Here is a 57,671-nt window from a genome sequence, read left to right on the forward strand (position 1 = left end):
TGATGGCCAGCGGCAAGATCGATATCTTTGCGTTCATCGGCACCAACAAGGCCGCCAGTGACTTGAAAAAACTGCACCCCAAGCCGCACCGTTTGCGCGCGGCGCTGGGGCTGGATGCAAAGAACCCGGGGATCGTGCTGCCCGAAGTGGACCTGGACAATGCGGTGAGCGAAGCCGTCACCGGTTCGCTGTCGTTCAATGGCCAGCGCTGCACCGCGTTGAAAATCCTGTTTGTACATGAGGATGTGGTCGAACGCTTTATCGAGAAATTCAACGCCAAGCTGGCGACGCTCAAGCCCGGTATGCCCTGGGAAGACGGCGTGGCGCTGACGCCGCTGCCGGAAGTGGGCAAGGTGGACTACCTCAACGAATTGGTGGCCGATGCCGCACGGCACGGCGCCAAGGTGGTGAATTCCGATGGCGGCACCCGCCGCGGTTCGTTCTTCTATCCGGCGGTGCTGTACCCGGTGAACCCGCAGATGCGTGTGTATCACGAAGAGCAGTTCGGCCCGGTGGTGCCGATCGTGCCCTACCGCGACCTGGAGACCGTGATCGATTACGTGCTGGACTCGGATTTCGGCCAGCAGTTGAGCCTTTTCGGTACCAACCCCGTCGAGGTCGGGCGCCTGGTGGATACCTTCGCCAACCAGGTCGGCCGTATCAACATCAATGCCCAATGCCAACGCGGGCCGGATACTTTCCCCTTCAACGGGCGCAAGAACTCGGCCGAAGGCACGCTGTCGGTGCATGACGCGTTGCGCGTGTTCTCGATCCGCACCTTGGTGGCGACCAAGTTCCAAGAGAGCAACAAGGCGCTGGTCAGCGATATCTTGCGCAACCGTGATTCGAGTTTCCTGACTACCGACTACATCTTTTAAGAACGCCGCCGAACAAAATGTGGGAGCGGGCTTGCTCGCGAAAGCGGAGTGTCAGTCAACGAACTTTTAACTGATATACCGTTTTCGCGAGCAAGCCCGCTCCCACAATTCAGACCGAGCCAGCCCTACTTACTGAGGCCACTTTAAGACTGATGAACCTGCCCTTCTTTGCCCGGCGCCTGCTGCGCCCCCTGCTCGACCCCTACCGGCGCTATCGCCATGCCAAGCTGATCCACGCCGTGCGCGTGTCCATCGGCTTGCTGGCGACGATCCTGCTGACCACCGGCATCAACCTGCCCCACGGTGAGTGGGCCTCGGTGACCATGCTGATCGTGATCGGCGGGTTGCAGCACCACGGCAATATCGGCAAGAAAGCCGTGGAGCGCGCCTATGGCACCTTGATCGGCGCCAGCGTCGGTTTGCTGCTGGTGGTGCAACAGGCGTACTTCGGCCTGCCGCTGTTGACCTATCTGTTGATGTCGGTGGTGTGCGGGTTCTTTTCCTACCATGCCATCGGCAAGGGCGGTTACATCGCGCTGTTGTCGGCGATCACGGTGTTTATCGTTGCCGGCCACGGGGACAATCCGATCTCTGATGGCCTGTGGCGCACTGTCGACATCCTCATCGGCATCGTGCTGGCCCTGGCGTTTTCCTTTGCCTTGCCGCTGTACGCCGTGTACTCGTGGCGCTACAACCTGGCCAGCGCCCTGCGTGATTGCGCGCAGATCTACAGCCGGATCATCAGTGGCCAGTCGGTGACCGATGATGAACACCTCAAGCTGCTCAACCGCCTGAATGCAGCAATGTTGCAACTGCGCTCGTTGATGCCGTCGGTGTCCAAGGAAGTGCGGATCTCCATGACCGAACTGGACGCGATCCAGCGCCACCTGCGCCTGTGCATCAGCACCCTGGAGATTCTCGGCAATACCCGGCCGGACCCGCACGACGAGCAGGCCACGGCGCGCATGCGGGTGATGTTGAAGGCCGAGCACCGGCAGATTCGGGTGCAACTGGTGGGGATGGCGCGGGCGTTGAAGTCGGGGGTGACGGAGCGGTTGGAGCGTAGCGGCCACGCCACCGGCAGTGAGTCTGCACTGGATGCACCGGTTTACAGTGCGCTGGATGGGTATCGGTTGTTGACGGTGCAGTTGGCAACCAACATCGACGGCATGCGTCAACGTTTGGCGAAGACATCCGGTGCCTGGAGAATTTGAAGGCACAAAAATCAATTGAAAACGGGACAGCCAACGGCTAGAAAATTGACTGCCCCGTTATGGTCAGCATCTGCTCTGATTAAAGACCTACTCCGAGCAGGCCGTATTCTCTCCCGGCACCAAGTCGCCCGTCTTGAACCGAAAGGTGTCGCCCGCTGAAAGAATCGTCCAACGCTCAAAGACGTCTAGCTGTGAGAATTGACGGTGCCAACGAGTGGCGGTGCATCCAGCAAAAATGCCGTTAATACAATGCCCGCACATTCATACGTCTTCTTACATATTTTTCACATTTTATTCACAAGCCGAGACGTAGTGTGAAGCCTCATCCGTTACAAACGTTGCATATCAAACCCGCCGCCCCAGCGGGTTTTTTTTGCCTGGATTTTGCCTAGGAACCACCCGAATGGGGATTGGCTTCAGCGTGTGGCCTGTTCGCGAATGGCGCGCTGGGTATCCAGTACCTTGGCCAGCGCCGTCTCAGCCTCGGCACTCTGCTGCGGCACCCGAATCGCCGCCGACACCAGCGTGATCAGCTTGGCCATCACCTCGGCATCGGTAGCCGGTCGGCCCAGGCTCATGGAGTTCATCAGCAGGCGCAGTTCGGTGCCGGCCATGACCCCGGAAATGGCCTTGAGGGCAAATTGCAGGCGTACCCCCAGCTCATTACGCGGCAAATCCGGCAAGGCCAGGGCGAAGGCTTCGAAGAACCGCTGGAACACCGGCTGGTAATGCACCTTGAGGTATTCCTGGATAAACGGCGAGGTGTCGCTGTAGACCCGGCCCAGGAAACGAATGAACGAGCGCCCTTCCCCGCTGGCCGGGTCGCTGCGCTCCAGACCCATGGCTGGGGCAAACAGCACGCCCAGCAGCGTGTCGCAATCCAGCGGGCCATCGGACTCGGCTTCGCAGCGGGCCAGCAATTCCAGGCGCTGCTCGTTGAGCGGCTCCAGGCGTTGCATCAGCAGGGTTTTCATCAGGGAATCCTTGTCCCCGAAGTGGTAGTTCACGGCGGCCAGGTTGACCTGGGCGCGCTCGGTAATCTGCCGTAGCAATACTGCGTCATAGCCATACTTGATGAAGAGCGCCTCTGTCGCATCCAGCAGTCGAGTCTTGGTAACGTTTGGAGCGCTAAGTTTCTTCGCGACCATAAGGGGTAGGGTTCCACGGGGGGAAATATTGTTTTAAAAAATAATTTGATTTTTTATACCGGGGCGGCCCTTTGAAAGCAAGTACTGACATTCCACCCTCTTACTAATAGCCTGTATAAACAGGCTGTCGAGGCAAATCGAAGGTCTTTTTGCACGTTCGAGCCGGCGCCTCGGCAAATCATTTCAAAGGGTAAAACCGCTCTACATCCATGGCTGGCGAAGCGGATTGAACGCGGTTACTATTCAAACAATATTTTAAAAACAAGAAATAAAACCAGTCCGTGACGCGTACAGGCAGCTCCCGAACTTGTTACAAAGATTTTCCGGGGGCATGACGGCACCGTCGAGACTGCAGGCGTAGTCATGATGACAGAGACCCCCACGCACCCAGGCTTGATTTCCCTGCAAGGCATCGGCAAGCGCTATCAGCTCGCCGGGCAAGAACTGACCATTCTCAATGACGTGTGCCTGTCCATTGCCAGCGGTGACAGCTGCGGCATCCTCGGCGCCTCCGGTTCAGGCAAGAGCACCCTGCTCAATATCCTCGGCCTGTTGGATCTGCCCAACTGCGGTCAGTACCGCTTCGCCGGCCACGATATTTTCACTGCCACCCCCGATGAGCTGGCGGCGATCCGCAACCAGCAGATCGGCTTCGTGTTCCAGAGTTTTAACCTGCTGCCACGCCTCAGTGCCCTGGACAACGTCGCACTGCCCTTGAGTTATCGCGGTGTGTCACGGCATGAATCGGTGGAGCACGCCCAACGCATGCTCGAGCAAGTCGGCTTGGCTGACCGTGCCCATCACCGCCCCGCCGACCTCTCCGGTGGCCAGCGCCAGCGCGTCGCCATTGCCCGCGCCCTGGTGGGCGAGCCTTCGGTGATCCTCGCCGACGAACCCACCGGTAACCTGGACAGCACCACCGCCCAGGAAATCATGGACCTGCTGCTGACCCTTAACCGTGAGCAACAGGTCACGCTGATCATCGTCACCCACGACGCCCATATTGCCGAACGCCTGGAGCGCAAGATCCTCGTGCGCAATGGCGTGGTGCACGAGGCCGGGCGCCTATGAGCCTGCGGGTCGAACAGAGCCTCAGCCAGCTGCTGCATGAAGCGTTTATCAGCCTGCGCACGCTGGGCAAACGTTCAATCCTGGCGCTGCTGGGCATTGTGATCGGCAGTTCGTCGGTGGTGGCGCTGATCAATATCGGCCACAACGCCGCGGTGGATGCCGCGATGATTTTCAAAGACATGGGCACCGACACCCTGGTCGCCCAGTTCCCGCCCAAGGGCAACAGCCGCGTACCGATGCGCACCCAACTCGACCTCGACGCCGTGCGCCAGGCCGTGCCGGGCATTGCCCATATCGGCGCGCTCAGCCTCTTCAGCGGCCCCATCGTCTTCCATGGCCGTTCCACCAACGCCAACCTTGTCGGCAGCACCCCGGACATCCAGGCCGCCATGCGTCTGGCGGTGCGCGAGGGGCGCTTCCTGTCGCCTTTCGACGCCAATGAAACCTACGGTGTGATCGGTGACCAACTCGCCCAGGCCCTCGGCGCACCGGGCGACCCGCTGAAGCTGGGCGACCGCGTGCGTATCAACGACTACCTGTTCCTGTTGGTGGGCATCCTGCAGAGCCAGCCCCGGGCCATGCTGATGCCGGTGCAGGCCAACGAATCGTTGTTCATTCCGGCCGAAGGCATGCGCCGCGTCTACGCCACCCCACAGATTGGCAATGTGATCATCCGCGCGGCACCGGGGCAAGACATGGAACGCGTTGCCCGTGACGTGACTGCCGCGCTGGAGCCCCAACTGACCGACCACAGTGTCGACATCACGGTGCCCCAGCAAATGATCGATGGCATGACCCGCCAAAGCCGCACCTTTGCCTATTTGTTGCTGGCACTGGGCGCCATTTCCCTGGTGGGCGGTGGTGTCGGGGTGATGAACGTCATGCTGATGAACGTATCGGAACGTCGCCGCGAGATCGGTATTCGCATGGCCCTGGGCGCGCGCCAGCGCGATATTCGCAACCTGTTCCTGCTCGAAGCGGTGACGCTGACCGCCGTGGGCGCACTGTGCGGCGCGGTGCTGGGCATGACCGCCGCGTGGCTGTATGCGTGGCTGTCGGGCTGGGCATTTTCCCTGGCCGTTGCCGCGTTGCCCCTCGGGGTCGGCAGCACGTTGCTGGTGGGCTTGTTCTTTGGCATTTACCCGGCAGTATCGGCCTCGCGGTTGCAACCGGTGGAGGCCCTGCGTGATGAATAAGCGCCTGTTGCTGCTGCTTGCGCTGGTCAGCCTGCCGGGCATGGCCGCCGATGTGGTGATTCGCCCTCAAGCGCCCAGCAGCACCCGCAGCGGCTATGATCGCGGCGTGTCGCTCAATGCCCAGGCCACCACCATGACCCTGGGCGACGCGGTGTACCTGGGCCTGCGCAACAACCCGGCAATCCGCAGCGCCTACCTGCAACGGGTCGCGCAGAAATTCGACCTGCGCGTCGCCGAAGACGTGTTCAACCCCAAGCTCACGCTCAACAGCTACTACCGTACCACTCGGGGCTCCCAGGACAACACCCGTAACGCCAACGTGGCGCCGGCCACCAGTCTGCTCGGCGAATACGGCACCCGCTTGAGCATGGCCTGGACCCAGCAGTTGAACAATGCCGACCGCGCCGGCCGCTACCGCAGCGATGGCCTGGACCTGGCCATCATCCAACCGCTGATGCGTGGCGCCGGCTGGGATGCCACCACCGCGCCGCTGCGCCTGTCGCGCCTGGCTGAGCAGGCCAACCGGCTGAACCTCAAGGCCACCGTGGCGCAGACTATCAGCCAGATCATCGCCACGTACCGCGAGTTGCTGCGCGCCCAGGAACAACTGGTGATCGTCCAGGAAGCCCTCAAACGCTCCAACACTTTGCTGGACGTGAACAAGGCGTTGATCAGCGCCGGGCGCATGGCCGAGTTCGAAATCGTGCAGACCGAAGCCGACATCGCCACCCAGCAACTGGGCGTGGAAGAAGCGCAGAACCAACTGGACACCAGCCGCCTGGCCTTGTTGCGGCTACTGGCCCTGGACTTGTCGACCCCGATTCGCGCCACCGAAGCCCTGGAAGCCAAGCCCATGGAGATCGACAAGCGCCAAGCCTTTAACCTGGCACAGAACCAGCAACCGGAATACCTCGCCGCCCTGCTCGGCAGCCAGCAGGCCGACCTCAACCTGGTGATCGCCAAGGACTCTGGGCGCTGGCAAGTGGACCTGGTGGCCGGCGCAAACCAAGTGCGCGCCGCCACCAACAACGATGACGGCTACAACAATAACCGCACCTGGAACAGCTATGCCGGCGTGCAGGTGCAGATCCCCATCGGCGATATCAGCACACGCCAGGCCGAAGTGCGCGCGCGGGTGAATGTCGAGGACCAGGAGATCCGCATTACCGATGCCCGCCAGGAGCTGGAGCGCAACGTCAATAATGTGGTGCGCGACCTCGGCACCCGCTGGCGCCAGTATGAAATCTCCCAGCGTGCGGTGGAGTTGTCCCGGCGCAAAATCGAGATCGAGCGGGAAAAGCTCAGTGCCGGGCGCTCCACCAACTTCCAGGTATTGAGCTTCGAGACCGACTTGCGCAACGCCGAAAATGCGCAGCTCAACGCGCTGATCGCTTATTTGAACGCCCAGACCCAGCTCGATCTGACCCTGGGCATGACGCTGGAAAGTTGGGAAATCGCCCTCAATGACTACTAATAAAAAACGCCTGCTGGCGGTGAGCGTGATCGTGCTGTTGGCCGGCGCCGGTGTTAGCGTGCTCAGCCAGCGCAGTGGGGCCGAGCCGTCGAGTACAGCCGAGCAATGGCTGGCGGTGAAACCCGACCCGCTGGTGCACCAGATCGGCCTGGTGGGCAAGATCGAGCCCGACACCACCATCACCCTCACCGCCCCGTTCGACGGCAACGTGCTGGCCAACCTGGTCGAACAAGGCCAGCGCGTCGAGGCCGGCCAGGTGCTGTTGCGCATGGACCCGTCCACCCTCGAAGTGCAGTTGCGCGACGCCCTCTCCGCCCAGCTCAAGGCCCGGCGTACTGTGCAGGAAATGCAGGACTGGGACAGCAGCCCCGCCGTCAGCCGCGCCCGGCGTAGTTTGCGCACGGCAGAAATGACCGCCGGCAACACCCAACGCAAACTTACCGAGAGCGAAAACCTGTTCAAGCGCGGCATTATCCCGCGCAACGAGCTGGACGATCTCAAGCAACAGACCCAGCAGCAGCAACTGGACCTGATGGCTGCGCGCAGTGAGCTTCAGCAGGCGCAGGATCAAGGCAAGGGTGAATACCGGCAGATCGCCGAGATGGAACTGACCAATACCACGGTGAAATACGAGGCCCTGCACAAGCTGCTCGAAGGCAAGGAGGTCAAGGCACCGTTCTCCGGCATCGTGGTGCCCGCCCCCGGCAGCAACAACGCCGCCCAAAGTGGTGGCAACAGCAATGCCCCGGTACAGGCCGGCAGCAAGGTCAGCCAGGGCCAAGTGTTGTTCGGGCTGGCCAATATCGAACGGCTGAAAATCGTCGCCAAGGTCTCCGAACTGGACATCAACCAATTGCACCAGGGCCAGGCGGTGGAGGTCATGGGCGATGGTTTCGATGGCGAGCGGCTGACGGGCTCGGTCAGCGTGGTCAGTGGCTTGGCCATCGCCAGCGACAGCCAGGGCAGCGCGCAGTTTCCGGTGACCCTGTCGATTCCCAAGCTGACACCTCAGCAGCTGCAGCGAGTGCGGCTGGGCATGAGTGCGCGGCTAACCATCGTGACTTACAACAATGACCAGGCGATTGTGATTCCCAGCCAGGCGATCCGGACGGATATGACAGTGGAGTATCGACCAGCGATGGATAAACCGGTGGAGCGAGTAAAGGTCACCACCGGGCAATCGACGCCGCAGGGCGTTGAGGTATTCGGACTCAAGCCAGGCTTTGTGAAAACCTCAAGATAAGCGCAGATCAACCTGTGGGAGGGGGCTTGCTCCCGATAGCGGTGCATCAGCCACAAATGTATTTACTGACACGCCCTCATCGGGAGCAAGCCCCCTCCCACATTTGATTTTCGTTGCTTTGAGCATTGACGTTCACTTCGCGGATCAGGGCTTGCTCACCTCCCCCACTTAGATCTGTGTGAGCTTGGTTGCCAGTGTCTTGGCCTGAAGCGCCACATCCGTCACCGCCGTACTCTCCCACCACATCCCACGCAATGGCGGGCCCATAGCGAACAGCCGCTGGCTAACCTGTCCTTGAGCATCGAGCACCGCTCCCGAAGCATCCGCCGCAATGCCCAACGCCAACGGCCCGGGCTGGATCAACCCGCGCCTGAGCAACTGTTGTGGCAACGGCCGGGCCACGCGGCGCCAGTCGTATTCAATGCCGCTGGAGTTGATCAGCGCCGCCCCCGACACGTGGGTGGTCCCTTGCTCGCCGCGAGGGCGCAAGGCGATGGCAACGCCCTCATCCGACGGCACCAGCCCTTTGAACGATGCCGCACGAATCCGCAAGCGCCCTTCCCCGTGCAAGCGCTCCACCAACTGCGCACTCAACGGCGGTGAACGGTGGTGATGGCTCTCCCACCAGGGCCGCACATGCCGCACGAACTGGCGCTTCTCGCGTTCGCTGGCCTGGCTCCATAACCGCGCAATATGCGCCCGCACAGTGTCCAGCGGGGCTTGCCAATCGATGCCTTGCTCAAGCGCGCCCTGGCATTGCCGGCGGACCTCGCGCAGCAATTGCCGAGGGCTGCGCACGCTAGGGTCTTGGGCGAGGAAGTCGACCCAGCTTGGCGGTTGCCGACGCACATGGGGCAATAACCCATGGCGCGAAAACACCTCGATGGGCCCGCGATGCCCGGCCTGCTCCAGGGAGACGACGGCGTCGACCATGGTCAACCCGGAACCGATGATCAGCACCGTGGAGAGCGGGTCGAGCTGGGTCATGGCCTGTACATCCCATGGGTCCACCGCTGCCGCGTTCAAACCCGTGGACTGGGTCTGCGGCGTACGCGCCGCCGGGAACATGCCGGTGGCCAATACCGCAATAGCACCACGCAGTTGTTGGCCGTTATCGAGCGTCAGCAACGTTGAAGCACCCTCGACGTGCAGGTCGACCGCTTCGGCACGCACATGCTCGACGCTGGACGCCGACCGCGCTTTGGCTTGCGCTAGCCGCTGCTGGGCATACATACCAAAAATCCCGCGTGGCGGGAACAGTTCGCTGATGGGCACGTGCTGTTGGTCCGATTCTGGCCAGCCACCGGCACCGATGTAGTCGGTGAGCCATTGGGTCAGGTCATCTGCGTTGTCCGGGTCGACACTCATGCGCGCCGCATTACCGTTCAAGGTGTGGCCCAGCTCGACGGCGCTGTACGCCTCGCCGCGTCCCAGCTCAGCGCGCGGTTCGATCACCAGGATTTGCCGCTGCCCAGGCAGGCGCAACAGCTGCACGGCCAGCATCGTGCCGCTCAGGCCGCCGCCGATGATCAGGACATCAGCGTTGCGGATGGATTCGCTCATGCACGTTCGCCCTTACTGTTTACCCAGATAAATGTCATGCAAATCGCCCCGCGCCAACAGCTCGGCGGCGCTGCCCTTCAAGACCGCCCGCCCAGTATCCAGCACGTTACCCTGGGACGCATAGGCGAGCGCGACGTTGATGTTCTACTTGGCGAGCAAAAAGCTGAAGCGATACACGCCTTAAGCACGTTGAGCAGCGAGCCGTTCGGCAGGCCGTGCCCACACCGGTGCAGGTTTATATCTACCTGAGTCATGGAGATCAAAATGTGGGAGGGGGCTTGCTCCCGATGGCGGTGGCTCAGTCACAGAGGCATTGACTGTCACTCCCTCATCGGGGGCAAGCCCCCTCCCACATTGGGTCCTCGCCCGTCCGGCCAGCGTGGTTCAACGGGAAGCCTGAGATCAAAAAGCCGATAGATATCTACCTGAGTCATGGTGATCAAAATGTGGGAGGGGGCTTGCGCCCGATGAGCATAGGTATCTACACAACTAATGATTTAATAGCGCTCTTGGCCCGGGACCAATCAGCAAATTGTCCAAACACTGTTGCACCCTGAACAGTTGGGTCTTTCGTGATGCTTCAAGCCTGTCTCGACTCATCCACCACGGACGCAATACTCAGGGCAGCAGCCCTGAGTATTGAGCGTCAATGATCAACAGATCAGGAACTTATTATTCCTCCAACACGGTATAGGTACTCTCATGAGAATAACCAATAATCTCCGCGTCGTCTTTCACAAAGTAACTGGCCACCACCTCCTCTGTTTTGAATACAACATCAAACTTCAAAGTTCTCTCATAATGGGCTTCCACCTTATCAATCTTAAAAGATGAAAACTCGAGCCCATTGCCCTTCACGCTCCAGTAAACCGTGTGCCCCACCGCAAGCGCTGGAGAGTGTGGAATAACAATACGCCCCTTACCGCCGGTCACCTCATGATACTTCACCACGGTGCCGTGAGACGGTTTAATTTCAGGAGCGAGAAATAACTGTTTTCTTGATAAATGTTTTGAGTCCATCTGCATTCTCTCCATGAGCTGATTAAAACCACCCAACTTCTATCGCCTTGGCATAAGCCGACTTTATTGAGCGGCAGACTTAACCCTACTCCCTCTGCCAAATGAGACAAGCTGTGAAATCTGACAGTTGACAGCCCTACGAAACAGTGATCACCAGATGAGCATATCTCTAACAAACCGCACAATACTATCCACTCGCCGCGATGATACTAAGCACCTCTGAAACAACAGTGGCTCATTCGCCGGCAAGCGCCTCAAGTGCTTCTGGTATAAAAACAAATTCTTTTATACCTGTTATTTTTGATAGTCGGCACAGCCCCTCACGGTTAATAACCTAACGCTCACGCCTCTATCAGGAGATGCGTGATGAATAACACCGCCCGTTACAAGTCAAACGCTATTTCGGGAACATGCACTGTCGAGGGCAAACCTGTCGACGGCTCTCTGGATGAAAAGCTCATTGGGAAATTTCATCTTTACCAGGACGGCCACACTTGGAGATGGCAGTGTACAGCGCCTAAACATTGAAAATGGAAAACTCAACTTCGAACCCTAAAAACCTGTTGTTGTTTTCCAGAGGCGTGTTGCGAACCAGCAACGTGTAGTTCCACTGTCGCGGGGGTGAACAGTTAGATCACCACGTTGCGCACGAAGCGCACCGCCACGTCACCATCATTGCGATAGCCGTGGGCTTGGCGGCTGGCAAACATATAGAACTCACCCGCCGCAACGTGTTTTTCCTGGCCATCCAGGATCAGCGTCAGGCAGCCCTCGAACACAAACAGCTGCACGCTCCAGCCGTCCGGGTCCGGTTCCGGGCTGTAGCGGTCTGCGGGCTCCAGGCGCATCTCCCACAACTCGACTTCACGCCGCGCGGTGGCCTTGGCCAACAACACGGCTTTACTGCCGGGAATGTCACCGGCCCAGGCCAGCTCGTTGATACGGCTGTGATCGCCGGCGTCAGGGGCCTGGATCAGGTCGCTGAAGGCGACGTCCAAGGCTTCGGCCACGCGGTCGAGGGTCGACAGGCTGACGTTCTTCTCCCCCGCCTCGATGGCCACCAGCATGCGCCGGCTGACCCCGGACTTTTCCGAGAGCGCGGTCTGGCTGAGGTCGGCGGCATGGCGCAGGCGCCGAACATTCTGGCTGACGTGCTGGAGGACCGAAGCCCGTTGTGGATTTTCTTTGTGCACTATATTGCTCAATCAGTGGGTGTGCGCAGTATACTGCCCAGCGTGCGGCGCATTGTGCGGTCCGTGCCTTTCCCTTGCAAGACCGAGCCGCCATGACCGCCCCGAATGCCTCCCCACGTATCAAACGTTTCAGCAAAGCCGAATGCATCCTGGTGCTGATCACCATGATTTGGGGCGGTACGTTTTTGTTGGTGCAACACGCCATGACCGTCAGCGGGCCGATGTTTTTCGTGGGCCTGCGGTTTGCGGCGGCGGCAATCGTGGTCGGCTTCTTCTCATTGAAAACCCTGCGTGACCTGACCCTGTTTGAATTGAAAGCCGGCGCCTTCATCGGCACGTCGATCATGTTGGGCTATGGCATGCAGACCATCGGCCTGCAAACCATACCCAGCAGCCAATCGGCGTTCATCACCGCTCTGTATGTGCCGTGCGTGCCGCTGTTGCAGTGGCTGGTGCTGGGACGTCGCCCAGGGCTGATGCCGAGCATTGGCATCATGCTGGCGTTTACCGGGCTGATGCTGCTGACCGGCCCCGCCGGTGCCTCCCTGAACTTCAGCCCCGGCGAGATCGCTACGCTGATCTGTGCGATCGCGGTGGCGGCCGAAATCATCCTCATCGGCACCTACGCAGGCCAAGTCGATGTGCGCCGCGTGACGGTGGTGCAGTTGGCCACGGCGTCGTTACTGTCATTTCTGATGGTGGTGCCGATGGGCGAGGCGCTGCCGGGATTCTCGTGGTTGCTGGTGTTCAGTGCGGTGGGCCTGGGCTTGACCAGCGCGGTGATCCAGGTGGCCATGAACTGGGCACAGCAGAGTGTTTCGCCCACGCGGGCCACCTTGATCTATGCCGGCGAGCCGGTGTGGGCCGGGGTGATCGGGCGGATTGCCGGTGAGCGCTTCCCGCCGATTGCCATGGTCGGGGCGGCGTTGATTGTGGTGGCGGTGATTGTGAGTGAGCTGAAGACGCGCGGGCAGAAGGCCGTAGAAGTGGCCGATGAGAGGGAACAGGAACGCCAGGGTTGAGGTCCGAAGTGCGCCGATAGCTGTCAGATTGCCATCACGGGCAATCCCGGTTCCCAGATTGCCCGGGGTCGTTGGTGGGAAAGAGGGCTTCTGAAACAATGCCAAACAAGAGTCTTCGGCCTATCTTGTAGGATCCTGCCACATCTTGCCGTTTGGTGATCGAGAAAGCGGCACGTATGATGCATCCCAAACTCCCGCAGATTAGAAGCCTATGTCCCTGATAGTTCTACTGCTTCTGCCTTTTATCGGCAGCTGTCTGGCGGCTTTGCTGCCGCACAACGCACGTAACACCGAATCCCTGCTGGCTGGCCTTGTGGCCTTGGTCGGTACTATTCAAGTCGCCCTGTTCTACCCTCAGATCGCCGATGGTGGCGTGATCCGTGAAGAATTCATGTGGTTGCCCAGCCTCGGGCTGAACTTCGTGCTGCGCATGGACGGGTTTGCCTGGCTGTTCTCGATGCTGGTGCTGGGCATCGGCACGCTGGTGTCGCTGTATGCGCGTTACTACATGTCGCCGCAAGACCCGGTGCCGCGCTTCTTCGCGTTTTTCCTGGCCTTTATGGGCGCCATGCTCGGGCTGGTGATTTCCGGCAACCTGATCCAGATCGTGTTCTTCTGGGAACTGACCAGCCTGTTCTCGTTCCTGCTGATCGGCTATTGGCACCACCGCGCCGATGCCAGGCGCGGTGCCTACATGGCCTTGATGGTCACCGGCGCAGGCGGCCTTTGCCTGCTGGCGGGCGTGATGCTGCTGGGGCATATCGTCGGCAGCTATGACCTGGACCAGGTGCTGGCGGCGGGCGATCAGATTCGCGCGCACTCGCTGTACCCGGTGATGCTGGCCCTGGTATTGATCGGCGCCCTGAGCAAGAGCGCACAGTTCCCGTTCCACTTCTGGCTACCCCACGCCATGGCGGCGCCCACCCCGGTTTCAGCCTACCTGCACTCGGCGACGATGGTGAAGGCCGGCGTGTTCCTGCTGGCCCGCCTGTGGCCGTCGCTGTCCGGCAGCGAAGAATGGTTCTGGATCGTCGGCGGCGCCGGCGCACTCACCCTCCTCCTCGGCGCTTACTGCGCCATGTTTCAAAATGATCTCAAGGGCCTGCTGGCCTATTCCACCATCAGCCATCTCGGGCTGATCACCTTGTTGTTGGGCCTCAACAGCCCGCTGGCCGCCGTCGCCGCGGTCTTCCATATCCTCAACCATGCCACGTTCAAGGCGTCGCTGTTCATGGCGGCAGGTATCATCGACCACGAAAGCGGCACGCGGGATATCCGCAAGCTCAGTGGGCTGGTGCGCCTGATCCCGTTTACCGCGACCTTGGCGATGGTGGCCAGTGCGTCCATGGCCGGGGTGCCATTGCTCAATGGTTTCCTCTCCAAAGAGATGTTCTTCGCCGAAACCGTGTTTATCTCATCGACCGCCTGGGTGGAAATCGCCCTGCCGGTGATCGCGACCATCGCCGGTACGTTCAGCGTGGCCTATGCCCTGCGTTTTACCGTAGATGTTTTTTTCGGCCCACCTGCAACCGACCTGCCCCACACTCCCCACGAACCCCCGCGCTGGATGCGCGCACCGGTCGAGCTGCTGGTGTTCACCTGCCTGCTGGTGGGGATTTTCCCGGCCCAGGTGGTCGGTTCGATCCTCGCCGCGGCCGCGCTGCCCGTTGTCGGCGGCGTGCTGCCCGACTACAGCCTGGCGATCTGGCACGGCTGGAACGCACCGATGATCATGAGCCTGGTGGCCATGTCCGGTGGCGTCGTGCTCTACCTGCTGCTGCGCAAGCAACTCAAGCGCGGGCGCTTCAAGTACCCGCCGATCATCAGCTACTTCAACGGCAAGCGCATGTTCGAACGCTGCCTGGTGGTGATGATGCGTGGCGTGCGCAAGATCGAGAAACGTATCAGCACCAAGCGCCTGCAAACCCAACTGTTCCTGTTGGTGTTGGCAGCGGTGGTCGCCGGTTTGATCCCGATGCTGCACAGCGGCATCAGTTGGGGTGACCGGCCGAAGATCCCGGGCTCCATCGTGTTCGTGACCCTGTGGCTGCTGGCGATTGCCTGCGCCCTCGGCGCTGCGTGGCAAGCCAAGTACCACCGGCTGGCGGCCCTGACCATGGTCAGTGTGTGCGGCATGGTGACCTGCATCACCTTCGTCTGGTTCTCGGCCCCCGACCTGGCACTGACCCAGTTGGTGGTGGAAGTGGTCACCACCGTGCTGATCCTGCTCGGCCTGCGCTGGCTGCCGCGACGGATCGAAGAGGTTTCGCCGCTCCCTAGCTCGTTGCCCAAGGCACGCCTCCGGCGCCTGCGCGACTTCCTGCTGTCCACCGTGGTGGGCGGCGGCATGGCGCTGCTGTCCTACGCGATGCTGACCCGCCAGACCCCCAACGATATCTCTTCGTTCTACTTGAGCCGCGCCCTGCCCGAAGGCGGCGGCAGCAATGTGGTGAACGTGATGCTGGTGGACTTCCGTGGCTTCGACACCCTGGGCGAAATCACCGTGCTCGGCGCTGTGGCGTTGACCGTGTATGCCCTGCTACGGCGGTTCCGCCCCTCGAAAGAAAGCATGCAACTGCCCGCGCAACAGCGCCAACTGGCGCCCGACGTGGCCACCGACCTGGTCAACCCGCGCCAGGCCAGCGACACCGCCCTGGGCTTCATGATGGTGCCGGCGGTGCTGGTGCGCCTGCTGCTGCCGATTGCCCTGGTGGTATCGTTCTACCTGTTCATGCGTGGTCACAACCTGCCGGGCGGTGGCTTTGTCGCCGGCCTGGTGATGTCGGTGGCGTTTATCCTGCAATACATGGTCGCAGGCACCCAGTGGGTCGAGGCGCAGATGAGCCTGCGACCGATGCGCTGGATGGGTTTCGGCCTGCTCTCGGCAACCTTGACCGGGCTCGGCGCGCTGTTTGCCGGGTATCCGTTCCTCACCACACATACCTGGCATATCAGCGTGCCGGTGCTGGGCGATGTCCACATCGCCAGCGCGTTGTTCTTTGACATTGGTGTGTACGCCATGGTCGTCGGCTCGACCTTGCTGATGCTCACCGCCCTCGGCCACCAATCGGTGCGCGCCCATAAGCCGAGCAACCAGCCTAAAACCGTTGCCACACCGGAAGGAGCCGCCTGATGGAAGAAGTCATCGCAATTGCCATTGGGGTCCTCGCGGCCTCGGGTGTCTGGTTGATCCTGCGGCCACGGACGTTCCAGGTGGTGATGGGCCTGTGCCTGTTGTCGTACGGGGTCAACCTGTTCATTTTCAGCATGGGCAGCCTGTTTATCGGCAAGGAGCCGATCATCAAGGACGGCGTGCCGCAAGACCTGCTCAACTACACCGACCCCCTGCCCCAGGCCCTGGTGTTGACGGCCATCGTGATCAGCTTCGCCATGACTGCGCTGTTCCTGGTGGTACTGCTGGCCTCCCGGGGCTTGACCGGCACGGACCATGTGGATGGCCGGGAGCCCCGGGAATGACGTGGATGAATCAACTGATCGTCGCGCCGATCCTGCTGCCGTTGCTGACCGCCGCGCTGATGCTGATGCTGGGCGAGAAACGCCGCCCGTTGAAAGCTAAAATCAACCTGTTCTCCAGCATCGTCGGGCTGGGCATTGCCCTCTTGCTGCTGTACTGGACACAGCAAGGCGGCCCCGGCTCGATCGGTGTGTACCTGCCGGGGAACTGGCAGGTGCCCTTCGGCATCGTCCTGGTGGTGGATCAACTGTCGGCAATGATGCTGGTCCTGACCGGGATCATCGGCGTGAGCGCGCTGCTGTTCGCCATGGCCCGCTGGGACCGTGCGGGCACCAGTTTCCACGCCCTGTTCCAGATCCAGCTGATGGGGTTGTACGGCGCGTTCCTGACGGCGGACCTGTTCAACCTGTTCGTGTTCTTCGAGGTGCTGCTGGCGGCTTCCTACGGTTTGATGCTGCACGGCTCCGGCCGCGCGCGGGTGTCGTCAGGGCTGCATTACATTGCGATCAACCTGCTGGCGTCGTCGCTGTTCCTGATTGGCGCGGCGATGATCTACGGCGTCACCGGCACGCTGAACTTCGCTGACCTGGCGCTGAAAATCCCGTTGGTGGCGCAAGCCGATCGCGGCCTTCTGCACGCTGGCGCAGCCATCCTGGCCGTGGCTTTCCTGGCCAAGGCCGGCATGTGGCCGCTGAACTTCTGGCTGGCGCCTGCCTACTCGTCAGCCAGCGCGCCGGTGGCGGCCATGTTTGCGATCATGACCAAGGTTGGCGTGTACACCGTGCTGCGCCTGTGGACCCTGCTGTTCTCCGGCCAGGCCGGCGCCTCGGCGCTGTTTGGCGGCGACTGGCTGGTGTACGGCGGCATGGCGACGATCATCTGCGCCGCGCTGGCAATGATCGCGGCGCAACGCCTGGAGCGCATGGCCAGCCTGAGTATCCTAGTGTCGGCAGGTATCCTGCTGTCGGCGGTGGGGTTTGCCCAGCCGAGCCTGACGGCCGGGGCGTTGTTCTATCTGGTCAGCTCTACCCTGGCCTTGAGTGCACTGTTCCTGTTGGCGGAGTTGATCGAGCGCTCGCGCTCGGCCAACGACCTGCCGCTGGATGAAGAAATCGATGCACTGCCCAAAGCCATGGAGTCCTTGCACCCGCAGCCCGGCGTCAACCTGGACGATGAGCAGAAAGCCGTCGTCGGCCAAGTCATCCCGTGGACCATGGCGTTCCTCGGCTTGAGCTTTATCGCCTGTGCGCTGCTGATTATCGGCATGCCACCGTTGTCCGGGTTTATCGGCAAGCTCAGCTTGTTGAGCGCACTGGTCAACCCACTGGGCTTGGGCGCAGGCGTCGATGAGCCGATCCGCCCAGCCGCCTGGGGCTTGGTGGCGCTGCTGATCCTGTCCGGCCTGGCTTCGCTGATCGCCTTCGCCCGCCTGGGCATCCAGCGTTTCTGGACCCCAGAGGAGCGACCATCGCCGCTGCTGCGCCGCTACGAGTGCGTGCCGATTTTCTTCCTGCTCGGCTTGAGCATCCTGCTGACCTTCAAGGCCGAGCCGCTGATGCGCTACACCCAGGCCACCGCCGAGAGCCTGAACAACCCGGAACACTACGTGATGGCCGTGATGGCGACCCGACCAGTCCCCAGCCCTGAAGCCAAGGCCGCCGCCCTGGAGGTGCAGCCATGAAGCGCCTGTTCCCTGCCCCGTGGCTATCGCTGGCGTTGTGGGTGTTGTGGCTGGTGTTGAACCTGTCGATCAGCCCCGGCAACCTGTTGCTCGGCGCGCTGATGGGTTTTCTTGCACCGCTGCTGATGGCGCCGTTGCGCCCGCTGCCGATCCGTATCCGCCGCCCTGGGGTCATCATCCGTCTGTTCTTGCGGGTGGGCGGTGACGTGATCCTCTCCAACCTGCAAGTGGCCTGGGGCGTCCTGACCTGCGGCTCACGCCCACCGCGCTCGCGCTTTATCAAGATCCCCCTGGACCTGCGCGACGCCAATGGCCTGGCCGTGCTGGCGATGATCACCAGCGTGACCCCCGGCACGGTCTGGTCGGAACTGGCCCTGGACCGCAGCATCCTGCTGTTGCACGTCTTTGACCTGGAGGACGAGGCGCCGTTTATCCAACACTTCAAGCACGCCTACGAACGGCCCCTGATGGAGATCTTCGAATGAGTGCCCTGCTCGCCAATGCGATCCTGTTCAGCCTGTTCCTGTTCTCCCTGGCCATGGTGCTGACCCTGGTGCGCCTGTTCAAAGGCCCCTCGGCCCAGGACCGGGTACTGGCGCTGGACTACCTGTACATCCTGGCGATGCTGATGATGCTGACCCTGGGCATTCGCTATGCCAGTGACACCTATTTTGAGGCGGCGCTATTGATCGCGCTGTTCGGCTTCGTCGGCTCGTTTGCCCTGGCGAAATTCCTGCTGCGTGGGGAGGTGATTGAATGATGCCGTTATGGGTAGAAATCATCGTCGCGGCGTTGCTGTTGCTCAGCAGCGGCTTTGCGTTGATAGGCGCGATTGGGTTGTTGCGGATGAAGGACTTCTTCCAGCGCATGCACCCGCCGGCGTTGGCCTCGACGCTGGGCGCGTGGAGTGTGGCGTTGGCGTCGATCATCTACTTTTCGGTGCTCAAATCCGGGCCGGTGTTGCATGGCTGGTTGATTCCGATTTTGTTGGCGATTACCGTGCCAGTCACCACCCTGCTACTTGCGCGAACGGCCCTGTTCCGCAAGCGCATGGCCGGTGACGACGTGCCCGCCGAAGTCAGCAGCCGCCGCTGATTTATCAAGCGAGCACAGTAAAAAGTGTGGGAGCGGGCTTGCTCGCGAATGCGGTTTTTCAGGCAGCGTTTCAGTGACTGATCCACCGCATTCGCGAGCAAGCCCGCTCCCACATTTGGTTTTGCATTAGACAAAAGATCTGATGTGCGCCGCCAACTCCGCTAGCTCAGCTTCATCCGCCCGCACGAAATCGTGGGACGAGATATACCCCTCATACGCCTCGAAAAACTTATCCACCTTAGAACTGATGGGTTTGAACGCGCTGTCCGTCCCCGTCCCATGCATGGGAAACAGCTTCGCATGCAGATGATCCACTCCATACCCTTCCAGCATCATCCCCGTGCGCGCCACATCGGGAAATGCGCGGTCGATCAGCAATGCGGTTTTCTTGGTCGCGACCATCAGATCGGCCAACACCTCATCCGGCTGTGCAAACGCATAGCTGCCGTAGTGCTGCTTGGGGATCACCACGCTGAAACCTGGCGTGTTGGGGAAGATCGACAGGAACGCCATATGCTTGTCATCCTCCCACAGGATATGGGCCGGGGAGGTCTTGCGGACAATGCTGCAGAAAATACACTCCATTTGAATCACCGCCAGTTTCGTCTTGGGTTTAGTCATGGCAACCATCTAAAGTCAGGATGGAATGAGCGTCAAACCCTACGGGCATTTTTAGAAATGTCCTAAGACCTGGGTATGCCCGCTGTGCTGAGACAGGAGTTCATCATGGATAAAAACATCATTGTCATCGGCGGCGAATCCAGCGAGGACATGACGCGCATGACCCGCATCGACGAATATATCGTCGCTTCCTCGGGCAAAACCCAGCCCACGGTGCTCTATATCTCCACCGCCAATGGCGATGACCGTACGAAGATTGCCGACTTCACGCTCAAATACCAAAGCGCCGGCTGCACCGTTGTGCCATTGACGTTTTTCATTCCGCCTTTTCCAGCCCCGGGTCATGTTGCCGCGCTGTTTGAGCAGGCTGACATCATCTATGTGGCCGGCGGCAACACCCGAGCCTTGCTGGCCATCTGGCGTGAATTTGACGTGACCGCCCTTTTGAAGCAAGCCCAGGAACACGGCAAAGTGCTTTGCGGCGTCAGTGCCGGTGCCATCTGCTGGTTCGACCACGGGCATTCCGACTCAGGGGGCGTATATGCGCTGGTCGACGGGCTGGGTTTTCTCCCTGGCGCGCTGTGCCCGCACTTCAGCTCAGAGGCGGGGAGAGAATCTTCGTTTGTTGAACTGGTTCGACTTGAAAACATACACCCCGCCTACGCGCTGGATGACGGCGTTGCCCTGCATTTCAAGAACGGTGAATACCATGCGACTGTCCATAACGACGCGGCGGGTAGTGCATATGAACTCAGCAGCACTTCGGAGCCCATTGCAAGGAAACGCCCTACAGCTCTTTAGGGTTGCCGCTCAGAAAATGGCTGCCTAATCTTCGGCGGTCGCTGCAAATTCAGCGACCGGGTTTCGCAGCCCGGTTAAACTCTAGACGCACAGCGTCCACCTCAGATAGCGGGCGCTTTTTAATGCCTGATGTTATGGCGGCTGTGCGCGGGATACCTTCGGGTATGCCGGGTGCTAGAGTCCCGGCCTGCGAACCTGCGTACAGCTGCCACCCAAATATCGTTTCGCAGCGATGGGTTTAGACGTCGAGACGCTGCTGGTCAACGCATCGGAGGATCTTGCGTCGGTTCAAGCGCTGGCAAGCCATTTGGCTTTTGAGATCGAAGGCACCCCGCGTAGCGTAGCTCTGGGAATTTGCCGGATGCTGGAGGGGATTCAGCTGATGGTGGATAAAACGCTAAAACTCAAAGACAAACCAATTCACGGATAGATCTGATCCGAAGACCGAGCAAAGTGGGCACGGTCAAATGTGGGAGTGAGCCCCCACCTTTTACGGTGCTGTGTCAGGACAATTAAACTGCCTGCAATAGCAACCGCCGCCGGCAAGGCCAGCACCTTCAATAACAAACACACAGCAGATCCAAGTGTGGGAGGGGGCTTGCTCCCGATAGTGGTGGATCAGTCAGCTTATCCTCAGCTGGCGCACCGCCATCGGGAGCAAGCCCCCTCCCACATTTTTACGGTGTTGTGTCAGGACAATTAAACTGCCTGTAATAGCAACCGCCGCCGGCAAGGCCAGCACCTTCAATACCAGACACACAGCAGATCAAAGTGTGGGAGGGGGCTTGCTCCCGATAGCGGTGGATCAGTCAGCTTATCCTCAGTTGACCCACTGCCATCGGGAGCAAGCCCCACATCTGGATCAAGCCTGATCAGCCAACCGCCACGTCGTCCCGCCCTTCCCGTCTTCCAGCACCACGCCCATGGCGGTGAGTTGATCACGGATACGGTCGGATTCCGCCCAGTCCTTGTTGGCACGAGCCGCCAGGCGCGCCTGGATCAGTGCATCTACCTCAGCGGCATCCACACGCCCTTCAGCGCCCGCTTGCAGGAAGTCATCGGCCTCCATCTGCAACACGCCCAGCACGCTGGCCAGTTCTTTCAGGCGCGCCGCCAGGCCCGCCGCTGCGTCGATATCGGTCTCGCGCAAGCGGTTGATCTCGCGCACCATTTCAAACAGTACGGCGCAGGCTTCCGGGGTGCCGAAGTCGTCGTTCATCACTTCGGTAAACCGTGCCACGAACGCTTCGCCGCCAGCCGGAGCAACGGCGGGCAAACCTTTCAACGCGTGGTAGAACCGCTCCAGGGCGCCCTTGGCGTCCTTGAGGTTGTCTTCCGAGTAGTTGATGGCGCTGCGGTAGTGGCTGGATACCAGCAGGTAACGCACCACTTCCGGGTGGTACTTTTCCAGCACGTCGCGGATGGTGAAGAAGTTGTTCAAGGACTTGGACATCTTCTCGCCATTGATGCGGATCATGCCGCAATGCATCCAGGCGTTGGCGTAGGTCTTGCCAGTGGCGGCTTCGCTCTGGGCGATTTCGTTTTCGTGGTGCGGGAACTCGAGGTCGCTGCCGCCGCCATGAATATCGAAGGTCTCGCCCAGGCAGCAGGTGGACATCACCGAGCATTCGATGTGCCAGCCCGGACGCCCCGCGCCCCATGGCGACTCCCAGCTCGGCTCGCCGGGCTTGGTGCCTTTCCACAGCACAAAATCCAGTGGATCCTGCTTGGCTTCGTCGACTTCGATACGTGCGCCGATGCGCAGGTCTTCGATTTTCTTGCGCGACAACTTGCCATAACCCATGAACTTGGCGACGCGGTAGTACACGTCGCCATTGCCTGGGGCGTAGGCGTAACCCTTGTCGATCAGGGTCTGGATCATGCTCAGCATGCCCGGAATGTGATCCGTGGCGCGCGGCTCCATGTCCGGTTTGAGGATGTTCAGACGCGCTTCATCCTCGTGCATCGCGGTGATCATGCGCTCGGTCAGCACATCGAACGGTTCGCCGTTCTCGCGCGCCCGGTTGATGATCTTGTCTTCGATGTCGGTGATGTTGCGCACATAGGTCAAGTCATAACCGCTGAAACGCAACCAGCGGGTCACCAGGTCGAAGGCAACCATGCTGCGGCCGTGACCGATGTGGCAGTAGTCGTACACGGTCATGCCGCACACGTACATGCGCACCTTGTTGCCATCCAGCGGCTTGAAGACTTCTTTGGTCTTGCTGAGTGTGTTGTAGATCGTTAGCACGACATTTCCCTTAAGACAGAATCACTGGCCCCACGAATCACGCAAGGTCACGGTACGGTTGAATACCGGCGCACCAGGTTTCGAGTCCTTGATATCCGCGCAGAAGTAACCTTCGCGCTCGAACTGGAAACGGTCTTCCGGCTGTGCGTCGCCAAGCGATGGCTCGGCACGACAACCCGTGAGAACTTGCAGGGAGTCAGGGTTGATGTTGTCCAGGAAGCTGGCGCTGTCTTCAGCCTTCTCAGGGTTCGGCGAACGGAACAGACGATCGTACAGGCGCACTTCGCACTCGATGCTGGCAGCAGCCGGCACCCAGTGAACGACGCCTTTGACCTTACGACCTTCAGGGTTCTTGCCCAGGGTGTCCGGGTCGTACGAGCAACGCAGTTCGACGATGTTGCCATCGGCGTCCTTGATCGCTTCGTCGGCACGGATCACGTAGCTGCCACGCAGGCGCACTTCGCCGTTCGGCTCCAGGCGCTTGTAGCCCTTCGGTGGCTCTTCCATGAAGTCGTCGCGGTCGATGTAGATCTCACGCGCGAACGGCAGCTTGCGCACACCGAGTTCTTCTTTCTGCGGATGACGCGGCAGTTCGAGGTTGTCGACCTTGTCTTGCGGGTAGTTGGTGATCACCACTTTCAACGGGCGCAGTACGCACATGGCGCGCGGCGCGTTCGCGTCGAGGTCCTGGCGGATACTGAACTCAAGCATGCCGTAGTCGACCACGCCGTCGGAGCGGTTGGTGCCGACCATGTCGCAGAAGCTACGGATCGACGCCGGGGTGTAGCCACGACGACGGAAGCCCGACAGGGTGGACATGCGCGGGTCATCCCAGCCGTGCACGTGCTTTTCGTCCACCAACTGCTTGAGCTTGCGCTTGCTGGTGATGGTGTAGTTCAGGTTCAGGCGGCTGAACTCGTACTGACGCGGGTGCGCCGGTACCGGCAGGCTGTCCAGGAACCACTCGTACAGCGGGCGATGGCTTTCGAACTCCAGGGTGCAGATGGAGTGGGTGATGCCTTCGATGGCGTCCGACTGACCGTGGGTGAAGTCGTAGTTCGGGTAGATGCACCACTTGTCACCGGTCTGGTGGTGGTGGGCATGGCGGATGCGGTACATGATCGGGTCGCGCAGGTTCATGTTCGGCGAGGCCATGTCGATCTTGGCACGCAGCACGCGGGCGCCGTCCGGGAATTCGCCGGCGCGCATACGGTTGAACCAGTCCAGGTTCTCTTCTACCGAACGGTCGCGGAACGGGCTGTTCTTGCCCGGTTCGGTCAGCGTGCCACGGTATTCCTTGGCCTGTTCTGGCGTCAGGTCGTCGACATAGGCTTTGCCGGCCTTGATCAGCTCGACGGCCCAGTCGAACAACTGGTCGAAATACTTGGAGGCATAGCGCACTTCACCGGACCATTCAAAGCCCAGCCACTTGATGTCGCTTTCGATGGCGTCGATGTATTCCTGGTCTTCCTTGGCCGGGTTGGTGTCGTCGAAACGCAGGTGCGTGACGCCACCGAACTCCTGGGCCAGGCCGAAGTTCACACAGATCGACTTGGCGTGACCGATGTGCAGGTAGCCGTTGGGCTCTGGCGGGAAGCGGGTGACGATCTGCGTGTGCTTGCCCGAATCCAGGTCCGCCTGGATGATCGGGCGCAGGAAATTGACCGGGACGGCAGGTCCGGCCTTGGAATTCGAGGTAGTGTCGACAGTGGGCTTGCTCATAGGATCCTTGAACAGACAGGTTCGTGGCCAGGTGGGGCCAGATAAAACAAAGGGCTCATAATAGCCGAAGCAGTCAATACACTGACAGAGCACGACCAAAAACTGCTGCTTTAATTGCCCTGGCGGTAAAAAACCACCTCGAAATTCCTGCAGGGCACGCTAAACTGCGCGCCTTGGCCGTCGTTTAGCCAGACAGGTAAGGTGCCCAGGCGCCCACACCCACGAATTCCCTGAAAAGAGTAGTGAACATGACTCAAGTCAAACTGACCACCAACCACGGTGACATCGTCATCGAGCTGAACGCCGAGAAAGCGCCGATCACCGTCGCCAACTTCATCGAATACGTGAAAGCCGGCCACTACGAAAACACTGTTTTCCACCGTGTCATCGGCAACTTCATGATCCAGGGCGGCGGTTTCGAGCCTGGCATGAAAGAAAAGAAAGACAAGCGCCCAAGCATCCAGAACGAAGCGGACAACGGCCTTTCCAACGACAAGTACACCGTCGCCATGGCCCGTACCATGGAGCCGCATTCGGCCTCCGCGCAGTTCTTCATCAACGTTGCCGACAACACCTTCCTGAACCACAGCGGCAAGAACGTGCAGGGTTGGGGCTACGCGGTGTTCGGTAAAGTCACCGAAGGCCAGGACGTCGTGGACAGCATCAAGAAAGTGTCTACCGGTTCCAAAGCAGGTCACCAGGACGTACCGAGCGAAGACGTAATCGTCGAGAAAGCCGAGATCGTTGAGTGATATTGCTGATTTCAGACTTGCATCTGGAAGAGGAACGCCCGGACATTACCCGGGCGTTTCTGGATCTGCTCCACGGCCGCGCCCGTGGCGCCCAGGCGTTGTACATTCTGGGGGACTTCTTCGAAGCCTGGATTGGCGACGATGGGATGACGCCCTTCCAGCGTTCCATTTGTGAAGCACTGCGTGAGCTGAGCGACAGCGGCACCCCGATTTTCATCATGCATGGCAACCGCGATTTCCTGATCGGCAAGGCGTTCTGCAAAGCGGCAGGCGCCACCCTGCTCAAGGACCCGAGTGTCGTGCAATGCTATGGCGAGCCTGTGCTGTTGATGCACGGCGACAGCCTCTGCACCCGCGACGTTGGCTATATGAAGCTGCGGCGCATCCTGCGTAACCCCATCACCCTGTTTATCCTGCGCCACCTGCCCCTGCGCAGCCGTCATAAGCTGGCGCGCAAGCTGCGCAGTGAGAGCCGTACGCAGGTGCGCATGAAGGCCAACGACATTGTCGACGTCACACCCGAGGAAGTCCCGCGGGTGATGCAGCAGTTCGGCGTGCGCACCCTGGTACACGGCCATACACACCGCCCGGCCATCCATAAGTTGCAGATTGGCGACCAGGCGGCCAAGCGCATTGTGCTGGGCGATTGGGACAAACAGGGTTGGGTGTTGCAGGTGGATGAGCAAGGTTTCCAACTGGCGGCGTTTGACTTCGTCAATCCGCAGCTCGCGCTGCCTGGCGCCAACCCTCTGACACCGCCAAGCTAATGTGAATAGAGATCAAACTGTGGGAGGGGGCTTGCTCCCGATGAGGGAGTGTCAGTTGATACATCTGTAACTGACTCACCGCCATCGGGAGCAAGCCCCCTCCCACAGTTGATTGCATTTCAACCCTTGGCTTTCAGTGGCCCGAGGCTGCTGGGCCCGCTTTTGCGGTGAACGGCGGCTTGGCCAGCCACACCAGCAACATCAAGCCCATGAACATCCACCCCAGCAACGTGAAGTAATCGACGGTGGACATCATGTAGGCCTGGCTGGTGAGAATCTGGTCCAGCTGCGCATACGCCTTGTGCCCTGCCCCACCCAGCGCCTGTAACGCATCACGGGTGGCCGAGTCGTAGGGGGTCATGTTCTCGCTCATGTACGCATGGTGCTGGTCCGCCCGGCGAATCCAGATCCACGTCGTCAGCGACGCCGCAAAGCTGCCGCCCAGGGTCCGCAGGAAGGTGGCCAGCCCCGCGCCGTCAGCAATCTGGTGCGGCGGCAGGTCGGACATCAGGATGCTCAAGGTCGGCATGAAGAACAGCGCCACGCCGATCCCCATGAACAGTTGCACCAGGGCGATGTGGGTGAAGTCCACCTCATTGGTGAAGCCCGCCCGCATGAAGCAGCTCAAGCCAATCGCCAGGAAGGCCAGGCCCGCCAGCAGGCGCAGGTCGAACTTGTTCGCGTACTTGCCCACGAACGGTGACATCAGCACCGGCAGAATGCCGATCGGTGCCACCGCCAGCCCGGCCCAGGTCGCGGTGTAGCCCATCTGGGTCTGCAGCCATTGCGGCAGGATCAGGTTGATACCGAAGAAGCCCGCATAACCGAGGATCAACACAATGGTGCCGATCCGAAAGTTACGGTAGGCAAACAACCGCAGGTTCACCACCGGGTGCTTATCGGTCATTTCCCAGATCACGAACACCGCCAGGGCAACCGCCGAAACCACCGCCCCCATGATGATGAAGTTGGATTCGAACCAGTCCAGGTCATTGCCCTTGTCGAGGATGATCTGCAAGGCACCGACCCCTACGATCAAGCTCAGCAGGCCGACGTAATCCATCGGTTGGTAACTGGTGACCACGGGGCGTTTCTTCAATTGCGAACGCACCACCATCACCGCAAAGATACCGATGGGCACGTTGATAAAGAAGATCCACGGCCAGCTATAACTGTCGGTAATCCAGCCACCGAGGATAGGGCCGGCAATCGGCGCCACCACCGTGACCATCGCCAGTAACGCCAAGGCCATGCCGCGCCTGGCTGGTGGGTAAACTGCGATCAGCAAGGTCTGGGTCATCGGGTACAGCGGCCCCGCCACCAAACCTTGCAGCACCCGAAAGCCGATCAGCTCGGGCATGGAGGTGGAAACGCCACAGAGAAACGAGGCCAGCACAAACAGGATAGTCGCCCACAGGAACAGCTTCACCTCACCAAAGCGCCGGCTCAACCAGCCGGTGAGCGGCAAGGCGATAGCGTTGCTCACCGCAAACGAAGTAATGACCCAGGTGCCCTGCTCCGAACTCACCCCCAGGTTGCCGGAGATGGTCGGCAACGCCACGTTGGCGATGGTGGTGTCGAGCACCTGCATAAAGGTCGCCAGCGACAGGCCAATAGTGGCCATCAACAGGCTGGGTGGCGTGAAGGAGGCGTTATTGCTCATCAGCGTTGCACAGCCTTGGGCGCGGCGAGGCTGTTGTCATGGATCAACTGGGTGATCATGGCGTCAGCCTCGGCCAGTTGGCGGTCATACACGTTGGTGGTGAACGAGGCCTTCTGTGGTGCCTGTTGCGCCAGCACCGGGCCGCTTTGGTCGTGCAGGTTGACGTTGACCACGGTACTCAGGCCCACACGCAGCGGGTGTTTGGTCAGTTCATCGGCATTGATGTGAATGCGCACCGGCACCCGTTGCACGATCTTGATCCAGTTACCCGTGGCGTTCTGCGCCGGCAGCAGGGCAAACGCGCTGCCGGTACCGGCGCCGAGGCTGTCGACGGTGCCGCTGAATTTCACATCGCTGCCGTAGATATCCGATTCAATATCCACCGGTTGGCCGATGCGCATGTCACGCAACTGGGTTTCCTTGAAGTTGGCGTCGATCCACAGCTGGTCCAGCGGGATCACCGCCATCAGCGCGGTGCCCGGCTGGACACGCTGGCCCAGTTGCACGGTGCGCTTGGCCACATACCCGGTGACTGGCGCGATCAAGGTGCTGCGCGCATTGGCCAGGTACGCCTGGCGCAGTTGCGCGGCGGCAGCCTGCACGTCGGGATGGGACGAAATCACCGTGTCATCCACCAGGGCATTGGTGGTTTTGAGTTGTTGCTCAAGGTTGGTCAAGGCGTTCTTGGCGGCGGTCAGGCTGTCGCGGGCATGGGACAGTTCTTCCTGGGAAATCGCACCACCCTGGGCCAGGGTTTTACGCCGGTTGTAGTTGTCCTGGGCGGTTTGCACATCGGCTTTCTGTGCATTGACCTGGGCTTTCATGCCATCGACGTTGCTATACAAACCACGCACCTGGCGCACGGTGCGGGCCAGGTTGGCCTGGGCACTTTGCAGGCCGACAGCGGCGTCGTTGGGGTCGAAGTTGATCAGCACCTGGCCTTCATGAACCAGGTCGCCATCGTCGGCGCCGATGCTGACCACGGTGCCGGTGACCAGCGGGGTGATTTCCACCACGTTGCCGTTTACATAGGCGTCGTCGGTGCTTTCGTTGAAGCGCCCGTAGAACTCGTACCAGCCCCACACGCCCACGGCGCCGAGGATGACGATCAGCGCCAGGCCGATCAGCATCACTTTGCGTTTGCGCGGGTTGTTGTCCTTTGCTTGTTCTGTTGCGTTGCTGCTGTCGGCAGTGGCCATGACAAATACCTCAAATTATTCCGTGCGTGTGGCAGGGGTGGTTGCGGCGACGTTATGGGCGTTGAACCCGCCACCCAGTGCCTGCATCAATTGAATCGACAGGTCGATTTGCGCAGCATTCAAGGTCGCCAGTTGACGCTGGGCCTGCAGCAACTGCTGCTCGATGCTGAGCACATCCAGGTAGTTACCGATCCCCGAGCTGTAGCGCTGAACCCCGGTGTCGTAGGACTGCTGGGCGATGTCCGCGGCATGTTGCTGCGCCTGGATCTGGCGCCCGGTTTCGCGCAGTTGCACCAGGGTGTTGCCGATATCGCCCAAGGCTTGCACCAGGGTTTTGTTGTACTGGGCCACGGCCAGGTCGTAATCGGCGTCGCGGGCGTCGAGGTCGGCGCGCAAGCGGCCACCGTCGAAGATCGGCAACGAGATCGTCGGCGCAATGCTGAAGAAACGGCTGGCCGAACCAAACATCGCATCCCCCAACAACGACTCGGCCCCGGCACTCGCGCTCAGGTTGAGGTTGGGGTAGAAGCGGGTTTTGCTCGCGGCGACGTTCTTGCTCGCCGCCTCCACCCGCCAGCGTGCGGCGATCAGGTCCGGACGACGGCCGAGCAGTTCGGCAGGCAACACCGATGGCACGGCCACGGCGCTGGGTTTCAACACGTTCGGACGAGCCAGCTCCGCGCCGCGGTCCGGGCCTTTGCCGAGCAATACGGCGAGGGCGATCTTGGCACTTTGCAGTTGTTTTTCCGCATCGATCAACTGCGACTGGGAGCTGGCTTCCAGGCTTTCGGTCTGCTGGTACTGGTACTGGCTGTCGATACCGGAACTCAGGCGGCGCTTGCTCAGGTCGAGCATCTGGCGGGTGCGCTTGAGGTCGTCATTGGCCAGGTCACGCACGATATGGGCCTGGCCCAAGTCGCTATAAGCCTTGGCCACGTTGGCGGCCAACGTCAGGCGTGCGGCTTGCTGATCGACTTCGGCGGCGCGGGCCTGGCCCAAGGCGGCTTCCCAGGCAGCGCGCTGGCCACCCCAGAGGTCGAAGTTGTAGTTGAAGCCGGCGCTGATGTTACGCACGGTGGCGTAGGCGTCGCCCGCGCCGCGTGGGTCCTGGTCCTTGGCCAAACGCGAACGGCTAATCCCCGCGCTGGCATCCAGGGTCGGCATGCGTGCCGCGTCAGCAGCGTAGGCAGCGGCTTCGGCCTGGTGGGCACGCGCACTGGCGACTTGCATGTCGGGGCTGTTTTGCAGCGCTTCATGGATCAGGCCGTCGAGCTGTGGGTCACCCAGGCTTTTCCACCAGTCGGCGGCCGGCCAGGCGGCGCTGGACAAGGTCACGCCGCTCAAGGATTTGCCGGTGTGCAACGTGTTGGCGTCGAGGCGTTGGCCTTGGGTGTCGAGGCCACTGAAGTTGGCGCAACCGGCCATACTCATCGCCACCAGCACCAGGCTAAGTGCGCGCATTTTCATTGTTTACCTACCCGCTGGATGACAATGGCGTCACCGGCAGCTACCAGAATTTTCGTGAGGATTTTTTCCAGGGTTTGCAACTCGCCAGGCTCCAGGGCGCCGGCCAGCTCGTTCATCGACTGGGCGCCGATGTGCGGCAGCATGTCGGCCAGGCGCTGGCCGTCTTCCGTGAGAACCAGTTGCACCTGGCGCCGGTCCAGCTCGGAACGCTTGCGCGCCAGCAGGCCCTTTTGCTCCAGGCGGTCGAGCATGCGCGTCATGGAACCGCTGTCCAGGGACAGGTTGCGGCACAGCTCGGCCGGGGTGTCGACATCGAACTGGGCAATGATGATCAACACCTTGAACTGTGCGGCGGTGACGCCGTACGGCTCCATATGGGTGTCGATGATGCGGTCTTTGAGCAGCGCCGCCCGGCCCAGCAACAGGCCGAGGTGGCAGTTGCGGAAGCTATCAGGGGTGAAGTGGGTCATCGAAAGTCACCTTATTGCTGCCTAGGCAGCGAGTGTGTGACAAGATGTTACTGCTTAGGCAGCGAATGTCAAAGGGAATAATTAGGTTGCTTGGTAATGGGCGGCTAAACAGTGCGTTCTAAGGATCGTCTGATTCTTCCTGCACCCGGCCTTCACTAGTGTGCCGGGATGAGATTAAAGAATTACCTCCATCAGATCAGCCCGGTCCTTTCCACCCCCCACGCCGCGCAACGCCTACTGCGCATTTTTGCCCTGGTGCTGTTGGTGGGTATCCTGGGTGGCGTGTACAGCTTCCTGCTGTTTACCTTCAACAACGAAATTTCCCAGCGACGCAGCTACATGAGCAGCGCCATCGCCGAGGCGCATACGTTTTTCACCACCCGTGAAGCGCTGTTGGCAAGCCTGAGCTTGTCGGCCACGCGCAAGACCGAAGTGAATGAGCCGGTGTCCGACGAGGAAGTGCGCCTGCTGCTCGGGCAAACCCCGGGCAAGCAATGGAGCATCTGGTTGACCCTGCGCATGCGCGAACACCTGAAAGCCAGGCAACTCAACCTATTGTATGTGGGCACCGAAGGCCAGGTGTTGCGGCTGTACAACGCCACGGCGGTGACTGCGACCTTCCCCCAGGCCATGCTGGATCAATTGGAAGCCCTCAAGCTCTCGAAAACGTTGCAAGAGCTGTGGCTGACGCATGTGTCAGATGGGCACTCACGCCTGTACATCTTTATTCGCCTGGACGAACGTGACGTGCAATCCGGCTGGCTTGGCCTGGAGATGGACGACCGCGAAGTCTCCAGCGCCTTGAGCGATCACAGCGCCGGCGAGTTCACCATGTTCAACGCCCAAGGCATGGCCCTCTTCAGCAACAGCCACAAGCCGCCGCCCGGGCAGAACCTGCCACTGTTGCGGCAACAGGACTTCTTTGGTTTTGTCGGCAACGGCTGGCTGCCCGAACAGTTGGTGTTGCGCAAGCAACTGAAATCTTCGGATTGGCAGCTCACCTACTCCATCGACTTGCTCGCGGTGGTATGGGCACTGTGGCCACAGATGCTCGGCGCGCTGGTGTTCTGCCTGTTGAGCATCAGCCTGGTGTGCGTACTGACTCGGCGCCTGGAGCACCGCTTCATTACGCCGGCGATCCACCGGATTCAGGCGCTGGTGGAAAGCGAGTTGTTCAGCCGCGACGTGATCCAGACCGCCCCCGTGGCACTGTGCGTGTTGCGCCGCACCGATGGCCGGGTGGTGTTGGACAACACCCTCGCCCGACAGTGGCTTGGCCAATGCAGCGAGCAATTGGGCCCCGCCTGGATTCGCAATGCCTTTGACCCCATTGCACCCTGCCTCACGGATTACCTGGAGACCGCCGACCGCCGCCACCTCTACCTGAGCTGTGCACCCACCCGCTACAAAGGTGAAGACGTGTTGCTGTGTGCCTTCAGCGACATCAGTGCCCGCACGCAGATCGAAGTGCAGTTGGAGCAGGCACGCCAATCGGCCGATGCCGCCAATGAAGCGAAGACCCTGTTTCTCGCTACCATGAGCCACGAAATTCGCACGCCGCTCTACGGCGTGCTCGGCACCCTGGAGCTGCTCGGTCGAACGCACCTGGATAGCCAACAAAAAACTTACCTGCGGGCCATCGAAGGTTCGTCCGCCACCTTGCTGCAATTGATTTGTGATGTGCTGGACGTGTCGAAGATCGAGGCCGGGCAACTGGCCCTGGAGTTGAGTGAATTTTCGGTCCTGGCCCTGGTGCAAGAGGTGGTGCAAGGTTATGCCGCAGCAGCACAAAGCAAAGGCTTGCAGCTGTATGCCTGCCTGGACCCGCAACTGCCGGACGCGTTGCTCGGCGATGTCAGCCGTGTGCGACAGATCCTCAATAACCTGCTGAGCAATGCGGTCAAGTTCACCGATTCCGGGCGCGTGGTGCTGCGGGTCAAGCTGCTCAGCCGCGAAGGCGAACGGGTGTGTCTGCAATGGCAGGTCTCGGACACCGGCAAAGGCATTGCCCATGACGATCAGGCGTGTATTTTCGAGCCGTTCTACCAGACGCAAGGCAACACCAACGTGGTGGCCGGCAGCGGCCTGGGCCTGCCGATTTGCCTGCGCCTGACCCACTTGATGAACGGCACCTTGCGCATGGTCAGTGAACCGGGCCTGGGTAGCAGTTTTTCCCTCACCGTGCCGTTGGAGCAACGCTCATGCAGCCCGTTTCCGGCAGTGCCGCAGGCACTGACGGCGGACACTGTCTATGTGGTCTCGCCCATCCTCGAACTGGCACAAAGTATCTGCGGCTGGCTGCGTCGCTGGGGCGCCCGGCCCCAGATCGGCGCACCTGCCAGCCAGGCGCTGGGCGCTGCGGGCGTACTGCTCGAACTCTACCCCGAGGCGACCGAGCCGCGCCCACGCCTGCCGTGGCGCGGACCACGGGTCATCGCCCGTTGCGACGGCGCCCACGAGCCGCAATTCAGCGGCGATGGCTGGCGTGTCAATCTCAATGACCTGAACGCCATCCATCAGGCGGTTCGCCAAGCCCAGGGTGGCCAACTGGCCCCTCCCCAACGGGCCAGCGAGCCGCGCGATTTGCGCCCGTTGCACCTGCACATCCTGGTAGCCGAAGACAACGTCATCAACCAATTGATCCTGCGCGACCAACTCGAAGAACTGGGCTGCACCGTGACGCTGACCAGCGATGGTGAAGAAGCCCTGTCACGCTGGCCCGACGGCGGCTTCGACATCGTGCTCACCGACGTCAACATGCCCCGGCTCAACGGCTACGAACTGGCTGAAGCCTTGCGCCGCCTGGACTGCACCATTCCCATCATCGGTGCCACAGCCAACGCCCTGCGCGGCGAGGAGGCCCTGTGCCTGGCCGCTGGCATGAACCACTGCCTGATCAAACCTTTTACGCTGCGAGCCTTGTTCACTGCCCTGGCTCCCTACGAACGAGTCGCCCATGAAGCTGTGTAGCATTCTGATTGTCGAAGACCATCCCTTCCAGCACCTGTATTTACAGAACCTGTTCAACGCCTTGGGCGACTTTGACCTGGTGTTTGCCAGGGACGGCGAAGAAGCACTGGCCTGCCTGAAAAGACGCGCCTTCGACCTGGTGCTCACCGACCTGTTGATGCCGGGCATGGACGGCGTGCAATTTATCCAGGGCCTGGCCGCGCAATCCTCGCGACCGGCGCTGGCAATCATGAGTGCCGCCTCGCGCCGTATGTTGATGGGGGCCAGCCTAGTGGCGAGCAACCTGCAAGTAAAAGTCATCGGGTTGATTTCCAAACCGGTGAGTGCGGCCGCCCTGCGCTGCCTGATTGATCAACTGCAGGCGGTGCGCCAGATCGCGCCCGCCGAAACGATGCCCGGTATCGACCGCCGCAGCCTGTCGGACGCCCTCGACAATGGCGAACTGCACGCCTGGTTCCAGCCCAAGAAAGCCCTGGAAAATGGCCGGATCGTGGCCGCCGAAGCCTTGGTGCGCTGGGTTCACCCCGAACATGGCATGTTGCTGCCGGGGGTATTCCTGCCAGCGTTGATCGCCTTCAATCTCGAAGAGCACCTGCTGTGGCGCGTGTTGGAACAGGCAATGCTCGCACAGGCGGCATGGCGCCAACAGGGCTATGACATCCCTGTATCGATCAACCTGCCCACACACCTGCTCAACAGCCATGACCTGCCCGACCGCATCCTCGCCTTCGTGCTGGAACATCAAGGCTTGCCTGCGCGTATCTGCTTCGAGCTGATGGAGTGCTCGGTACCCGACGACATCAGCAACTTCTACGCCGGCGCCTGCCGATTGCGGATCAAGGGGTTTGGTTTGTCCCAAGATGATTTCGGCAAGGGCTACAGCTCATACATGAACCTGGTGTCGGCACCCTTCACCGAATTGAAGATCGACCGCGCGCTGGTGCAGGGCTGCAACGCCAACGAGGAGTTGGCCCAGGCGTTGACCAGTATTGTCAGCCTCGGCCGCCAACTGGGCCTGACCGTGGTGGCCGAAGGCGTAGAAACCGCGCAAGAACTTGCACTGTTGCGTAAGATCGACTGCACTCAGGTACAGGGTTTCCTGATCTCTCATGCCGTGTCTGCGGATCAGTTCCAGCAGTTGCTGACCCATGACGGGCCGGCGAACATCTATTGACCCGCAGGACGGTGTGGCCATACGTCATTCACAGTAGGGATCATTGTGTCCAAAGGTTGTTCCACCACAACTGCCCAGGCGCTGTAATGCAACATCCCAATGCCTTCCTGGAGAAGCTGGCCAGTAGTTCGCTGCGCCTGAACAAAAGTTTGCTGGTGCTCGGCGCCTTGATGCTGTTGCTGCTGGGCGTCAGTTACCTGGGCGTGCAGCGCATGGTCGAAGAGCAGAGCGATACCCTGCACTTTCACTTCGCCCGGCTGATGGAAAATATCCATGAGCAGGAGGTGTTCCTGCGCGATGCCTCGCTGGAAAGTGCCAAGGGCCGGGTCAACCCCGCGTCCATGTTGCCGCCCTATATACAAAGGCCACTGCCCGAAGAAGGGCCGAATATCTATGAGGGCCGGGGCCTGCAGTTCTCCTTGCCTTACAGTTTGAAGATCAATCCGGACAAGATCGCCGTCAGCCAATACGACAAAGTCTTCACCTTGGGTACCTACCTGGCCGCCTACTACAGCGCGTTCTGGGCCACGTCGCACTATCAGTCGCCCCAGGTAATGCTGCTCAATGGCGCCGACAACTTTGATATAACCGTGCCAGCCACCGGCCGATATCGCGGTGCAGGGCCGATCCATGTGGGCGCACTGGTCGAGGTGATGAGCCAACTGAACGAGCACCTGCGAACGCAAGACATCTCGCAGGTGGAGCATCAGGTGCACTGGGAGCCCTACCCCGCCGCACCGGGGAATAACCCCGCGCCTACGCTGTTGGCTTACGTCGCTATCGACCTGTCTGGAAAGCCCTTGAGCATTGAGGGCACCAGTCCCCGGGTAGTGTTGGGCTCATTGCTGAACCTGTCCCAGGTCAACAACATCGAACGGTTGATGCAGTGGTCGATCTACGATGACTTCACCCTGGTCACGCCCAAGGGCGTGGTCTTGACCGGCGCATTGAAGCCCGGCCAGAGGCTGGATGAGGGTGCGAACGTCACTCGCGAAGGCCTGGTATTCAAAATAACCAGTCCCGGTGAGCATCACTGGACAGCCATCTACGTCATCAGTGTGCACAGCTTCCTGAGCTACGCGCTATGGCCGTTACTGTGCCTGGTGGCCGTGGTACTGGCGGTGCTCGGGTGTAGCCGAGCGATCAATCGTTGGTACGCCGTCCGGGTGGTCCTGCCCGCCCAAAGCGCGCACGCCAGCGTCGCTGAAAGCGAGGCGTTCAGCCGTGCGGTCATCGACACGGCGCCCACCGGCCTTTGCGTGATCCGCCGCAGCGACCACCATGTGCTCTTGCAGAACCAGCGCGCTCAACAATGGCACGATACCCGTCAGTTGATGAGCCTGCTCAAATCGCACACCGAACCTGGCCAGGCGGACCTTGAGATCGACGGCTGCCACCTGCATGTTGTGTTCGTGCCCACTCGTTACCAGGGCCAGGATGCCTGGCTGTGTGTGCTGCATGACGTGACCCGGCATATCGAAGACTCCGTCGCCCTGGAAGAGGCGCGGCGGGTGGCCGACTCGGCGAACCAAGCCAAAAGTCGCTTCCTAGCGACCATGAGCCATGAGATCCGCACGCCGTTGTATGGCGTGCTGGGCACCCTGGAACTGCTTGGCCTGACCACCCTCGCCCCGCGCCAGCAGGACTACCTGCAAACCATCCAGCGCTCGTCTGCCACGCTGTTCCAGTTGATCAGCGATGTGTTGGATGTATCGAAGATCGAGGCCGGGCAAATGACCCTCGAACTCCAGGACTTCTGCCCGCTGGAACTGACCGAAGACTGCGTGCGCACCTACAGTGCGTTTGCCCAATCCAAGGGGTTGCAACTGTATGCCTGCATCGATGCAACGCTGCCGGATCGGCTGCGCGGTGACCCACTGCGGATTCGCCAGATCCTCAATAACCTGCTGAGCAATGCGATCAAGTTCACCGATAACGGACGCGTGGTGCTGCGAGTGAGGGTGCTGGAAACCGCTGACGTGCAATGGCAAGTCAGCGACTCGGGCGTGGGGATTTCCCACGCGCAGCAAGTGCAACTGTTCGACCCTTTCTACCAGGTCAACGAGGTCGCCAACCAAGCCGGCGCCGGCCTGGGCCTGGCTATTTGCAAGTGGCTGTGCGAGTTGATGCAGGGCCAACTGAAGGTGGTCAGCGAGCCGGGCCTTGGCAGCAGTTTTACCCTGCGATTAACCCTGGAGCGTGTCCCAGGCGGCCTGGAGGATTGCCCCACCTTCGCACCCGGCACCCCGACGGTCTATGTCCGGGCGCAGGTCGCCGAGCAAGCGCAGCACCTCATCGATTGGCTCACACGTCTTGGACTCGACAGCCGCGCCGTCATGGCGGACGCACCACCGCCCTCCTCGTTGCTGGTGGAGCTTGCGCCACTGGCTACCCCGACACTCTGGCTCGGCCCGCGCATCACCGCCACTCCAGGCGGGCCCGCCCCGGCGCAACGTTGCGGCACGGATTGGACAGTCGACGCCCACGATGTACGTGCGATTGCCAACGCGATTGACCTGGCACAGCACGGCGCCGACGCGCAAAGCCTTCCCGCACGCGCCGAAAAGCCGCGCCACCTGAACCTGCGTGTGTTGGTGGCAGAAGACAACCTCATCAACTCAGCCATCATCAAAGAACAACTGGAGGCACTGGGCTGTACGGTGGTAGTGACCGCCAATGGCGAACAAGCCCTGATGCAGTGGATGCCTGGGCACTTCGACCTGGTGCTCACCGACGTGAATATGCCGGTCATGAATGGCTACCAGTTGGCCGAAGCCCTGCGCCAACAGGATCAAACCCTGCCGATTATTGGTGTCACCGCCAACGCCCTGCGTGAAGAAGGCCAACGCTGTGCGGCCGTGGGCATGAATGCGTGGCTGGTCAAGCCGCTGAACCTGTCCACCTTGCGCGTGCAGTTAGAGAAGCACTGTAAAGTCGCCCTGCCGCCGGTGACCGAACCGCTCACGTTGTCCGTGAAAATGCGCGAGCTGTTTGTCACGACGCTGCGCCAGGATGTCCAGGCCACGTTGATGGCATTGGAGCGCGCCGATGCCAATGGCGTGGCGCAGCACCTGCACAGCATGGCCGGCGCCCTGGGTTCGGTGCAGGTCAGCGCGCTGGCCACGGCCTTTGTCGAGCTGGAATGCCGCTTGACCGGCATGGCCGTCACACCGGCCTTGGCCTTGGAGGTCCGACAGCACCTGGCTCGGTTGAATGCTTTATTGGATACCCTTGAATAACTTCACTCTGGATAAGCACCCATGGATACCCTCAACGTTGTCATTGCCGATGACCACCCGATCGTTCTGGTTGGGGTGCGAGAGCTCATCGAACGTGATGAACGCTTTCGCGTGGTGGGCGAGGCCGTGTCCTCCTATGAGCTGGTCAAACTGTTGGAATCCAGGCCGGTGGACCTGGTAGTCACCGACTTCAACATGCCCGGCGACTCGCCCTACGGTGACGGCCTCAAACTGGTGGAATACCTGACGCGGCACTTTCCCAGCGTGCGGGTACTGGTGCTGACCATGATCTCGAACCCCTTGATCCTGACGCGCCTGCAAGAACTCGGTGTGCTGGCCGTGATCCAGAAAAACCAGCTGCACAACGAAATCCAGGCCGCGCTCAAGGCCATCGCCCGGGGCAACCCCATTCGCAACAACGGCCCACAGCCGACCTCGGTAATGGACGACGGGGCCGACCTGGACGAACGATTCACCCGGCTGTCACCCAAGGAACATGAAATCCTGCGTTTATTTGTCTCGGGACAAAGCGTCAACGAGATTGCGCGCGGGCTGAACAGAAGTGCCAAGACCATCAGCACGCAGAAAGTTTCGGCCATGCGAAAACTGGAAGTCAGCAGCGACCAGGACTTGCTGGCTTATTGCATAGAGCGCCACTTATTCAATTAATAGCCCCCACAAAACTTGAACGTTCCCGCTTCTAAGGATCGCCTGATTCTCCACTAAGCGCCGCCGCTCTATTGTGTTGCCTTCACCCCCAACATGGTAAGCAACATGAAAAAGTTGTCTCAAACACTTCTCGCCCTGTCGATATTCGCTGCCGCCGGTAATGCCTTCGCACTTGACCCACCGACAGGCCCAACCAAGGCCGGCAGCGGCACCATCAACTTCACCGGCACTATCAACAACGATGCCTGTTCCGTTGACGGCGCCGGCTCGAACAAAACCATTTCGGTCAACATGGGTGAAGTGTCGATCAAGGACATGGGCACCGCCACCGCACCTAAAGGTACCGGCACGCTGAGCGCCGAGAACTTCGAGATGAAGGTCAACTGCAACGCCGGCACCAAGGTGGCAATGATCTTCGAACCGACCAAAGGCGCAGGCTCCGGCATCGTCGCCGGCACCAAAGTACTCAAAATCATCGACGGCCTGGGCGCCGCGAAGAACATCGGTATCGCCTTGCTGGATGCCAATGGCGCGTTGATCGACCTGAGCTCGCCAGCCACCTCGAAGATCGAAAGCAACTTGCAAGACAGCAATGCCTCGCTGAAATTTTCGGCCGCCTACGTCACCACTGCTGATGCAAAAACCGCCGTGGCCGGTCGTGGCGACGCGACCCTGCCGTTCACCCTGCAATACGAATAAGCCGCCCGAGCAGTACGGGGCCGTGCAGGGCCAATGGGCCCTGCACATTCATTTATTTGCGCGGTAGTCATCATGTTTTATCGTCACTCATTGTCCTTTTGCATGGGTCTGCTGGGCCTGTTGGTGGTCAACCAGGCCACCGCCGGTATCTCCTTGAGCAGCACGCGCCTGGTATTCGATGGCAAGCACAAGGAAGCCGGTATCACCGTGCGTAACAGTGGTGCAGACGTGCTGATCCAATCCTGGGTCGACACCGACAACAGCAGTGCCACCTCTGTACCATTTGCCGTCACCCCACCACTGGCGCGGATCAGCGGCGACGAGCAGCAACTGTTGCGGGTGATCTACGAAGGCACGGGCATGCCGAGCGACCGCGAGTCGGTGGTGTGGCTCAATGTGCAGGAAATTCCCCAGGCCGCCAAAACCCAGAACACCTTGCAGCTCGCCGTGCGCCAACGCATCAAGGTGTTCTTCCGGCCCGCCGGGCTGAAAGCCGACGCCTACCTGGCGCCGGCCGCGTTGAAGTGGCACCTGGCTGACCGTGCCGGTAAAAGCGTGCTGGTGGTGCATAACCCTGGCCTGTATCACGTGTCGATTGCCGAAATCACCCTGCAATCCGGCGCACTCAGCGAGCAGCCGTTCGACTCGATGATGATTGCGCCTGGCGAACAAAAAGAGTTCAGCCTGAAACACTTCACAGCGGCCCACGCACCGAGTTTGTTATTTCGCAGCATTAACGACTATGGCGCGCAAGATCGCTATAGCGCGCAACTTTCCAACTCGGCCGACGTGCAGGCCAGTGTCATTAAAGATTCTCCTTAATACGCCCGCTTATTCAGCGGTCGCACTGTCACTGTATTTATCTTCGCTCCGTTAGTTCGTATCGGAGGTGATATAGGGTTCCTGCATGTTTGTATTCAAGTACGATGGGTTGGCACCGCTGTCGGTTGCCCTGATCTTCAGCACCGCATGTCTGGCCGAAGGCGAAGAACAGTTCAACACATCATTTCTACAAGGCGCAGCGTCTTCCATCGACCTGCAATCACTGCTCGCCAGCAGCAGCGTGCTCCCCGGCAATTACCGGGTCGACCTGTATGGCAACGACACCCTGGTCGGCCGTCGCGATATCGACTTCCGCCAGAACCCCGGCACCGGCAAGATCGAAGCATGCCTGACCCTGGAGATGGTGCAGCAATTGGGGGTCGATATCGGCAAACTCCAAGCCATCGGCAAGCTGGCCGACGATGACCCGAATGCCTGCATCGACCTGCCCGCGTTGATCGAGCATGCCAGCGTGCGCTACGACGTGCCACGCCTGCGCCTGCTGGTGAGCGTGCCGCAAAGCGCCATGGAGCGTGGCCGACGTGGCTATGTCGATCCGGCCCTATGGGATGACGGCGTGCCTGCGGCATTTATCAACTATCAGCTGAGCAGCAGCCGTAACAGCAGCCAAGGTGAAACCACGCTATCCAACAATATCGGCCTGCGCAACGGCATCAACCTGGGCGCGTGGCGGCTGCGCAACGAGTCGAACTTCAACAGCAGCACTGGCCGCCCCAGCACGTTCAAGAGCAACCGCAGCTACCTGCAACATGACGTGACCGCATGGAAGGGCCAGTTCAGTGCCGGGGATATTTTCTCGGATGCCGACCTGTTCGACAGCGTGCGCTATCGCGGCTTGAAACTGGCTTCGGACGACGGCATGCGCGCCGACAGCGAGCGCGGCTATGCGCCGATCATTCGCGGTATCGCCCAGTCCAGCGCGACCGTGGAGATTCGCCAGAACAACTACATCCTCTACACCGCCAACGTGCCGCCGGGCCCGTTCGAGATCAGTGACATCTACCCCAGCGGCTCCAATGGCGACCTGGAAGTGACGATCATCGAAGCCGATGGCCGCCGCCGAGTCACGCTGCAAGCATTTTCCAGCTTGCCGATCATGGTGCGCCAGGGCCAACTCAAATACAGCGTCTCGGCCGGCCAATACAACAGCAACAGCGATGACCAACAGTCACCGCAGTTTGTCAGCAGTACCTTGGCCTATGGCATCAGCAGCAACCTGTCGGGGATCGTCGGCGTGCAAGCCACGCAGGATTTCCAGGCGTTGTCGGTAGGTGCCGGTCGCAACACCGCCATCGGTGCGGTGTCGCTGGACTTGACCCACTCCGAGAGCCGTACCTTTGGCCAAATGGTCAAGGGCAACAGCCTGCGCGCGTTGTATGCCAAGACGTTTACCGGTACCGACACCAACTTCACCTTGGCAGCCTACCGCTATTCGACCGAGGGCTATCGCACCCTCAGCGAGCACGTCGAAGAACTGAGCAATGACGGCCAGAAACGCACGGGTAACTCGAAAACCCGCACCGACCTGACCGTCAACCAGAGCCTGGGCCGCAACCAGGAATACGGCAGTATCTACGTGAACGCCAGTGACCAGCGCTACTGGGGCCGTGGCGGTTCGCAAAGCCTGTCGGCGGGCTACAGCAACTACTGGGATGAGCTGAGTTATAACCTCGGGGCCACGTATTCCAAGGATGTCGGCAATCATGGGCCGTCGAACAATGACACCCTGGTCAACCTGTCGCTGTCCTTCCCGCTGGGCTCAAAACCTCGCGCGCCGCGGGCCTTTGTCTCCGCCAGTACGCAGAAAGCCAACGACACCACCCAAGTGGGCATCAACGGCTACCTGTCGGAAAACAGCGACACGTATTACTCGGTACAAGGCGGCAACAGCAGCAACGGCGGCAGCACCGGCTCGGCCAACCTCAGCACCCGTACCTCGGTGATGGACATCAGCGCCGGCTACAGCCAGGGACGCGGTTACGATTCACAAAACCTCAACCTGGCCGGTTCCGTGGTGGGCCATGGCGGTGGGCTCAACCTGGGGCAAACCGTGGGTGAGACCTTTGCGCTGGCGCAGGTGGAAGGGGTCGAGGGAGCAAAAATCGGCAGTTTCTCCGGTGCCAAGACCGGCAGCAACGGCTTTGCGGTGGTGCCCAACGCGCAACCCTATCGCGTCAACTGGATCAGCCTGGACACCCGTGACCTGGGCGCCGAGATCGAGATCGATAACGCAACCCAGCAAGTGGTGCCGCGACGCGGTGCGGTGGTACTGGCGCGTTATGCCAGCAAGACCGGGCGGCGCGTGCAGTTCGCCTTGTTCGACGCCCAGCACCAGCCCATCCCGTTCGGCGCCGCGCTCGAGGACAGTGCCGGTAAGCAGATTGCAATTGCCGACCCCAGCGGCAAGGCGCTGGCGTTGGTCGAAGCCGACACTGGCAGCCTCGTCATCACCTGGAAAGACCAGCGGTGCGAGGCGCCTTATGCGTTGCCGCCGCGTAACAAGGCGTTGAACTATGAGCGGGTTGAGTTGAGTTGCCGTCCTTAGTTCGCCCGCCTTGTAGGAGCGAGCTTGCTCGCGAAAAACTCACGGGCGCCGCGTGCATTCAGGATGCACGCGTTATCGTTGACGTCTTTCGCGAGCAAGCTCGCTCCTACATTTTTTGACCGGGCAAGGCTTAGAAATCGCGCTTGTAGAAGATATCCAGAGAACTGGCTACGCCCGTGGCCACTTCCAGGTACACCTTCTTGCTCAGCAGGTAGCGCAACGCAATGGTATTGGCCGGTTCGAACACTCCTACCCCGTAACGCAGGCTGAGCTTCTCGTTGATCTTGCCGCTGGCCACCACGGCGGTGCTGTTGCCCGAGCCTTGGGTGTCGAGGTCGAAATCCTGGATGCCGAGTTTATTGGCGATGTCCGAGGTCACGCCGGCGCTGCCCATCAGGCCCAGGCCCAGCGCGGCTTCGGCGAGCATATTGTTGTCTTCGCCGGTGTTGGTGCGCGAACGACCCAGCACCAGGTAAGACAGCGCATCTTCCTGGGCCATGGCGGGCTCGGAAAAAATCTGCGTTGTCGGCTGTTCGGCACTGCCGCTCAAACGAATGCCGGCAGTGACTGTCCTGCTCGACTCGGTAACGATGCGCACGGCTTCGATATCCAGGAACGGTTGATCCAGCGGCCCGGCGAACAGCAGGCGTGCACGACGCACGTTGAGTCGCTGGCCGTAGGCGCGGTAGCGGCCATCGTTGAGCCACAGCTCGCCACGGGTGTCCATGTTGTCACCGATGTGCACATGGCCCTGCACCTTGGCAGTGAGGCCAAAGCCGGAGAAGTTAAGCTGGTCTTCACCCACCTCCACGTCGATATCCATGGCCATGGCCATCGGTGGCTTGCCCTCCTCGGTCTGGCTACCGACGATGATCGTGTCATCGGAGACCTTGACCGTCGAGGGCGGCAGCTCGCGCACGGTGATGTCACCGCGTGGAATATGCACTTTGCCGGCAATCGCCAATGTGTCGTGCTTGAGGCTGATCTTCAGGTCAGGCGCCACTTCCAGCTTGGCATAAGGCTCTACCGTCACCGGCAGTTGCGAACCCTGCAGGCTGAGGTCGACCACCAGGGCGCCACCCCAGTCGATCTGACCCTTGAGGCTGCCCTGCCCCGCCTTCCCGCTGCGCCAGCCACCGTTGAGCTGCACACTTTCGCCGGCAATCTGCGCCTGTACGTTCAGGCCCTCGAGGCTGACGGGCAGTTCCGGCCCGGAGATTTCGCCGCCCACCAGGTTCACGCTGCCGTTGACCTGAGGCGCGAGCAAACCACCGGAGATCCGACCATTACCATTGAGCTTGCCGTTGAGTTTTTCCACCATCGGCACAAACGGCCGTGCCACGGCGAGGTCGAGGCCGGTGAGGCTGAAGGTGCCCGTGATGGGCTTGTTTTTCGGCAGTGGGTTGATCTGTGCCTGCAACAGCAACTCACCGAGCTTGCCGCCGCGGAAGTTGAGCTGGGCATCGATGCGCTTGGGGTTGAGGGTGGTTTCCAGCTTCAGGGTGTCGTAGGGGAAATCCAGCCATTGGTCCTTGTCCTTGACGCGCAAGGTACCACCGCTGGCGTCCACCGCGACGATGCCTTTGGGGCCACTGGCGGGCAGGTCGAGCTGCACGTCAGCGTTGAGCTTGCCTTGCCAGGCGAAGTCTTTCGGCAAAAATGCCGCCAGGCTGTCGATCGGGAATTGCTTGAGGTGGTAACGCAACTTCGGCTCGGGCATCAGGCGTTGGTCCTCGCCACACAGGCTGGCCGCACCCGAGACCCAACAGTGTGCGGCAAAGGTCAGCTTGCCGTCGGCCAGGCGCTCGATTTTTGCCGGAGCTTGCAGCTTCCAGTCCTGGCCACCGGCTTGCACGTCACCGCTGGCCAGGCGTCCGCGCCAGTTGCCTTTGTCGAGATTGCCGTCCAAGGCCAGTGCCAGCTTGACCAGAGGGCCGGCCAGGTCCAGCTGGACCTTCTGGCGCTTGATATCGCCCTGGGCGCTGGCGGTCAGGGTGCCGACCTGGGTGTCACCGGCTTGAATGCCGCTGCCCTTGAGGTCGAGCTTGGCGCTCTGGGCGTTGTCGAGGCTGGCATCGAGGCTGAGGGTTTGCAGGCGGTTGTCGGCGAACGCCAGTTGCTGGCCCTTGAGGTCGAGTTTGCCTTGCGGCGCCTTCAAGGTACCGGCCACGTCGAGCCGGCCATTGACCTGGCCGCGCAACTGCGGCCAGAGCTGGGCGAGACGCGCCAGCTTGATATCGATCTGCCCGGCCAGACGTTGTTGCAGGCTGCCACTGCCGTTGATGCGGTTATCGCCCAGGCGCAGATCCAGGTTGGCGAGGGTCCATTGCTCACCCGCACCTTCGGCCTTGGCCGCCAGTACGGCGGTTTGGCCGCGCAGGCGACCCTTGAGGTCGAGGTCGGCATTGAGCTTGAGCTGTTCATTTTTGAACTCGCCTTGGCTGCGCAGCGGCCCGGCCAAGGTGCCCGGTAACTCGGCCACCCAGTACGCCGGGTTCAGCGCCGACAAATCCAGCGCGGTGTCCCAGGCGATGCCATCGGCGAATTTCAGGTTCAGGTGACCTTCGGCCTTGCCTTGGCCCGCGCTCAGTTTCAGCTCGGGCAGGAACACTTGCGTGAGGTCGCCACTGAACGGTGTGACCAGATTGAATTTGCCGGCCGGGCCGTCGAGGTCCGCCTTGAGGTTACCCAGGTAGTTGCCGTCTTTATACGAGATCTCGCCGTTGAAGGTACGCAAGGCCACTTGCGGTTCGTCGATCAAGGGGTAGAGGCGATGCCAGGGAAAATCCAGCCAGTCGATTTTTGCGTCGGCGCTGAAGCCTTGCTGCCAGTCCAGATTGGCGCTGAGCTTGAGGCTTTGCTTGTCGCCGGCATTCAGCTCCAGACCTGCAATCTGTGCGCCCTTGGCGTCGACCTTGCCCTGCAAGAGCAGATCCACCGGGCCTTTTTCCGCCGGCAGCACAGCCTTGCCCAACAGTTGATAACCCTGCTTAAGGTCACCCTGGGCACTGAGGTCCAGTTGATTGAGTTGCAACGTGTCGGGTAGATCGGCGCTGGGCTTGAAACCATCAGCGGTGATGTGCAACTGCGCGGGCAGGTTTTCTACCAGGGGTTGCAGCTCGCCGCTGAGCTTGGCCGGCAGGTAGCCGCTGGAGTCGGCGTCGAGCTTGAGGGTCTTGAGCAAGTCGCCGTCAACCTTGAGCGCGACGGTCCATGGCGCACCGCCTGGGGCATACGGCAGGCTCAGGTGGCCGGTGGCACTGAGCGGCCAGTCGCCGGTAGGTTGCAACAGGCCCGATAAATCCAGCACCAGGCCGTCGCGCTGCAAATGCACCGAATCGATCTGCATGCCAGCGCTCGTCCAGTGCGCAGCCAGTTGCAGGCTCTTGAGCGCTTCGCTGCCGTTAAACAACAGGCGGCCCACACGTACGTCACCCAACTGGATGGCAACGGGCAGTTTCAATGCCGGCAGTTGGATCGGCCCCTCGCTGCTCGCTTCGGCACTGGGGGGAAATTGCAGGCTGACTTGCTCCACATCCAGCTGATGGATGCACAAGGTCATGCGCAGCAGGCACGTCGGCGACCAATCGAACTGAGGGGTATTGAGCTCGACACGGCTGCCGTCCTGTTGCCACACCAGGTGATCGGCGCGCCACTGTCCGCCGAGCCGGCCCTGGAAGTTTTCCACGCTCAAGCCGGGCACTTGGCCCAAGGCCCAGCGGCTGCCCGCCTGGGTACCCAGCACCGACCACAACGCCAATACCACTAACGCGAGGACAGCAATGACCACCAGCCCCGCTATTTTCAAACCACGTATCACAGCTCAGGCCCCATGGAAAAGTGCAATCGAATGCCGCCCGGATCTTCGAGGGCATGGGCCAGGTCGAGGCGGATCGGCCCCACCGGCGAGACCCAACGTACACCAACACCGACGCCGGTTTTCAGGCTGGGCATTTCCAGGGTGTTAAAAGAGTTGCCTTGGTCGATAAAGGTCGCGATCCGCCACTTTTCAGCGATGGAATATTGATATTCGGCGCTCAAGGCCACCATGTAGCGGCCCCCGATGCGGTCGCCCTGGTCGTTTTCAGGCGACAGCGTCTGGTACTCGTAACCACGCACGCTCTGGTCACCACCGGCAAAGAAACGCAGCGACGGCGGCACCGACTTATAGCCGTTGGTGGCACTGCCGCCGAATTGCGCACGGCCAAGGAAACGGTGGTTGTCCCACAAGGTGGTCAGGCCCTTGATCGTGGCCGTGCCGTACAGCAGGTTGGTGTCGGAACCGAACCCCTCTTTGGCGACCTTGGTGTCGAACATCAGGCGGTAGCCATTGTGCGGGTCGATGCGATTGTCACTGCGCAGGTAGGAATAGCTGACCCCTGGCATGACCAGGTTACTCAGGCCCGAGTCATTGCCCAGACGGTATTCTTCACGTTGGTATTTGAGCGAGATGACCCGCGTCCAGCCACTGGGCAACTTGCTGTGCCACTCGGGGCCGACGGTAAGCAATTTACTCAGGGTGTCGGTACCGGCCAGTTCTTCATTCTGGTAGCCGCCGGCGAAACGCAATTTATCGGTGAGCGGCGGGTCGAGCGGGATGTCATACCACAGGCCGACGTTCTGTCGTGGCGCCGACAGCTCGGCTTCCCAGCCGTAGCTATGGCCCTGGGGGTTGACCCAATGGCGCGTCCAGTTGGCTTTGCCGCGCGGGCCGACGTCGGTGGAATAACCGAGACCCAGGCCCATGGTGCGGGGCTTGCGGGTTTCCAACTGCACGGCAACCGGGATCACATCGTGGGTCGCGGCGGTGGGGCTGGCGTCTACCCGCACGCCTTCGAAGAAGCCACTGGCTTGCAGGTTCTGGTTGAGTTCGGCGATCAGCTCGGAGTCATAAGGCGTGCCACTTTTAAACGGCACCATGCGTTGCAACAGGTCTTCATCAAACGGTGTGTCGCCGGTAAAGCTGACCGTGCCCATGGTGTAGCGCGGGCCACTGTCGTAGATCAGTTCGATATCGGCCACGCCCGCTTGAGGGTCCACCGCCAGTTTCTGGCTGGTAAAACGCCCACTGAAAAAGCCGTAGCGCGAGGCCTGGTTCTGGATCAGACGCTTGGCGTCGTCGTAATGACCATGGTTGAGTACGGCGCCGGATTTGAGCTCGTCGCCGGCGGGCACGCGAAAGCCTTTGAGGCTGGCGGCCGGGCCGTCGACCCGAATGGTCACGTTGCGCAAATGCACCGGTTCGCCGGGGTCGATGGAGAGGGTCAGGCGCGGGTTCTTGCCGCCTTTCACATCGCTGGCGATTCGTGGCTGATAAAAACCCAGGGCCTGGGCCGCTTTGCGCGCCTGCTCCTCGGCGCCACGGCTGAACCGCAGCAAGGCTTCTTCATCACGATCGCCTACCCCGCCGATATAGCCTTCGATGTTGGCCTTCAGCGCGTCGTTTGAGGGGGTGATCCGCACGTCCAGTTCGCTTTGCGCGAATGCGCCGCAGCTTGTGAACAGCAGAATCAAGCCGCTGGTGTATCTTCCTGGAAACTTCATAGGCGCGGATGCTACACGAGCTAGGGAGGCTCTTTGAACCCGGAATTGTCTGAATAATTCTGTCCTAAGCCGTTACAGCATGTAACGTCTGCGGGTTGGGGTGAAAAAACACATGCTCCAGGACCGGTCCTACGGCCACTTCGCCGATTTCCTCATAGCCTTGGCGCGTGTAGAAATCGAGGTAGCGGGAATTGCCGGTGTCGAGGACCACACCGGACGAATGCGGGTCTTCGGCGCACCAATTGTGTACGGCTTCCAGCAATTGCTCGCCATAGTGCTTGCCCTGGAACTGTGGGTGTATGCCCAGCAGCGGCAGCACATGCACCGACTCGGTTGGCAGGCAAGCCAATACAGCCTGATGGTATTCCAGGTAACGCCGCGTACCGCGTACGCCGGTGCTCAGCCACATGCGGATTTGCCAGGCCCAGCTCTCGGTGATGCCCAGGCGTCGCTGCGGAGGGGCGATCAGGGCGATGCCGATCAAGCGGTCGTTGACGAACAGACCGATGGCAGGAAGTTTCTGGAAAAAATGCTGCTTGACCAATTCGCGCACCGTGGCGCGTACCCGCTGTTCATAACCCGGCCGCTCGGCTTCGAAGATGTAGGCGAAGGTGGGCTCATGGCGATAGGCTTGGTAAAGCAGGGAACGGGCCTCGCGGGAATAGCCGCTATTGAGCAGACGGATTTCGGCAACGGCCGTCAAAGTGTCAGGCATACAGTTAATCTCCCTGGGCGCCACTCAAAAGATGGCGTTCTTATGGGTACGAACCTACGCAGCACCAGTCGTTCCCAGACATTAGCAGCGCATCGGTCCTACCGCCATGCTGGCCCCCGTCCGACTTGTCGGCTAGCATCGCCCTTTTGCCAGACTGGACTGCCGACCATGAAAATCGTCTCCTTCAATATCAACGGGCTGCGGGCCCGCCCTCACCAGCTGGCGGCACTGATTGAAAAACATCAACCGGATGTGATCGGCCTGCAGGAAACCAAGGTGCACGATGACCAGTTCCCGTTGGCCGAAGTGCAGGCCCTGGGCTATCACGTGTACTACCACGGGCAAAAAGGTCACTACGGCGTGGCCCTGCTCTCGCGCAAAGAAGCGCTGAGCGTGCATAAGGGATTTGCCAGCGATGAAGAAGACGCCCAGCGCCGCTTTATCTGGGGCACCTTCGCCGATGAAAACGGCAAGCCCGTAACCGTCATGAACGGCTACTTCCCACAGGGCGAAAGCCGCGACCACCCGACCAAGTTCCCGGCCAAGCAACGCTTCTACGCAGACCTGCAACAGCTGCTGGAAAGCCAGTTCAGCAATGACCAGGCGCTGGTGGTGATGGGCGACGTGAATATTTCCCCCGAAGACTGCGACATCGGCATCGGCGCCGACAACGCCAAGCGCTGGCTGAAAACCGGCAAGTGCAGCTTCCTGCCGGAGGAACGCGAGTGGATGGCGCGCCTGAAGAACTGGGGCCTGGTGGACAGCTTCCGGCACTTGAACCCGGAGGTGGCCGACCGCTTCAGCTGGTTCGATTACCGCAGCCGCGGGTTCGAAGATGAGCCCAAGCGTGGGCTGCGCATTGACGTGATCATGGCCTCCACCGGCCTGCTGCCGCGAGTCAAGGACGCGGGCGTGGATTACGAATTGCGCGGGCTGGAAAAGCCATCGGACCATGCGCCGATCTGGCTGGAACTGAGCTGATAGCACGCTTGCTGAGGATCAGAATGTGGGGGCTTGCTCCCGATTGCAGTGGGTCAGCTAAGAACAAGCTGGCTTCACCACCGCTATCGGGAGCAAGCCCCCTCCCACATTTGCTTTGCGGTGTGCCTGTCAGACCACCATCGACAGCAGCATGATGAAGTACTGCTTGACCGGCCCCCCCCCCCGCATCAGATGGGCGAGTACCAAAAACCGGCGCCTGACTCGGTCAACATGTGGGCCCCCTCCCACATTTGCTTGGCGGTGTGCCTGTCAGACCACCATCGACAGCAGCATGATGAAGTACTGCTTGACCGGCCAGTCCCCCGCATCAGATGGGCGAGTACCAAAAACCGGCGCCTGACTCGGTCAACATGTGGGTCCCACATGTTGACCTATTGAGTGTCAGTCACAGTGCTGCAATCCAACTGACTTAATCTCGCGGCACTCCCTTTGGCTTAAGAAGGTGCCGGCATGAAGCTGCGCGTTCTGTTCCTACTGACCCTTTTTCCCCTCTGCGCCGTTTCTGCTCCCCTCCCCATTTCCGACCAAGGCCCGGCATTGCGCATACAGGGCTCCAACACCATTGGTGCGGCGTTGGGGCCGGCACTGGTCAAGGGTTTGATGGAGCATCAAGGTTTGCAGGGCGTACACAGCGAACCTGCCGAAGGGGCGAATGAACAGCGCGTGGTCGGCCAGACTCGCCAGGGCAAGCGCGTGACCATCGAAGTCGCGGCTCATGGTTCCAGCACGGGGTTTGCCGCGCTGAAAAAAGCCCACGCCGACCTGGCCGCATCGTCCCGTCCGATCAAGGACAGCGAACTGGTCGACCTCGAACCGCTGGGAGACCTGAAAAGCCCCGGCGCTGAACACGTCATCGCCATCGATGGCCTGGCGATCATTCTGAACCCGCGCAATCCACTCCATACTCTCAACACCGAACAACTGGCGCAGATTTTCAACGGCGAGGTCAGCACCTGGGAAGCATTGGGCGGTATCGGCGGGGCTATTCACTTATATGCCCGAGATGATCAGTCCGGCACCTACGACACCTTCAAGGAACTGGTGCTGAACCGGCGCGCAAAACCGCTGGCCGCGTCCGCCAAGCGTTTCGAGTCCAGCGAAGCGCTGTCCGATGCGGTCAGCCAGGACCCTCAAGGCATTGGGTTTATCGGCCTGCCTTATGTACGCCAGGCCAAGGCAGTGGCGATTGTCGACGGTGACTCACAACCGATGTTGCCGTTGACCAGCCTGATTGCTACCGAGGACTACCCGCTGTCACGGCGACTGTTCTTTTATCTACCGCCCTCGACCCGCAACCCGTGGGCCAAGGCGTTGGTGGACTTTACCCAAAGCAACAAGGGCCAGGCGATCGTCGCCGCCAATGGGTTTATCGCCCAGCAAGTGCAGGCAATTGCCGTGGAGCCACGCGACTCGATGCCCGAGGAGTACCAGGCCATCGCCCGTGATGCCCAACGCTTGACGGTGAACTTTCGTTTCGAGGAAGGCAGCGCCAGCCTGGACAACAAGGCCCGGCAGGATTTGCAGCGCGTAGTGGCTTACCTGCAAAACCACGCCAAGCTCGACAAGCAAGTGACACTGGTGGGGTTTGGCGATGCCAAGAACGACCCACAGCGCGCGGCGTTATTGTCGAAGCTGCGGGCGATGGCGGTACGCCGGGAATTGGTCAAGAGCGGTGTGGTGCTGCGCGATATTCGCGGGTTTGGCGCGCAGATGCCGGTGGCGGCCAATACGGCGGATGAGGGGCGGATCAAGAATCGGCGGGTGGAGGTTTGGGTGTACTGAGGCTTGAGTTTTGTGTGGTGGGCACTGGCCTCTTCGCGAGCAAGCCCGCTCCCACACTCGACCGATTTCCAGCTTGAGGATGCGGTCAAGTGTGGGAGCGGGCTTGCTCGCGAATACAGGCGACGCGGTGTTACTGCCCGCTGCGCATCAGCTCTTTAGGCACATACTTGCCGATCTCGAACTTGCCGATTGCCGCGCGGTGCACTTCGTCCGGGCCGTCGGCCAGGCGCAGGGTGCGTTGCATGGCGTACATGTAGGCCAGCGGGAAGTCATTGGAAACACCGGCACCGCCGTGGATCTGGATCGCGCGGTCAATCACTTTCAAGGCCACGTTCGGCGCCACTACCTTGATCTGGGCAATTTCGCTCTTCGCCACTTTGTTACCCACGGTGTCCATCATGTACGCCGCTTTCAAGGTCAGCAGGCGCGCCATGTCGATTTCCATGCGTGAGTCGGCGATCTTGTCGATATTGCCGCCCAGGCGCGCCAGGGGTTTGCCGAACGCGGTGCGGCTGACGGAGCGTTTGCACATCAATTCCAACGCCCGCTCGGCCATGCCGATGGAGCGCATGCAGTGGTGGATACGGCCTGGGCCCAGGCGGCCCTGGGCGATTTCAAAGCCGCGCCCCTCCCCCAGCAGCACGTTTTCGTAAGGCACGCGCACGTTGTCAAACAGCACCTCGGCGTGGCCGTGGGGGGCGTCGTCGTAGCCGAACACCGGCAATGGACGCAGGATTTTCACGCCGGGGGTGTCGACCGGCACCAGGATCATCGAGTGCTGCTGATGGCGCGGTGCATCCGGGTTGCTCAGGCCCATGAAGATCAGGATCTTGCAGCGCGGGTCGCAGGCGCCGGAGGTCCACCACTTCTTGCCGTTGATCACCCACTCGTCGCCTTGACGCTCGGCACGGGCGGCCATGTTCGTGGCGTCCGAGGAGGCTACGTCCGGTTCGGTCATGGCGAAAGCGGAGCGGATCTCACCGCGCAGCAGCGGTTCGAGCCAGCGCTGCTTTTGCTCTGCATTGGCGTAGCGCACCAGCACTTCCATGTTGCCGGTGTCGGGTGCCGAACAGTTGAACGGCTCCGGGCCCAGTAACGAGCGGCCCATGATTTCGGCCAACGGTGCGTATTCGAGGTTGGTCAGGCCGGCGCCCAGTTCCGATTCCGGCAGGAACAGGTTCCACAGCCCTTCGGCCTTAGCCTTGGCCTTGAGCGCCTCCATGATGGCGGTAGGCTGCCAGCGATCCCCCTCACTGACCTGACGCTCGAACACCGGCTCGGCCGGGTAGACATAAGCGTCCATGAACGCAGTGACGCGTTCACGCAGTTCCTGAACCTTGGGCGAATAGGCGAAATCCATGAGCAGCTCCCTTCTTTGAGAGGTTGTTTAGGTCATGAAATTGATGCTAGAACAGCGCTGATAATTTACCTAGCCTATTCTCGGCGTGTATTAACATTCATCACCGATATATGATCGGCGTATGAGCACCTAACAATAAGAGCGCAACGAAATGAATCTGAGCAAGGTCGACCTGAACCTCTTCATCGTCTTTGATGCGATCTACACCGAAGCCAACCTCACCCGCGCCGGGCAGATTGTCGGCATCACCCAGCCGGCGGTCTCCAACGCTCTGGCACGCCTGCGCGAGACCTTCAACGACCCGCTGTTCGTGCGCACCGCCCAAGGCATGGTGCCTACGCCGATGGCGCAGAACATTATCGGCCCGGTGCGCAATGCGCTGTCGTTGCTGCGCGTGTCGGTGCAGGAAAGTCGGATTTTCAATCCGCAGCAAGCCGCCAAGACCTACCGCATCAGCATGACCGACCTCACCGAAGCGGTGATCCTGCCGCTGCTGTTCCAGCGCCTGCGCCGCCTGGCGCCCACGGTGGTGATCGAGAGCTTCCTGTCCAAGCGCCGCGAGACCACCAAGGAACTGGCCGCCGGGCGCCTGGATTTTGCCGTGGATGCGCCGCTCAACAGTGACCCCCAGGTACGCCATGTCAAGCTGATGGAAGACCGCTACGTGTGCGCCATGCGCAAGGGCCACCCGATGGCGGGCAAGGACAAATTCACCCTGGATGACTACCTGTCGCTGACCCACATCCATATCTCCAGCCGTCGCAACGGCCTGGGCCACGTCGACCTGGCCCTGGGCAAGATGGGTATCCAGCGCAAGATCGCCCTGCGCTCCCAGCATTACCTGATGGCCTCGCAAGTGTTGCAGCAGACCGACATGGTCATGACCGTGCCTGAGCGCTTCGCCCGGCGCCATGAGCTGCACTGGTTCAACCTGCCGGTGCACGACGTGCCACCGGTGGAAACCCACCTGTACTGGCATGAAAGCACCGACCAGGACCCGGCTAACCGCTGGATGCGTGAGCAGATGATCGAGTTGTGCCAGCAAGTCACCGCCCATGAGAAGAAGCTGGATAAACAACAAGCCTGAGGTTGAACAACTGCCTCTGTGGGAGGGGCTTGCCACCGATGGGCTGCGCAGCGGCCCTTGACGTTTACGTCAACCTGCCATTAGCTTAACGCCAAGTCCTTCTTGAGTGCCCCCCATGAGCACGACCTACAGCATTTCCGACCTCGCCCGCGAGCTCGACATTACTACCCGCGCCATTCGTTTCTATGAAGAACAAGGTCTGCTGGCCCCGGAACGCCGAGGCCAGGAACGCATTTATTCAGCGCGGGACAAAGTCAGCCTCAAGCTGATCCTGCGGGGTAAGCGCATCGGGTTTTCCCTGGCCGAGTGCCGCGAACTGATCGAACTCTACGACCCCACCAGCGGGAACCATATCCAGCTCAACAGCATGCTGGCGAAGATCGCCGAGCGCCGCGAGCAGTTGGAACAGCAACTGCTGGATATCGAACAGATGAAGCTGGAACTGGACACCGCCGAAGAGCGTTGCACCCAGGCCCTGGCGCACACCATGAGCCAGACCGGCCATTGATCAGAAGGTAACTGCCATGTCCCTCCCCTCACATGTCCGCCTGGTAGAAGTCGGCCCCCGCGACGGTTTGCAGAACGAAGCCCAACCCATCAGCGTGGCGGATAAGGTCCAGTTGGTGGATGCCTTGAGCGCCGCCGGGTTGAGCTACATCGAGGTCGGCAGTTTTGTGTCGCCCAAATGGGTGCCGCAGATGGCCGGCTCTGCCGAAGTCTTCGCGCAGATCCAACGCAAACCCGGCGTGACCTACGGCGCACTGGCGCCGAACCTGCGCGGTTTTGAAGACGCATTGGCGGCCGGCGTCAAGGAAATCGCGGTATTTGCGGCGGCATCGGAGGCATTTTCCCAGCGCAATATCAATTGCTCCATCAGCGACAGCCTGGAACGCTTCGCGCCGATCATGACTGCGGCCAAACAGCACGGCGTCAGCGTGCGCGGGTATGTGTCGTGTGTGCTGGGCTGCCCCTACGAAGGCGATGTCGCCCCGGAACAGGTGGCAGCGGTCGCTCGCGAGCTGTATGCGATGGGCTGCTATGAAGTGTCCCTGGGCGACACCATCGGCACCGGCACGGCGGGGGCTACACGACGGCTGTTTGAAGTGGTCGGCGCCCAGGTGCCACGGGACAAGCTGGCCGGCCATTTCCACGACACTTACGGCCAGGCGATTGCCAACGTCTATGCCAGCCTGCTGGAAGGCATCAACGTGTTCGACAGCTCTATCGCGGGCCTTGGCGGTTGCCCTTATGCCAAGGGTGCCAGCGGTAACGTCGCCACCGAGGATGTGCTGTACCTGCTCAATGGCCTGGGTATCGAGACGGGTATCGACCTGGAGCGCTTGATCGATGCCGGCCGGCAGATCAGCCATGTGCTGGGGCGGCCGAGTGGATCGCGTGTCGCGAAAGCCCGTAATGCCGGGTAAGTAGCACGGCCGTGACAATGTGTTACCGCGCACCTGCACAACGGGTAACGCGGGAACATAGTGGGTCGCTTTTACTGAAAGATATTTCTCACAAAAAATTCAACACACTGATTTTAAAGGATTTTAAAAAGTTGGCACGGCTCCTGCTATCTCTATGGCATAACAAGAATAAAAAGCACCAAACCTAATAAAAATAAGACGTAACGACTCTGACATAACAAAAACAACACGGCAGAGACGCAGCTAACAGATTTTTTTGGAGAAGATGTGCTTCACAGGGGACGGCGTGCCGAACCCGCAACCGGATAGAGAAAAATAAAACTACCTCAGGTAGCTACCCACTGGTTGGATCGTTTACGAAGAAGCAGATCAGCGCTCAAAAAAATACGTTTGCTCTTGACCCCGGATGGGGGTCGCCCAAAACAGCGGTAAAGGGTAACGGTTGCCAAAAACAACAATAGACCGCCCCTCAATAATAAAAAAAGAGCACGCAACGACACATTAAAGGGGACCTTCGGGTCCCCTTTGTGCTTCCGGGCGTTAATCCCTACCCTGCCCCAGCTCCTCGATCGAGATCTCGCGCATGCGAAATTTCTGAATCTTGCCCGTCACCGTCATCGGAAACGCCTCCACGAACTTGAAGTGCCTGGGCGTCTTGAAGTGAGCAATGCGGCCTATGCACCAGCTCTGCAGCTCCAGCGCGTTGGCGACATGCCCCGGATGAAACTTGATCCAGGCGACAATTTCCTCACCGTAGCGCTCATCCGGAATGCCGATGACCTGTACATCGGCCACCGCAGGATGGGTGAAGAAGAACTCTTCCAGCTCCCGTGGGTACACGTTTTCACCACCGCGAATAATCATGTCCTTGTTGCGTCCGGCAATGCATACGTAACCCTGTTCATCCATCGTCGCCAGGTCGCCGGTGTGCATCCAGCCGGCGTCATCGATGGCCTCGCGGGTACCCTCAGGGTTGTTCCAGTACCCGAGCATCACGCTATAGCCACGGGTGCACAGTTCCCCTATCTCACCGCGCGTCACGGTATTGCCGACGTCGTCGATGATCTTGGTTTCCAGCTGCGGCTGAGTGCGCCCCACCGTGGTGACGCGTCGTTCGATATCGTCATCCGCCCCGGTCTGGAGCGACACAGGGCTGGTTTCGGTCATGCCATAGGCAATCTGCACTTCACTCATGTGCAGTTCGTGGATGACCCGGCGCATCACTTCAATAGGGCATGTCGCCCCCGCCATGATGCCGGTGCGCAGGCTGGACAATTCGAACTCAGCCCGGCGCGGGTGATCGAGCATGGCGATAAACATGGTGGGCACGCCATATAAGCCGGTGGCTTTTTCTTCGGCGACGGCGCTCAACGTGAGCAGTGGGTCGAACCCGTCATTGGGGTAGATCATCGTAGTGCCGTGGGTAATGCAGCCCAGGTTACCCATCACCATGCCGAAGCAGTGGTAAAGCGGCACCGGGATCACCAGGCGGTCCAGGGCGGTCAGGCCCAGGCTTTCGCCGACCATGTAGCCGTTATTGAGGATGTTGTGGTGACTGAGGGTAGCGCCCTTGGGGAAGCCCGTGGTGCCGGAGGTGTACTGGATATTCACCGGTTGGTCGAAGTGCAAGCT

Annotated in this window: 44 protein-coding genes and 2 pseudogenes (2 of these 46 only partly in view); 29 read left to right on the plus strand and 17 right to left on the minus strand. The window is 60.7% G+C overall.

From position 1 onward, the window contains the following. A protein-coding gene (locus M5B43_RS12395) for an NADP-dependent glyceraldehyde-3-phosphate dehydrogenase (RefSeq protein ID WP_248750381.1) crosses the window boundary here: on the plus strand, positions 1-878 show its 3' portion. 739 nt of this gene lie to the left of the window's left edge; only the last 878 of its 1,617 coding nucleotides appear in the window; its start codon lies off the left edge, out of view; the stop codon is at positions 876-878. A 152-nt stretch (positions 879-1,030) separates the two neighbouring features. Then, positions 1,031-2,092, plus strand: a complete 1,062-nt coding sequence (locus M5B43_RS12400) for an FUSC family protein (protein WP_248750382.1) — start codon at positions 1,031-1,033, stop codon at positions 2,090-2,092. Positions 2,093-2,508: 416 nt separating this feature from the next. On the opposite strand, the gene M5B43_RS12405 is transcribed toward M5B43_RS12400, so the two are convergent. Then, positions 2,509-3,240, minus strand: a complete 732-nt coding sequence (locus M5B43_RS12405) for a TetR/AcrR family transcriptional regulator (protein WP_014718925.1) — start codon at positions 3,238-3,240, stop codon at positions 2,509-2,511. Positions 3,241-3,603: 363 nt separating this feature from the next. On the opposite strand from M5B43_RS12405, the gene M5B43_RS12410 reads away from it, so the two are divergent. From M5B43_RS12410 to M5B43_RS12425, 4 genes are read left to right on the plus strand one after another with little or no spacing between them, the layout of a single operon-like run. Continuing rightward, the gene (locus M5B43_RS12410) at positions 3,604-4,311 is read left to right on the plus strand and encodes an ABC transporter ATP-binding protein (RefSeq protein WP_248750383.1); all 708 of its coding nucleotides are present in this window, start codon (positions 3,604-3,606) and stop codon (positions 4,309-4,311) included. Then, positions 4,308-5,507 (plus strand): ABC transporter permease, encoded by a 1,200-nt coding sequence (locus tag M5B43_RS12415; RefSeq protein WP_248750384.1) that lies wholly within the window; start codon positions 4,308-4,310, stop codon positions 5,505-5,507. Before M5B43_RS12410 ends, M5B43_RS12415 begins: the two co-directional genes overlap by 4 nt. Then, positions 5,500-6,981: a TolC family protein gene (locus M5B43_RS12420; RefSeq protein ID WP_248750385.1), complete on the plus strand. Its 1,482-nt coding sequence runs from the start codon at positions 5,500-5,502 to the stop codon at positions 6,979-6,981. The genes M5B43_RS12415 and M5B43_RS12420 overlap by 8 nt, the downstream gene beginning before the upstream one ends. Next, complete coding sequence (locus M5B43_RS12425; RefSeq protein WP_248750386.1) at positions 6,971-8,224, plus strand: HlyD family efflux transporter periplasmic adaptor subunit; 1,254 nt, start codon at positions 6,971-6,973, stop codon at positions 8,222-8,224. The genes M5B43_RS12420 and M5B43_RS12425 overlap by 11 nt, the downstream gene beginning before the upstream one ends. A 168-nt stretch (positions 8,225-8,392) precedes the next feature. On the opposite strand, the gene M5B43_RS12430 is transcribed toward M5B43_RS12425, so the two are convergent. The 4 genes and pseudogenes from M5B43_RS12430 to M5B43_RS12445 all read right to left on the minus strand — a co-directional run bounded on the left by M5B43_RS12430 (position 8,393) and on the right by M5B43_RS12445 (position 12,000). Continuing rightward, positions 8,393-9,787 (minus strand): FAD/NAD(P)-binding protein, encoded by a 1,395-nt coding sequence (locus tag M5B43_RS12430; RefSeq protein ID WP_248750387.1) that lies wholly within the window; start codon positions 9,785-9,787, stop codon positions 8,393-8,395. Between the two features lie 12 nt (positions 9,788-9,799). Next, a pseudogene (locus M5B43_RS12435) lies at positions 9,800-9,958 on the minus strand (ABC transporter ATP-binding protein); the annotation flags it as partial. A gap of 501 nt (positions 9,959-10,459) precedes the next feature. Beyond that, on the minus strand, positions 10,460-10,807 hold the full coding sequence (locus M5B43_RS12440) for a hypothetical protein (protein WP_248750388.1): 348 nt from the start codon (positions 10,805-10,807) through the stop codon (positions 10,460-10,462). A gap of 629 nt (positions 10,808-11,436) precedes the next feature. Continuing rightward, a complete protein-coding gene (locus tag M5B43_RS12445; protein ID WP_248750389.1) occupies positions 11,437-12,000 on the minus strand; it encodes an XRE family transcriptional regulator in 564 nt (187 codons plus the stop codon). Between the two features lie 92 nt (positions 12,001-12,092). Here M5B43_RS12445 and M5B43_RS12450 point away from each other — a divergent pair, with 92 nt between their 5' ends. From M5B43_RS12450 to M5B43_RS12480, 7 genes are all read left to right on the plus strand, one after another. Beyond that, positions 12,093-13,022 carry a DMT family transporter gene (locus M5B43_RS12450; protein ID WP_248750390.1) on the plus strand — a complete coding sequence of 310 codons (930 nt, stop codon included), beginning with the start codon at positions 12,093-12,095 and terminating at the stop codon, positions 13,020-13,022. Positions 13,023-13,233: 211 nt separating this feature from the next. Beyond that, positions 13,234-16,155, plus strand: a complete 2,922-nt coding sequence (locus M5B43_RS12455; protein ID WP_248750391.1) for a monovalent cation/H+ antiporter subunit A — start codon at positions 13,234-13,236, stop codon at positions 16,153-16,155. After that, positions 16,155-16,499 (plus strand): Na+/H+ antiporter subunit C, encoded by a 345-nt coding sequence (locus tag M5B43_RS12460; protein ID WP_057007546.1) that lies wholly within the window; start codon positions 16,155-16,157, stop codon positions 16,497-16,499. The genes M5B43_RS12455 and M5B43_RS12460 overlap by 1 nt, the downstream gene beginning before the upstream one ends. Continuing rightward, on the plus strand, positions 16,496-18,178 hold the full coding sequence (locus tag M5B43_RS12465) for a monovalent cation/H+ antiporter subunit D (RefSeq protein ID WP_248750392.1): 1,683 nt from the start codon (positions 16,496-16,498) through the stop codon (positions 18,176-18,178). The genes M5B43_RS12460 and M5B43_RS12465 overlap by 4 nt, the downstream gene beginning before the upstream one ends. After that, complete coding sequence (locus tag M5B43_RS12470) at positions 18,175-18,663, plus strand: Na+/H+ antiporter subunit E (protein WP_248750393.1); 489 nt, start codon at positions 18,175-18,177, stop codon at positions 18,661-18,663. Before M5B43_RS12465 ends, M5B43_RS12470 begins: the two co-directional genes overlap by 4 nt. Further along, positions 18,660-18,938 (plus strand): K+/H+ antiporter subunit F, encoded by a 279-nt coding sequence (locus M5B43_RS12475; RefSeq protein WP_003192168.1) that lies wholly within the window; start codon positions 18,660-18,662, stop codon positions 18,936-18,938. Before M5B43_RS12470 ends, M5B43_RS12475 begins: the two co-directional genes overlap by 4 nt. After that, a complete protein-coding gene (locus M5B43_RS12480; RefSeq protein ID WP_248750394.1) occupies positions 18,935-19,273 on the plus strand; it encodes a Na+/H+ antiporter subunit G in 339 nt (112 codons plus the stop codon). Before M5B43_RS12475 ends, M5B43_RS12480 begins: the two co-directional genes overlap by 4 nt. A 126-nt stretch (positions 19,274-19,399) precedes the next feature. Here the strand turns inward: M5B43_RS12480 and M5B43_RS12485 are convergent, their stop codons facing one another. Continuing rightward, positions 19,400-19,858, minus strand: coding sequence for an HIT family protein (locus tag M5B43_RS12485; RefSeq protein ID WP_248750437.1), 459 nt, complete (start codon positions 19,856-19,858; stop codon positions 19,400-19,402). Positions 19,859-19,999: 141 nt separating this feature from the next. Here M5B43_RS12485 and M5B43_RS12490 point away from each other — a divergent pair, with 141 nt between their 5' ends. After that, entirely contained in the window at positions 20,000-20,695 is a 696-nt protein-coding gene (locus M5B43_RS12490) for a peptidase E (RefSeq protein ID WP_248750395.1), read from the plus strand. A 238-nt stretch (positions 20,696-20,933) separates the two neighbouring features. Next, positions 20,934-21,125: pseudogene (locus M5B43_RS12495) on the plus strand (hypothetical protein); the annotation flags it as partial. Between the two features lie 432 nt (positions 21,126-21,557). On the opposite strand, the gene cysS reads toward M5B43_RS12495, so the two are convergent. Both cysS and M5B43_RS12505 read right to left on the minus strand, forming a co-directional pair. Next, positions 21,558-22,946 (minus strand): cysteine--tRNA ligase, encoded by a 1,389-nt coding sequence (gene cysS, locus M5B43_RS12500; protein WP_248750396.1) that lies wholly within the window; start codon positions 22,944-22,946, stop codon positions 21,558-21,560. A gap of 21 nt (positions 22,947-22,967) precedes the next feature. Beyond that, positions 22,968-24,668 carry a glutamine--tRNA ligase/YqeY domain fusion protein gene (locus M5B43_RS12505; protein WP_248750397.1) on the minus strand — a complete coding sequence of 567 codons (1,701 nt, stop codon included), beginning with the start codon at positions 24,666-24,668 and terminating at the stop codon, positions 22,968-22,970. Positions 24,669-24,916: 248 nt separating this feature from the next. Here M5B43_RS12505 and M5B43_RS12510 point away from each other — a divergent pair, with 248 nt between their 5' ends. Continuing rightward, positions 24,917-25,420, plus strand: coding sequence for a peptidylprolyl isomerase (locus M5B43_RS12510; RefSeq protein ID WP_248750398.1), 504 nt, complete (start codon positions 24,917-24,919; stop codon positions 25,418-25,420). Further along, positions 25,417-26,187, plus strand: a complete 771-nt coding sequence (gene lpxH, locus M5B43_RS12515) for a UDP-2,3-diacylglucosamine diphosphatase (RefSeq protein WP_248750399.1) — start codon at positions 25,417-25,419, stop codon at positions 26,185-26,187. The genes M5B43_RS12510 and lpxH overlap by 4 nt, the downstream gene beginning before the upstream one ends. Before the next feature lie 133 nt (positions 26,188-26,320). Here lpxH and M5B43_RS12520 read toward each other — a convergent pair whose 3' ends face one another. Genes M5B43_RS12520 through M5B43_RS12535 form a run of 4 tightly spaced genes read right to left on the minus strand, consistent with a single transcriptional unit; the run spans position 26,321 to position 30,986 of the window. Then, on the minus strand, positions 26,321-27,850 hold the full coding sequence (locus M5B43_RS12520; RefSeq protein WP_248750400.1) for a DHA2 family efflux MFS transporter permease subunit: 1,530 nt from the start codon (positions 27,848-27,850) through the stop codon (positions 26,321-26,323). Beyond that, entirely contained in the window at positions 27,850-29,049 is a 1,200-nt protein-coding gene (locus M5B43_RS12525; RefSeq protein WP_248750401.1) for an efflux RND transporter periplasmic adaptor subunit, read from the minus strand. The genes M5B43_RS12520 and M5B43_RS12525 overlap by 1 nt, the downstream gene beginning before the upstream one ends. 15 nt (positions 29,050-29,064) lie before the next feature. Beyond that, positions 29,065-30,516 carry an efflux transporter outer membrane subunit gene (locus M5B43_RS12530; RefSeq protein WP_248750402.1) on the minus strand — a complete coding sequence of 484 codons (1,452 nt, stop codon included), beginning with the start codon at positions 30,514-30,516 and terminating at the stop codon, positions 29,065-29,067. After that, positions 30,513-30,986, minus strand: a complete 474-nt coding sequence (locus M5B43_RS12535; RefSeq protein ID WP_248750403.1) for a MarR family transcriptional regulator — start codon at positions 30,984-30,986, stop codon at positions 30,513-30,515. Before M5B43_RS12535 ends, M5B43_RS12530 begins: the two co-directional genes overlap by 4 nt. 168 nt (positions 30,987-31,154) lie before the next feature. On the opposite strand from M5B43_RS12535, the gene M5B43_RS12540 reads away from it, so the two are divergent. From M5B43_RS12540 to M5B43_RS12570, 7 genes are all read left to right on the plus strand, one after another. After that, complete coding sequence (locus M5B43_RS12540; RefSeq protein WP_248750404.1) at positions 31,155-33,956, plus strand: ATP-binding protein; 2,802 nt, start codon at positions 31,155-31,157, stop codon at positions 33,954-33,956. Further along, positions 33,943-35,130, plus strand: coding sequence for an EAL domain-containing response regulator (locus M5B43_RS12545; RefSeq protein WP_248750405.1), 1,188 nt, complete (start codon positions 33,943-33,945; stop codon positions 35,128-35,130). The genes M5B43_RS12540 and M5B43_RS12545 overlap by 14 nt, the downstream gene beginning before the upstream one ends. An 86-nt stretch (positions 35,131-35,216) precedes the next feature. After that, positions 35,217-38,369 carry a hybrid sensor histidine kinase/response regulator gene (locus tag M5B43_RS12550; RefSeq protein WP_248750406.1) on the plus strand — a complete coding sequence of 1,051 codons (3,153 nt, stop codon included), beginning with the start codon at positions 35,217-35,219 and terminating at the stop codon, positions 38,367-38,369. A gap of 21 nt (positions 38,370-38,390) precedes the next feature. Next, a complete protein-coding gene (locus M5B43_RS12555) occupies positions 38,391-39,038 on the plus strand; it encodes a response regulator (protein WP_248750407.1) in 648 nt (215 codons plus the stop codon). Positions 39,039-39,143: 105 nt separating this feature from the next. Next, the gene (locus tag M5B43_RS12560) at positions 39,144-39,737 is read left to right on the plus strand and encodes a fimbrial protein (RefSeq protein WP_248750408.1); all 594 of its coding nucleotides are present in this window, start codon (positions 39,144-39,146) and stop codon (positions 39,735-39,737) included. A 72-nt stretch (positions 39,738-39,809) separates the two neighbouring features. Continuing rightward, the gene (locus M5B43_RS12565; protein WP_248750409.1) at positions 39,810-40,559 is read left to right on the plus strand and encodes a molecular chaperone; all 750 of its coding nucleotides are present in this window, start codon (positions 39,810-39,812) and stop codon (positions 40,557-40,559) included. Between the two features lie 85 nt (positions 40,560-40,644). Then, positions 40,645-43,125 carry a fimbria/pilus outer membrane usher protein gene (locus M5B43_RS12570; RefSeq protein WP_248750410.1) on the plus strand — a complete coding sequence of 827 codons (2,481 nt, stop codon included), beginning with the start codon at positions 40,645-40,647 and terminating at the stop codon, positions 43,123-43,125. Between the two features lie 130 nt (positions 43,126-43,255). On the opposite strand, the gene M5B43_RS12575 is transcribed toward M5B43_RS12570, so the two are convergent. From M5B43_RS12575 to M5B43_RS12585, 3 genes are all read right to left on the minus strand, one after another. Further along, a complete protein-coding gene (locus M5B43_RS12575) occupies positions 43,256-46,945 on the minus strand; it encodes a translocation/assembly module TamB domain-containing protein (protein ID WP_248750411.1) in 3,690 nt (1,229 codons plus the stop codon). Then, positions 46,942-48,669, minus strand: coding sequence for an autotransporter assembly complex family protein (locus M5B43_RS12580; protein ID WP_248750412.1), 1,728 nt, complete (start codon positions 48,667-48,669; stop codon positions 46,942-46,944). The genes M5B43_RS12575 and M5B43_RS12580 overlap by 4 nt, the downstream gene beginning before the upstream one ends. A gap of 64 nt (positions 48,670-48,733) precedes the next feature. Next, positions 48,734-49,384, minus strand: coding sequence for a GNAT family N-acetyltransferase (locus tag M5B43_RS12585; RefSeq protein ID WP_248750413.1), 651 nt, complete (start codon positions 49,382-49,384; stop codon positions 48,734-48,736). Positions 49,385-49,552: 168 nt separating this feature from the next. Here M5B43_RS12585 and xthA point away from each other — a divergent pair, with 168 nt between their 5' ends. Next, positions 49,553-50,365, plus strand: coding sequence for an exodeoxyribonuclease III (gene xthA / locus M5B43_RS12590; protein WP_248750414.1), 813 nt, complete (start codon positions 49,553-49,555; stop codon positions 50,363-50,365). A 471-nt stretch (positions 50,366-50,836) separates the two neighbouring features. Next, on the plus strand, positions 50,837-52,168 hold the full coding sequence (locus M5B43_RS12595) for a phosphate ABC transporter substrate-binding/OmpA family protein (RefSeq protein WP_248750415.1): 1,332 nt from the start codon (positions 50,837-50,839) through the stop codon (positions 52,166-52,168). 130 nt (positions 52,169-52,298) lie between these two features. Here the strand turns inward: M5B43_RS12595 and M5B43_RS12600 are convergent, their stop codons facing one another. After that, a complete protein-coding gene (locus tag M5B43_RS12600) occupies positions 52,299-53,528 on the minus strand; it encodes an acyl-CoA dehydrogenase (protein WP_248750416.1) in 1,230 nt (409 codons plus the stop codon). 151 nt (positions 53,529-53,679) lie between these two features. Between M5B43_RS12600 and M5B43_RS12605 the strand changes: the two genes are divergently transcribed. The 3 genes from M5B43_RS12605 (at position 53,680) to M5B43_RS12615 (ending at position 56,039) form a co-directional block, all read left to right on the plus strand. Continuing rightward, on the plus strand, positions 53,680-54,615 hold the full coding sequence (locus M5B43_RS12605) for a LysR family transcriptional regulator (protein WP_248750417.1): 936 nt from the start codon (positions 53,680-53,682) through the stop codon (positions 54,613-54,615). Positions 54,616-54,730: 115 nt separating this feature from the next. Beyond that, positions 54,731-55,123, plus strand: coding sequence for a MerR family DNA-binding transcriptional regulator (locus M5B43_RS12610; protein ID WP_248750418.1), 393 nt, complete (start codon positions 54,731-54,733; stop codon positions 55,121-55,123). Between the two features lie 16 nt (positions 55,124-55,139). After that, positions 55,140-56,039: a hydroxymethylglutaryl-CoA lyase gene (locus tag M5B43_RS12615; RefSeq protein ID WP_248750419.1), complete on the plus strand. Its 900-nt coding sequence runs from the start codon at positions 55,140-55,142 to the stop codon at positions 56,037-56,039. 540 nt (positions 56,040-56,579) lie between these two features. Here the strand turns inward: M5B43_RS12615 and M5B43_RS12620 are convergent. Next, a protein-coding gene (locus tag M5B43_RS12620) for an AMP-binding protein (RefSeq protein ID WP_248750420.1) crosses the window boundary here: on the minus strand, positions 56,580-57,671 show its 3' portion. 546 nt of this gene lie beyond the right edge of the window; the window shows 1,092 of its 1,638 coding nt (coding positions 547-1,638); the start codon falls outside the window, past its right edge; it ends in the stop codon at positions 56,580-56,582.

Source organism: Pseudomonas sp. MWU15-20650, from assembly GCF_023242475.1.
In the GTDB taxonomy this organism is placed as follows: domain Bacteria; phylum Pseudomonadota; class Gammaproteobacteria; order Pseudomonadales; family Pseudomonadaceae; genus Aquipseudomonas.

Coding starts and splice junctions, on each gene's coding strand:
- M5B43_RS12520 (WP_248750400.1), bottom strand. CDS start 27,850: ATGAGCAATAACGCCTCCTTCACGCCACCCAGCCTGTTGATGGCCACT.
- M5B43_RS12415 (WP_248750384.1), top strand. CDS start 4,308: ATGAGCCTGCGGGTCGAACAGAGCCTCAGCCAGCTGCTGCATGAAGCG.
- M5B43_RS12410 (WP_248750383.1), top strand. CDS start 3,604: ATGATGACAGAGACCCCCACGCACCCAGGCTTGATTTCCCTGCAAGGC.
- M5B43_RS12600 (WP_248750416.1), bottom strand. CDS start 53,528: ATGGATTTCGCCTATTCGCCCAAGGTTCAGGAACTGCGTGAACGCGTC.
- M5B43_RS12480 (WP_248750394.1), top strand. CDS start 18,935: ATGATGCCGTTATGGGTAGAAATCATCGTCGCGGCGTTGCTGTTGCTC.
- M5B43_RS12470 (WP_248750393.1), top strand. CDS start 18,175: ATGAAGCGCCTGTTCCCTGCCCCGTGGCTATCGCTGGCGTTGTGGGTG.
- M5B43_RS12555 (WP_248750407.1), top strand. CDS start 38,391: ATGGATACCCTCAACGTTGTCATTGCCGATGACCACCCGATCGTTCTG.
- M5B43_RS12565 (WP_248750409.1), top strand. CDS start 39,810: ATGTTTTATCGTCACTCATTGTCCTTTTGCATGGGTCTGCTGGGCCTG.
- M5B43_RS12510 (WP_248750398.1), top strand. CDS start 24,917: ATGACTCAAGTCAAACTGACCACCAACCACGGTGACATCGTCATCGAG.
- M5B43_RS12605 (WP_248750417.1), top strand. CDS start 53,680: ATGAATCTGAGCAAGGTCGACCTGAACCTCTTCATCGTCTTTGATGCG.
- M5B43_RS12425 (WP_248750386.1), top strand. CDS start 6,971: ATGACTACTAATAAAAAACGCCTGCTGGCGGTGAGCGTGATCGTGCTG.
- M5B43_RS12535 (WP_248750403.1), bottom strand. CDS start 30,986: ATGACCCACTTCACCCCTGATAGCTTCCGCAACTGCCACCTCGGCCTG.
- M5B43_RS12420 (WP_248750385.1), top strand. CDS start 5,500: ATGAATAAGCGCCTGTTGCTGCTGCTTGCGCTGGTCAGCCTGCCGGGC.
- M5B43_RS12475 (WP_003192168.1), top strand. CDS start 18,660: ATGAGTGCCCTGCTCGCCAATGCGATCCTGTTCAGCCTGTTCCTGTTC.
- M5B43_RS12525 (WP_248750401.1), bottom strand. CDS start 29,049: ATGGCCACTGCCGACAGCAGCAACGCAACAGAACAAGCAAAGGACAAC.
- M5B43_RS12540 (WP_248750404.1), top strand. CDS start 31,155: ATGAGATTAAAGAATTACCTCCATCAGATCAGCCCGGTCCTTTCCACC.
- M5B43_RS12460 (WP_057007546.1), top strand. CDS start 16,155: ATGGAAGAAGTCATCGCAATTGCCATTGGGGTCCTCGCGGCCTCGGGT.
- xthA (WP_248750414.1), top strand. CDS start 49,553: ATGAAAATCGTCTCCTTCAATATCAACGGGCTGCGGGCCCGCCCTCAC.
- M5B43_RS12405 (WP_014718925.1), bottom strand. CDS start 3,240: ATGGTCGCGAAGAAACTTAGCGCTCCAAACGTTACCAAGACTCGACTG.
- M5B43_RS12545 (WP_248750405.1), top strand. CDS start 33,943: ATGAAGCTGTGTAGCATTCTGATTGTCGAAGACCATCCCTTCCAGCAC.
- M5B43_RS12440 (WP_248750388.1), bottom strand. CDS start 10,807: ATGGACTCAAAACATTTATCAAGAAAACAGTTATTTCTCGCTCCTGAA.
- M5B43_RS12505 (WP_248750397.1), bottom strand. CDS start 24,668: ATGAGCAAGCCCACTGTCGACACTACCTCGAATTCCAAGGCCGGACCT.
- M5B43_RS12560 (WP_248750408.1), top strand. CDS start 39,144: ATGAAAAAGTTGTCTCAAACACTTCTCGCCCTGTCGATATTCGCTGCC.
- M5B43_RS12610 (WP_248750418.1), top strand. CDS start 54,731: ATGAGCACGACCTACAGCATTTCCGACCTCGCCCGCGAGCTCGACATT.
- M5B43_RS12595 (WP_248750415.1), top strand. CDS start 50,837: ATGAAGCTGCGCGTTCTGTTCCTACTGACCCTTTTTCCCCTCTGCGCC.
- M5B43_RS12430 (WP_248750387.1), bottom strand. CDS start 9,787: ATGAGCGAATCCATCCGCAACGCTGATGTCCTGATCATCGGCGGCGGC.
- M5B43_RS12615 (WP_248750419.1), top strand. CDS start 55,140: ATGTCCCTCCCCTCACATGTCCGCCTGGTAGAAGTCGGCCCCCGCGAC.
- M5B43_RS12570 (WP_248750410.1), top strand. CDS start 40,645: ATGTTTGTATTCAAGTACGATGGGTTGGCACCGCTGTCGGTTGCCCTG.
- M5B43_RS12455 (WP_248750391.1), top strand. CDS start 13,234: ATGTCCCTGATAGTTCTACTGCTTCTGCCTTTTATCGGCAGCTGTCTG.
- M5B43_RS12450 (WP_248750390.1), top strand. CDS start 12,093: ATGACCGCCCCGAATGCCTCCCCACGTATCAAACGTTTCAGCAAAGCC.
- M5B43_RS12580 (WP_248750412.1), bottom strand. CDS start 48,669: ATGAAGTTTCCAGGAAGATACACCAGCGGCTTGATTCTGCTGTTCACA.
- M5B43_RS12400 (WP_248750382.1), top strand. CDS start 1,031: ATGAACCTGCCCTTCTTTGCCCGGCGCCTGCTGCGCCCCCTGCTCGAC.
- M5B43_RS12490 (WP_248750395.1), top strand. CDS start 20,000: ATGGATAAAAACATCATTGTCATCGGCGGCGAATCCAGCGAGGACATG.
- M5B43_RS12550 (WP_248750406.1), top strand. CDS start 35,217: ATGCAACATCCCAATGCCTTCCTGGAGAAGCTGGCCAGTAGTTCGCTG.
- M5B43_RS12465 (WP_248750392.1), top strand. CDS start 16,496: ATGACGTGGATGAATCAACTGATCGTCGCGCCGATCCTGCTGCCGTTG.
- M5B43_RS12485 (WP_248750437.1), bottom strand. CDS start 19,858: ATGGAGTGTATTTTCTGCAGCATTGTCCGCAAGACCTCCCCGGCCCAT.
- M5B43_RS12530 (WP_248750402.1), bottom strand. CDS start 30,516: ATGAAAATGCGCGCACTTAGCCTGGTGCTGGTGGCGATGAGTATGGCC.
- M5B43_RS12585 (WP_248750413.1), bottom strand. CDS start 49,384: ATGCCTGACACTTTGACGGCCGTTGCCGAAATCCGTCTGCTCAATAGC.